This window comes from Streptosporangium amethystogenes subsp. fukuiense (assembly GCF_042665875.1).
In the GTDB taxonomy this organism is placed as follows: Bacteria; Actinomycetota; Actinomycetes; order Streptosporangiales; family Streptosporangiaceae; genus Streptosporangium; species Streptosporangium fukuiense.
In genome coordinates this window covers 7,985,779-8,043,449 of sequence record NZ_JBHTEE010000001.1, presented here as the reverse complement: position 1 = coordinate 8,043,449, position 57,671 = coordinate 7,985,779, and the positions used below count along the sequence as shown (strand labels likewise).

The 57,671-nt window shown below is 72.0% G+C and carries 43 protein-coding genes (2 of these 43 only partly in view); 11 read left to right on the top strand and 32 right to left on the bottom strand.

Annotated features, from left to right (window positions below):
- Positions 1–6,018, bottom strand: the 5' portion of a protein-coding gene (locus ACFQVD_RS35730) for an SDR family NAD(P)-dependent oxidoreductase (RefSeq protein WP_343974780.1). It extends 312 nt beyond the left edge of the window; the window shows 6,018 of its 6,330 coding nt (coding positions 1–6,018); its start codon is at positions 6,016–6,018; its stop codon lies beyond the left edge, outside the window.
- 253 nt (positions 6,019–6,271) lie between these two features.
- Here ACFQVD_RS35730 and ACFQVD_RS35725 point away from each other — a divergent pair, with 253 nt between their 5' ends.
- The gene (locus ACFQVD_RS35725; RefSeq protein WP_343974783.1) at positions 6,272–7,552 is read left to right on the top strand and encodes an alpha/beta hydrolase; all 1,281 of its coding nucleotides are present in this window, start codon (positions 6,272–6,274) and stop codon (positions 7,550–7,552) included.
- Between the two features lie 433 nt (positions 7,553–7,985).
- A complete protein-coding gene (locus tag ACFQVD_RS35720) occupies positions 7,986–9,626 on the top strand; it encodes a tRNA ligase subunit PheS family protein (protein ID WP_343974786.1) in 1,641 nt (546 codons plus the stop codon).
- Between the two features lie 127 nt (positions 9,627–9,753).
- Here ACFQVD_RS35720 and ACFQVD_RS35715 read toward each other — a convergent pair whose 3' ends face one another.
- Positions 9,754–11,070, bottom strand: a complete 1,317-nt coding sequence (locus ACFQVD_RS35715; RefSeq protein ID WP_343974789.1) for a hypothetical protein — start codon at positions 11,068–11,070, stop codon at positions 9,754–9,756.
- 346 nt (positions 11,071–11,416) lie between these two features.
- On the opposite strand from ACFQVD_RS35715, the gene ACFQVD_RS35710 reads away from it, so the two are divergent.
- Positions 11,417–12,265 (top strand): sensor histidine kinase, encoded by an 849-nt coding sequence (locus ACFQVD_RS35710; RefSeq protein WP_343974792.1) that lies wholly within the window; start codon positions 11,417–11,419, stop codon positions 12,263–12,265.
- Between the two features lie 135 nt (positions 12,266–12,400).
- Here the strand turns inward: ACFQVD_RS35710 and ACFQVD_RS35705 are convergent, their stop codons facing one another.
- The gene (locus tag ACFQVD_RS35705) at positions 12,401–14,248 is read right to left on the bottom strand and encodes a sensor histidine kinase (RefSeq protein WP_343974795.1); all 1,848 of its coding nucleotides are present in this window, start codon (positions 14,246–14,248) and stop codon (positions 12,401–12,403) included.
- Between the two features lie 200 nt (positions 14,249–14,448).
- On the opposite strand from ACFQVD_RS35705, the gene ACFQVD_RS35700 reads away from it, so the two are divergent.
- Positions 14,449–15,081, top strand: a complete 633-nt coding sequence (locus tag ACFQVD_RS35700) for a response regulator transcription factor (RefSeq protein ID WP_343974798.1) — start codon at positions 14,449–14,451, stop codon at positions 15,079–15,081.
- Between the two features lie 131 nt (positions 15,082–15,212).
- Here the strand turns inward: ACFQVD_RS35700 and ACFQVD_RS35695 are convergent, their stop codons facing one another.
- The 6 genes from ACFQVD_RS35695 to ACFQVD_RS35670 all read right to left on the bottom strand — a co-directional run bounded on the left by ACFQVD_RS35695 (position 15,213) and on the right by ACFQVD_RS35670 (position 25,560).
- Entirely contained in the window at positions 15,213–15,605 is a 393-nt protein-coding gene (locus ACFQVD_RS35695) for a response regulator (RefSeq protein WP_343974801.1), read from the bottom strand.
- Between the two features lie 112 nt (positions 15,606–15,717).
- On the bottom strand, positions 15,718–16,935 hold the full coding sequence (locus ACFQVD_RS35690) for a glycosyltransferase (RefSeq protein WP_343974804.1): 1,218 nt from the start codon (positions 16,933–16,935) through the stop codon (positions 15,718–15,720).
- 76 nt (positions 16,936–17,011) lie between these two features.
- Positions 17,012–18,460 carry an MFS transporter gene (locus tag ACFQVD_RS35685; protein ID WP_343974807.1) on the bottom strand — a complete coding sequence of 483 codons (1,449 nt, stop codon included), beginning with the start codon at positions 18,458–18,460 and terminating at the stop codon, positions 17,012–17,014.
- Positions 18,457–22,467 carry an MMPL family transporter gene (locus tag ACFQVD_RS35680; RefSeq protein ID WP_343974810.1) on the bottom strand — a complete coding sequence of 1,337 codons (4,011 nt, stop codon included), beginning with the start codon at positions 22,465–22,467 and terminating at the stop codon, positions 18,457–18,459. Before ACFQVD_RS35680 ends, ACFQVD_RS35685 begins: the two co-directional genes overlap by 4 nt.
- Positions 22,467–24,290 (bottom strand): fatty acyl-AMP ligase, encoded by a 1,824-nt coding sequence (locus tag ACFQVD_RS35675; RefSeq protein ID WP_343974813.1) that lies wholly within the window; start codon positions 24,288–24,290, stop codon positions 22,467–22,469. Before ACFQVD_RS35675 ends, ACFQVD_RS35680 begins: the two co-directional genes overlap by 1 nt.
- 163 nt (positions 24,291–24,453) lie before the next feature.
- The gene (locus ACFQVD_RS35670; RefSeq protein ID WP_343974816.1) at positions 24,454–25,560 is read right to left on the bottom strand and encodes an NAD(P)/FAD-dependent oxidoreductase; all 1,107 of its coding nucleotides are present in this window, start codon (positions 25,558–25,560) and stop codon (positions 24,454–24,456) included.
- A gap of 240 nt (positions 25,561–25,800) precedes the next feature.
- Between ACFQVD_RS35670 and ACFQVD_RS35665 the strand changes: the two genes are divergently transcribed.
- Entirely contained in the window at positions 25,801–26,433 is a 633-nt protein-coding gene (locus tag ACFQVD_RS35665; RefSeq protein ID WP_343974819.1) for an IclR family transcriptional regulator, read from the top strand.
- Between the two features lie 48 nt (positions 26,434–26,481).
- Here the strand turns inward: ACFQVD_RS35665 and ACFQVD_RS35660 are convergent, their stop codons facing one another.
- The 8 genes from ACFQVD_RS35660 to ACFQVD_RS35625 form a co-directional block, all read right to left on the bottom strand.
- Positions 26,482–27,276, bottom strand: coding sequence for an enoyl-CoA hydratase-related protein (locus ACFQVD_RS35660; RefSeq protein ID WP_343974822.1), 795 nt, complete (start codon positions 27,274–27,276; stop codon positions 26,482–26,484).
- A complete protein-coding gene (locus ACFQVD_RS35655) occupies positions 27,273–28,454 on the bottom strand; it encodes an acyl-CoA dehydrogenase family protein (protein ID WP_343974825.1) in 1,182 nt (393 codons plus the stop codon). The genes ACFQVD_RS35660 and ACFQVD_RS35655 overlap by 4 nt, the downstream gene beginning before the upstream one ends.
- A gap of 14 nt (positions 28,455–28,468) precedes the next feature.
- Positions 28,469–29,602 carry an acyl-CoA dehydrogenase family protein gene (locus ACFQVD_RS35650; RefSeq protein ID WP_343974828.1) on the bottom strand — a complete coding sequence of 378 codons (1,134 nt, stop codon included), beginning with the start codon at positions 29,600–29,602 and terminating at the stop codon, positions 28,469–28,471.
- Positions 29,603–29,613: 11 nt separating this feature from the next.
- Positions 29,614–30,750, bottom strand: a complete 1,137-nt coding sequence (locus tag ACFQVD_RS35645; RefSeq protein ID WP_343975007.1) for a CaiB/BaiF CoA transferase family protein — start codon at positions 30,748–30,750, stop codon at positions 29,614–29,616.
- Positions 30,751–30,815: 65 nt separating this feature from the next.
- Positions 30,816–31,583: an SDR family NAD(P)-dependent oxidoreductase gene (locus ACFQVD_RS35640; protein ID WP_343974831.1), complete on the bottom strand. Its 768-nt coding sequence runs from the start codon at positions 31,581–31,583 to the stop codon at positions 30,816–30,818.
- 46 nt (positions 31,584–31,629) lie between these two features.
- Positions 31,630–32,064, bottom strand: coding sequence for a nuclear transport factor 2 family protein (locus tag ACFQVD_RS35635; RefSeq protein WP_343974834.1), 435 nt, complete (start codon positions 32,062–32,064; stop codon positions 31,630–31,632).
- 174 nt (positions 32,065–32,238) lie between these two features.
- On the bottom strand, positions 32,239–33,057 hold the full coding sequence (locus tag ACFQVD_RS35630) for an SDR family NAD(P)-dependent oxidoreductase (RefSeq protein ID WP_343974837.1): 819 nt from the start codon (positions 33,055–33,057) through the stop codon (positions 32,239–32,241).
- A complete protein-coding gene (locus ACFQVD_RS35625) occupies positions 33,057–33,851 on the bottom strand; it encodes an SDR family NAD(P)-dependent oxidoreductase (protein WP_343974840.1) in 795 nt (264 codons plus the stop codon). The genes ACFQVD_RS35630 and ACFQVD_RS35625 overlap by 1 nt, the downstream gene beginning before the upstream one ends.
- Positions 33,852–34,453: 602 nt before the next feature.
- On the opposite strand from ACFQVD_RS35625, the gene ACFQVD_RS35620 reads away from it, so the two are divergent.
- The 3 genes from ACFQVD_RS35620 to ACFQVD_RS35610 all read left to right on the top strand — a co-directional run bounded on the left by ACFQVD_RS35620 (position 34,454) and on the right by ACFQVD_RS35610 (position 37,796).
- Positions 34,454–35,689 (top strand): cytochrome P450, encoded by a 1,236-nt coding sequence (locus ACFQVD_RS35620; RefSeq protein ID WP_343974843.1) that lies wholly within the window; start codon positions 34,454–34,456, stop codon positions 35,687–35,689.
- A gap of 70 nt (positions 35,690–35,759) precedes the next feature.
- On the top strand, positions 35,760–36,497 hold the full coding sequence (locus ACFQVD_RS35615; RefSeq protein WP_343974847.1) for an SDR family NAD(P)-dependent oxidoreductase: 738 nt from the start codon (positions 35,760–35,762) through the stop codon (positions 36,495–36,497).
- Positions 36,498–37,043: 546 nt separating this feature from the next.
- Positions 37,044–37,796: an IclR family transcriptional regulator gene (locus ACFQVD_RS35610; protein WP_343974850.1), complete on the top strand. Its 753-nt coding sequence runs from the start codon at positions 37,044–37,046 to the stop codon at positions 37,794–37,796.
- Between the two features lie 39 nt (positions 37,797–37,835).
- On the opposite strand, the gene ACFQVD_RS35605 is transcribed toward ACFQVD_RS35610, so the two are convergent.
- The 12 genes from ACFQVD_RS35605 to ACFQVD_RS35550 form a co-directional block, all read right to left on the bottom strand.
- Positions 37,836–38,027 carry a ferredoxin gene (locus ACFQVD_RS35605; RefSeq protein WP_343974853.1) on the bottom strand — a complete coding sequence of 64 codons (192 nt, stop codon included), beginning with the start codon at positions 38,025–38,027 and terminating at the stop codon, positions 37,836–37,838.
- Between the two features lie 97 nt (positions 38,028–38,124).
- Complete coding sequence (locus ACFQVD_RS35600) at positions 38,125–38,808, bottom strand: RraA family protein (RefSeq protein WP_343974856.1); 684 nt, start codon at positions 38,806–38,808, stop codon at positions 38,125–38,127.
- Positions 38,805–39,464 (bottom strand): RraA family protein, encoded by a 660-nt coding sequence (locus ACFQVD_RS35595; protein WP_343974859.1) that lies wholly within the window; start codon positions 39,462–39,464, stop codon positions 38,805–38,807. Before ACFQVD_RS35595 ends, ACFQVD_RS35600 begins: the two co-directional genes overlap by 4 nt.
- Positions 39,457–39,855: a RidA family protein gene (locus tag ACFQVD_RS35590; protein ID WP_343974862.1), complete on the bottom strand. Its 399-nt coding sequence runs from the start codon at positions 39,853–39,855 to the stop codon at positions 39,457–39,459. The genes ACFQVD_RS35595 and ACFQVD_RS35590 overlap by 8 nt, the downstream gene beginning before the upstream one ends.
- Positions 39,852–40,514, bottom strand: a complete 663-nt coding sequence (locus ACFQVD_RS35585) for an RraA family protein (RefSeq protein ID WP_364149849.1) — start codon at positions 40,512–40,514, stop codon at positions 39,852–39,854. Before ACFQVD_RS35585 ends, ACFQVD_RS35590 begins: the two co-directional genes overlap by 4 nt.
- Positions 40,511–41,590 carry an amidohydrolase family protein gene (locus tag ACFQVD_RS35580; protein WP_343974868.1) on the bottom strand — a complete coding sequence of 360 codons (1,080 nt, stop codon included), beginning with the start codon at positions 41,588–41,590 and terminating at the stop codon, positions 40,511–40,513. The genes ACFQVD_RS35585 and ACFQVD_RS35580 overlap by 4 nt, the downstream gene beginning before the upstream one ends.
- Complete coding sequence (locus tag ACFQVD_RS35575) at positions 41,587–42,612, bottom strand: DODA-type extradiol aromatic ring-opening family dioxygenase (protein WP_343974871.1); 1,026 nt, start codon at positions 42,610–42,612, stop codon at positions 41,587–41,589. Before ACFQVD_RS35575 ends, ACFQVD_RS35580 begins: the two co-directional genes overlap by 4 nt.
- Positions 42,613–42,698: 86 nt before the next feature.
- Entirely contained in the window at positions 42,699–43,667 is a 969-nt protein-coding gene (locus tag ACFQVD_RS35570; protein WP_343974874.1) for a PDR/VanB family oxidoreductase, read from the bottom strand.
- Positions 43,651–44,841, bottom strand: a complete 1,191-nt coding sequence (locus ACFQVD_RS35565) for a Gfo/Idh/MocA family protein (RefSeq protein WP_343974877.1) — start codon at positions 44,839–44,841, stop codon at positions 43,651–43,653. Before ACFQVD_RS35565 ends, ACFQVD_RS35570 begins: the two co-directional genes overlap by 17 nt.
- A 10-nt stretch (positions 44,842–44,851) precedes the next feature.
- On the bottom strand, positions 44,852–46,201 hold the full coding sequence (locus ACFQVD_RS35560) for a Rieske 2Fe-2S domain-containing protein (RefSeq protein WP_343974880.1): 1,350 nt from the start codon (positions 46,199–46,201) through the stop codon (positions 44,852–44,854).
- A gap of 72 nt (positions 46,202–46,273) precedes the next feature.
- Positions 46,274–47,056 (bottom strand): citryl-CoA lyase, encoded by a 783-nt coding sequence (locus ACFQVD_RS35555; protein WP_343974883.1) that lies wholly within the window; start codon positions 47,054–47,056, stop codon positions 46,274–46,276.
- On the bottom strand, positions 47,053–49,194 hold the full coding sequence (locus ACFQVD_RS35550; protein WP_343974886.1) for an acetate--CoA ligase family protein: 2,142 nt from the start codon (positions 49,192–49,194) through the stop codon (positions 47,053–47,055). Before ACFQVD_RS35550 ends, ACFQVD_RS35555 begins: the two co-directional genes overlap by 4 nt.
- A 1,425-nt stretch (positions 49,195–50,619) precedes the next feature.
- Here ACFQVD_RS35550 and ACFQVD_RS35545 point away from each other — a divergent pair.
- The 3 genes from ACFQVD_RS35545 to ACFQVD_RS35535 all read left to right on the top strand — a co-directional run bounded on the left by ACFQVD_RS35545 (position 50,620) and on the right by ACFQVD_RS35535 (position 53,535).
- Positions 50,620–51,720, top strand: a complete 1,101-nt coding sequence (locus tag ACFQVD_RS35545) for an ABC transporter substrate-binding protein (RefSeq protein ID WP_343974889.1) — start codon at positions 50,620–50,622, stop codon at positions 51,718–51,720.
- A 120-nt stretch (positions 51,721–51,840) separates the two neighbouring features.
- Positions 51,841–52,623, top strand: a complete 783-nt coding sequence (locus ACFQVD_RS35540) for an ABC transporter ATP-binding protein (RefSeq protein ID WP_343974892.1) — start codon at positions 51,841–51,843, stop codon at positions 52,621–52,623.
- Between the two features lie 42 nt (positions 52,624–52,665).
- Entirely contained in the window at positions 52,666–53,535 is an 870-nt protein-coding gene (locus ACFQVD_RS35535) for an ABC transporter permease (protein ID WP_343974895.1), read from the top strand.
- Between the two features lie 64 nt (positions 53,536–53,599).
- Here the strand turns inward: ACFQVD_RS35535 and ACFQVD_RS35530 are convergent, their stop codons facing one another.
- The 3 genes in view from ACFQVD_RS35530 to ACFQVD_RS35520 are tightly spaced (at most 24 nt apart) and all read right to left on the bottom strand, a layout consistent with a single transcriptional unit that may run on beyond the window.
- Positions 53,600–54,784: an acyl-CoA dehydrogenase family protein gene (locus ACFQVD_RS35530; RefSeq protein WP_343974898.1), complete on the bottom strand. Its 1,185-nt coding sequence runs from the start codon at positions 54,782–54,784 to the stop codon at positions 53,600–53,602.
- Between the two features lie 24 nt (positions 54,785–54,808).
- Positions 54,809–57,142, bottom strand: a complete 2,334-nt coding sequence (locus ACFQVD_RS35525) for a CaiB/BaiF CoA-transferase family protein (protein WP_343974901.1) — start codon at positions 57,140–57,142, stop codon at positions 54,809–54,811.
- Positions 57,139–57,671: the 3' portion of an enoyl-CoA hydratase/isomerase family protein gene (locus ACFQVD_RS35520; protein WP_343974904.1), read on the bottom strand. It continues 301 nt past the right edge of the window; the window shows 533 of its 834 coding nt (coding positions 302–834); its start codon lies beyond the right edge, outside the window; the stop codon is at positions 57,139–57,141. The genes ACFQVD_RS35525 and ACFQVD_RS35520 overlap by 4 nt, the downstream gene beginning before the upstream one ends.

Genomic DNA, 57,671 nt, shown 5'->3' with positions numbered 1-57,671 from the left:
GGCGACGCGCGCCTCCACCAGCGCGAGCTGCCCGGCCTCGTCCAGGGCCACCAGTTCCTCATGGACGAGGTCGACCCGCACCCCGTAGGTCTCGTCGAGATAGGCGGCGAAGTCCGCGTACCGCCGCGCGACGATCTCCGCCCGCCCTGCCGCCTCGACCTCGTCGGGCAGACCCGAGTCGATCATCGCGACCAGTTCCACGTTCTCCGCGCCGAGCCGCCGTGCGATCTCGAACGCCAGGACTCCCCCGAACGACCAGCCCCCCAGCCGGTAGGGACCGGAGGGGCACACCTTCCTGATCTCCTCCACGTACCGGGTGGCCCGCTCCTCGACCCCGGCCTCGGGGCCGAACACCCCCAGGTCCGCCGGGCGCTCCAGCCCGAACACCACCTGCTCGGCGCCGAGCAGCCCCGCCAGCAGCGAGTACACCCCCGTGGTCCCACCCGCCGGATGCCCCAGGAAGAGCGGCACCCGCTCCCCCGCCTCCGTGGAGCGGACCGCCAGGTAGGCGTGGGCGGCGGGGGTGAGCGGGCGGACGAGGCCACGGGCGGCCTCCTCCTCGTCGATCTCCCGTACCAGGTCGGCCACCTGGGCAACGGTCCACAAGCCGGTACGCGGGCCGGTACGCTCGCCCTCGGCGAGCGCGCGGCCCGTCTCCCGGCAGAGGACGTCGAGCAGGACCGGCAGGACCTCCTCGGGGATCTCCTCGGTCACCCCCGGCTCGCGCCCGAGTATCCGGGTGAGCGCGGCGACGACCTGCCGCTCCGCCGCGTCCCTCGGCTCCACCTGGCGGGCCGGGGCCGCCGTGCCGCCCAGGCCGAGCTCCACGGCGACGGCCATGGCCACGTCCCCGAGGGTCGCCCCCTGCAGCATCGGCGCGGCGGGCACCGCCACCCCGAAGTCGTGCTCGATCGTGCCGCGCAGCCGGGTGGCCGCCAGCGAGTCGAGGCCCGCCTCGGTGAGCACCGTGTCCTCCTGGAGCCAGGCGGCGTCGAACCCCAGCACCGCCGCCGTCCGCTCCTTGATCTTGCCGACCACGACCTCGACGGCCCTGCCCGGCTCCATGTCGGCCAGGGCCTCGGCACCCGCCCAGCCCCCGGCGCTCGCCCCCGCGCCCGCCAGGCCGGCGAAGTACGGCATGCGCGCGATGCCGGGGAACAGCTCGACGGCGGTCGCCACGTCCAGCCGCAGCACGCCCGCCGCGTCCGCCTCGGCGGCGAGAAGCGCCTCCAGCGCCTCGACTCCCTCGCCGGGCGTGATGGGCGAGACGGCGGGCAGCGCCGCCTGGCTCGCCCCTCCGACCTCGGCCCAGGTACCCCAGTTGATCGTCGTTCCCGGCAGTCCCTCGGACCTGCGCAGGTCGCAGAGCGCGTCCAGCCAGGCGTTCGCCGCCGCGTAGGCGGCCTGGCCGGGCGAGCCGAGCAGCGCGGCCGCCGAGGAGAACGCCACCCACCAGTCCAAACTCGGCTGCCTGGTCGCCTGGTGCAGTGCCAGACCACCGTGGACCTTGGCCGACCAGACCCGGTGCAGGTCCGGCGAACCCACGTCGACGACGAGACGGTCGTCCAGCACGCCCGCCGCGTGCACCACGCCCCGGAGCCGCACCCCTCCGTCGGTCACGGCCCTGACCAGCCGTGCGGCGCCCCCCGGCGCGGCCAGGTCGCCGGTCACCACCTGGACGTCGACGCCCAGCTCGCGCAGCCGCTCGATCTCGGCGGCCCCCTCGGCGGAGGGCCCCGACCGCCCGCCGAGTACGATCCGCCCCGCGCCCCGCCCGGCCAGCCAGCGGGCCACGACCAGTCCCAGGCCGCCGTACCCCCCGGTGATCAGGTATCCCCCGCCGCGCCGTACCACCGGCGTCGCCCCGCGCCGCCCGACCGCGCCGGATCCGGTTCCGGGGCCACCCGCCAGGTCGGGTACGGCGGCGAGGCGGGCGGTGTACCGGATGCCGAAGCGCCAGGCCACCTCGTCGTCCGGCTCGTCGGCCGCCAGCTCCGTCAGGAGCGACTCCGTGTCGTCGACGTCCACCAGGCAGGCTCGCAGCTCCGGATGCTCGAAGGCCAGGACCCGGACCAGCCCGCGCAGCGCGGCGGCCCCCGGGTCGCCCGGCTCCCCGTCCAGTACGGCCTGCGCCCGGTCGGTGACGATCCTCAGGCGGGTTCCGGCACCACTCCCGGCACCACCGCCGGCCCCCTCCCCGGGCCTCGGCGCCACGAGTTCGCGGATGGTCGCGGTCACGGCGAGGAGCAGCGCCTCGCTCCCCGCCGGGGTCAGGCCCGCGGGAACGAGCAGCACGACCTCGTCACTCGGCGGCACCCCGGCCGGGGACGACGGTACGAGGCGGGTCGCGGCGTGCGGGGCGGGTCGCTGGGCCGGTACCAGGGGCGAGGTCGCGGCAGGAGGCGGTGAGAGGCAGGGCATCGTGAGCGTGCGGGCGGTGTGTCCGGCGGCGGCGAGCCCGGCGGCCAGGCGCTCGGCCCGCGGGTTCTCGTCTCCGGCCAGGATGAGCCAGCCACGGGCCCGAAGGGAGTCGAGTCCCCTCTCCGCGGGCCGGGCGTCGGTCCCCGCCTCGGTGGCCCAGACCCGCCTCACCAGCTTGCCCGCCAGGGGCACCGGTAGCGCGTCGGCCGGGACGTCCCTGGCCAGCAGCCCGACCGGGGTGCCGTCCGGCTCCAGCACCTCGATCTCGACCGGTGTCCCCGCCGGTACGCGCAGCCGTCCGGCCAGCTCGGCCGGGCTCGGTACGGCGGCGACGACGGGCGAGTCCGCGACGATGCTCGCGGTGCCGTACCGGACCCAGACCCCGGCGGCGTTCCTGGCGTCGATCTCGACCTCGCCCGAAGGGGTGAGGGTGGTGGTGACCGTGGCGGGCAGCGGCAGGAAGCCGGTCAGGGTGACGTCGGCCAGCTCGGCCTGACCGTGCACGGCGAGGGCCGCCGCCTGGGCCAGGGCCGCGACCGCGACCAGCGGCATGACCGGCAGGCCGTGCGGCCGCCACGCCGTGGGCTCCAGCCGCCAGGGGACGTCGGACAGGTCGTCCAGCGTGGTCGTCCACACGTGCCCCGCCGGGCTCTCGACGTGCACCCCGAGCAGCGGATGGGTGCCCGGCGGGAGCGCGGACGACCTGGCGGCGGAGATCCAGTGGCGTTCGTGCCGCCAGGGTGACGGTGGAACGTCGGCGAGCGTGCCGGAGCGGGACGGCAGCAGCGAGGGCATCGCGACCATGGTCGCGGCGAGCTGGGCGCGGATCTCCTCGTCGTGCCCCCGGCGCAGGGAGTGGGTGATCACCGTTCCGGCGGGCAGGCTCTCGCGCAGCGCTCCGGCCAGCACCGGGTGCGGGCTGATCTCGGTGAAGAGGGTGTGACCGTCCGCCGCGGCGGCCCTGATCGCGTCGAGCAGGCGGACCGGGCGGCGGACCCCGGCCGCCCAGTAGGCGGGCTCGAAGGTCGGCACCTCGCGGGGGTCGGCGAAGACCGTCGAGTAGAACGGGAGTTCCGGCTTGCCTCCCGCGATGCCCTCCAGGGCCTCGCGGAGCCTGGGCAGGAGCGGCTTGACCTGCGGTGAGTGTCCGGCGCCCTCGGCGGTCAGCATCCGCGCGAGCAGGCCGCGGGCCTCGACCTCGGCGGCGAAGACGGCCAGCCGGTCGGGGTCACCGGTGACGACACACTGCCTGGGCGAGGAGTACACGGCGACGTGCAGGTCACCGGGCACCTCCTCGGCGGGCACCTCAAGCACCGCCATGGCCCCGCCGCCGCCGATCGTGCCGAGCAGCGCGGCCCGGCGGCAGATCACCCGCACCGCGTCCCGCAGCCCGATCCCGCCGGCGACCACGGCGGCCGCGACCTCCCCCATGGAATGCCCGACGACCGCCGCCGGCCGTACCCCGTACGCCGTCCAGAGCCGGGCCAGCGCCACCTGCACCGTGAAGATCACCGGCTGCGCGATGGCCACCCCCGGCGCGTCCGCCCCCTCGGCGATGATCTCGCGCAGCCGGATGTCCGACTCCTCGGCGAGCATCGGGTCCAGTTCGTCGATGGTCCGGGCGAAGACCGGTTCCTCCGCGTAGAGACGGGCGCCCATGCCCGCCCACTGCGATCCGTAGCCGGAGAACACCCAGACCGGCCCGCGCCCCCCGGCCAGCGCCGCTCCGGTGACGCCCGCCCCGTCCCGTACGGCCCGCAGCCCGGCGATCAGTTCCTCCCGGTTCGCGGCCACGACCGCGGCCCCCGCCCTGCCCCGCCCCGCCCGCCGGGCGAGGGTGTGCGCGACGTCGCCGAGCGAGACCTGCCGCCGGCCCCCCGCGGCGGGGACGCTCTCGGCGGCGAGCGCGTCCGGGGAGGCGGCATCGGGCCGGGCGGGCTCGGCGAGTTCGGCGTCGGCCCAGTTCGCGAGCGTCCCGGCATGATCCCTGACCCGCTCGGGAGACACGTCCGTGAGCAGGAAGATCTTCGCTGCCGGTCCCTCCCGCTCCGGTTCCCGCCACCGCGGGGCGGGTTCCAGGACGGCGTGGGCGTTGGTGCCGCCGAAGCCGAAGGAGGAGACACCCGCCAGGGGGTACCCGTCCGGCCAGGGGGTGGGGGCGGTGACGACCCGGAGGTGTTCCCAGGGAATGTGCGGATTAGGCCGGTGGAAGTGGACGCTGGGCGGGATCACGCCGTGGTGGAGGGCGAGGACCGTCTTGATCAGGCCGGTGATCCCGGCGGCGGCCTCCAGGTGGCCGAGGTTGCTCTTCGCGGAACCGAGGAGCAGCGGCGCGGTACGGCCCTCGCAGAGGGCGGCGGCGACGGCGCGGGCCTCGATCGGATCGCCCAGGAAGGTGCCGGTGCCGTGCGCCTCGATGTAGCCGGGACTGCCCAGACCCGAGTAGACACCGCGCAGGAGTTCCTCCTGGGCCTCGGGGTTGGGCGCGACCAGCCCGTTCGACCGGCCGTCCTGGTTCACCGCGGTGGCGCGGAGCACCGCCATGACCCGGTCGCCGTCCCGCTGGGCGTCGGACAGCCTCTTGAGCACGACGACCCCGCAGCCCTCGGCCCTGACCATCCCGTCCGCCGACGCGTCGAAACTCTTGCAGCGCCCGTCGGGCGCGGTGCCGCCGCCCTGGTCGAACGCCATGGTGATCACGGGTGAGAGCAGCAGGTTGACCCCGGCGGCGATGGCCAGGTCGCTCTCCCCCGACCTGAGGCTGCCCGCGGCGAGGTGCGTGGCGACCAGCGAGGACGAGCACGCGGTGTCCACCGCCAGGCTGGGCCCGCGCAGGTCCAGCAGGTAGGAGAGCCGGTTGGCGGCGATGCTGAACGCCGCGCCCGTCGCCGTCCAGGCGTCCACCCTCGCGGTGTCGGCCGTGGTCAGGTGGGCGTACTCGTTGCCGGATATGCCGACGAACGCACCGGTACGGCTGCCGCGCAACGACCGGGGCGCGACGCCCGCGTGCTCCAGCGCCTCCCAGGCCGTCTCCAGCAGCAGCCGCTGCTGCGGGTCCATGGTCTCGGCCTCGCCGGGGACGATCCCGAAGAACTCCGCGTCGAACCCGGCGATGTCCTCCAGGAAGCCGCCGTGCCTGGTCGTCCTGGCCAGCACCTCGGCGGTGCGGGGAGATCCGTCGTCGAAGGACTCCCACCGGCCCTCGGGCACCTGGCCGACGGCGTCGCCGCCCGCCATGAGCAGCCGCCAGAAGTCTCCGGGGCCGCGTACCGAGCCGGGGAGGCGGCACCCGACGCCGATCACCGCGATCGGCTCGTCGGAGACGACCGGTCCGGCCTTCTCCGGGGCGGTCCGCGCGCGGGGCGCGAGCCCCCTGGCCAGGCGGTTGATCGTGGGGTACTCCCAGACCAGCGTGGGTCCCAGCTCGCGGCCGAGGAGCACCTCCAACTCCCCCGCCACCGCGACGGCGTCGCGGGAGGAGAGCCCGAACTCCTCCAGGGGACGGTCGGGGTCGACATCCGCAGGGGACAGGCGACAGCGGGTCGCGATACGCCCCGTGAGGAAGCGGCGAATCTCGTCTTCACCGAACAGGTCCACGTGGCAGCTCCAAGAACACCCGAGGTGGTCGGCAAACTTACCCAGACATATCGGGATAAGGGAGCCATGGCAGACCACAATCCATCTCGGCGTTTTATAACGAACGTGATAACGCCCGATATCTGATGAGATTTGTGGTTAAAGCGCAAGTAACAGCGTCATTTCGTTGCGAACGCTTATAGCTGAGCGGCGATCATCCCGCCTAGGGTCGCCTGCCACGGCCACTGTCTCCAGGCCGGGTGGAGGAACGACCATGCGACCTGCTCGACGCGGACTTCTGGCGCTGGCGACCGCGCTTGTCGTCGGATTCCCCTCGACCGCGCACGCCGCCCCGGCCTGGGCGTCGGCACCCGGCGACAGGAGCGGCGAGGCGGGCGCGGCGGTCGAGACCGCTCCGGAGGCGAACCCGGCGGGAAGGGCCGCCCGGAAGGGGAAACCCGCGGAAGGCAACACCCTGGTCGCGAGACCGGGGGGCAGGACCGCCTCGGCGGTGAGACAGGCGGCGAAACCGCAGCCGAGCCCGAGCCCTTCCGCCGGCAAGGGCGGCAAGAGCCCGTGGGGACCCTGGCCTGCCGCCAGGCCGGGCGCCGCGCGCGTGGTCAAGGAGACCTGGCTCGGCCCGCGCACGCTCGACCTCCAGATCTCGTCGCCCTCGGTCAACGCGACCCTGCCGGTCCGCGTGCTGGTGCCCAAGGGCTGGTCGAAGGGCGCGCGCCGCACCTGGCCGGTCCTGTACCTGCTGCACGGCGGCGCCGACAACTACACATCGTGGACCCGGATGACCGGCATCGCGAGCATGACCGAGGACATGGACGCGATCATCGTGATGCCCGAGGCAGGCCGGGCGGGTAACTACTCGAACTGGTACAACAAGGGCAAGAGGGGCGCCCCCGGCTGGGAGACCTTCCACACGTCCGAGGTGCGCCGCCTGCTGGAGACCGGCTACCGCGCGGGGAGCCGCCGCGCCGTCGCGGGACTCTCCATGGGCGCGTACGGCGCGATGAAGTACGCCGCGCTGCACCGGGGGATGTTCCGCTTCGTGGGCGCCTACAGCGGCGTCATGTCCACCCGCCTGCCGGGCATCCCCGAGCTCATCATGAACGCGCAGGCCTCCGAGGGACAGGACCCGCAGGCGTTGTGGGGCGACCCGCTCAGGAACCGGGACGTCTGGAAGGCCAACGACCCCGCGGCCCACGCCAGGAACCTGCGCGGCGTGAGCATCTACATCTCCAGCGGCACGACCAGCAGGCTGGGCGAACTCGACCCGCCGGGAGCCCCCTGGAGCCCGGCCCACCTGGGCGAGCCGATCTCCGCCTACACGGCCAGGGACCTGGTCGCCAAGCTCCGCTTCCACGGCATCAAGCCCGTGGTGCACCTGTACAAGGACGGCACCCACAGCTGGCCCTACTGGGAGCGCGAGTTCCGCAGCTCCTTCCCGATGATCCTGTCCGCCCTGGGCCTGAAAGCCGCCCAGGACGACGCTTCCGCACCCCGGGAGCAGGAGGACGTCTGGAACCTGCTCGGCGGGACGTGAGAGCGGGGCGCGCGGCGGTCGCCGACGACAGCCGGCCGCCGGTCCCGGCCGGACGATCCGCTGCCGGCGAGCCACGTCCGGCGGGCCTCCCGGGGAATCCGCTTCCAAAGACGCGGACTCTCCTCCCGTGACCCGTGACCCGTGACCCGTGACCCATCGCCGGCCCGGTCTCGTGTTGACTCACCGTTGACCAGCTAATAACTTTGAGTAGTTGTTTCAGCACTCAGCGTGGCGAGTGTTCGAGGCCGCGCGTGAGCCTCGGCGTTCCGTAACGGACGTTCGGCCGCGGATCCCCTTCCCGAAGGCGACCTCCGGTCTCACGCGCGAGGTCGTCCGGTCGTGTGCCGTCGTATCCCCGCGAAGGGTGACCCACGGCTCTCGCCTGGCCGTCTCGGGGGAAGCGCGCTCACACAGGAAGAGGCAGCGACAGGTAATGAGGAGCGCATTCAGCGGACGTGCCGGGGGCGCGCCGCACGACTCGCGCGGGGCCCGGCATCCGGTGACCGTCATGGCCGAGCAGATGACCGATGTCTTTCTCGACCTTGGTTACCGCGTCGTCGAAGGCCCCGAGGTGGAGGCCGAGTGGTTCGCCTTCGACGCGCTCGACATGGACGACGACCACCCCGGCCGCACCCCCGGCCGGGCCTTCCACCTCGAAGACCCCTCGGAGCCCGGCGGGAGGTCGGGCCTCGTGCTGCGCACCCGCACCTCACCCGCGCAGGTACGGGCGATGCTCGGCAGGACCCCGCCACTCCGCCTGGTCTGCGCGGGCCGCGCCTTCCGTCCCGACCCGGTCGACACCATCCACAGCCCGGTGTTCAACCAGGTCGAGGGCCTCGCCGTCGACCTGGGGCTCACCATGGTCGACCTGAAGAAGACCCTCGACCACTTCGCCGCCGCCGTGTTCGGCAGGGGCACGGTGACCCGGCTCCGCACCCACCGGGCCGCCTACACCGACCCGTCGGCGAAGGTGTACCTGGAGTGCGCGGTCTGCCACGGCCTCCGGGAGGACGCCTCCGCGGGCCCGTGCGGGACGTGCGGCGGCGAAGGGTGGATCGAGTGGGGCTGGTGCGGCACGGTCCGCCCCCGGGTACTGACCACCTGCGGCGTCGATCCGCACAGGTACGGCGCGTTCGCCTTCGGCGTGGGCGTCGAGCGCACCCTGATGCTCCGGCACGGCCTGAAGGACATCCGCGACATCATCGGCGGCGACATCCGCTTCCCGCTCGGGATGGACGAGTTCGTCCCCGGCGGCAGGCCCAGGCCCGCTCCCCGCCCCTGGACCACGGCCACCAGCCGGGCCGTGCCGGCCGCACGGGCCGTGCCCGATCTGGAGATCATCCCGCTGACCCGAGGCGGTCACGGCAGGAGAGGCCCGCGGGGACGGGAGGCCGGCGGGGGGCTCACCCGCTCGCAGAGCCTGCGACGGCGGATCGGGCACGCGCTGGCGGGGGCGGGGTACGTCGAGACGCCGCGTTTCCCCTTCGTCTGCGACGCCGCGTGGGACGCCTTCGGCCTGGCGCCCGACGACCCGCGCCGCGCCACGCTGACGCTCACGAACCCGATCACCCCGCGCGAGCCGTCACTGCGCACCACGCTCCTCCCCGGGCTGCTGGCCGCGCTGGGGCTCAACCTCACCCTGGGAAATCACCACCCGGCGCTCTTCGAGCAGGGAGTGGTCTTCGCACCCCGCACGGGCGCCGCCCCCACCCTCCCGCTCCTGGCGGACCACTGTCCCGCCGCGAGCCGGCTCGACGCACTGAACGCCGCCGTCCCCGCCCAGCCCAGCCATCTCGCCATCGCTCTGACCGGCGAGTCGTCGTGGGCCCGCGCCGTCGACGCCGCGCGGACGGCCGCGCACGTCATGGGGGCCGGCCTGATCACGCGCCCCACCGAGTACCCGCCCTGGCTCCCTGGACGCTGCCTGGAGCTGCTCGTCGGCGAGGCGGTGCTCGGCCACGCCGGCGAGCTGCACACCGCCACGGTCCAGGCCCTGGGCCTGCCCCCGGGGACGAGCGTCATGGAGATCGATCTCACCGCGCTGGAACATCTCACCGATCACGGAAGCACTTGACGTCCTCCCCGCCGGCACCCGGAGAGCCGGGGCGCCCCGCCCGCCGGCCAGGTCTGCCGGTTCGCGGTCCCGGTGAAACCGGCCTGAGCCGCCTCACCGGGACATCGCACGGTATCGCGGGAGTGCGTCAGGTGGTCGCGAGATAGATCTGGCCGAAAGCCTCGGAGAGCTTCTTGAGGTCGGTGGTCACGTCCACCTCGGGGTTGGCCGGGTCGTAGACGGCGGCCAGGCGGCGCTGGATCGGGGTGAGCTTCTTCAGCTGGTCCCAGGCGGTCAGCCGGTTCACCGCGCCCTGGGCGTCCTGGACTCGGGTCCAGACGTTCACCTGCTGGGCGGCGTTGTCCTTGACGGGCACCGAAAGCCGGGAGGCGATCTGCTCATCGGTCACCTGGCCGACGAGACCGGTCTCCTCCGCGGCGATCTGGGCCAGGACGTCCCACGACCGGGCACGGACCTGGATCCACTGGTTGCGGTGGGCCTGCTCGGCGTCGATCTTCCAGGTGTCGTAGCCGCCGTACAGCAGGCCGGTGTCCAGGGAGAGCTGGTCGACGCGGCCCGCGATCAGCGGGGACTCGATCTTCTCGGGGGCGAGCAGCGGGTACCGCTTGCGCATCTCCGCCTTGCAGGTGTCGTTGGCGCCGCAGGCGAGTTCGGGGACCACGGTGTGCACGCCCAGCCGCTTGCCGGGCGCGGCCTGGCGGAGGGCGTCGGAGGCCGCGGTGACGAACGCGGTGACCTCCGCGTCCGTCTTGAACGTGCTGTTGTAGCCCAGCTGGGAGGTGAACCGGATGCCCGTGACCTCCGGACGCGCGGCAAGCGCGCCGATGCGCTTGACGGCGGCGGTGAACGTCTCGGTGCCCGCCTTCCAGTCGTCGGCCAGTTCGGTGTCGATCCAGACCCTCAGCTGCCGGGCCTTCGCCGCGGTGATCGCCTGACCGGCCGGAGTCAGCGCGGCCGCCGCGACGGCGGGGTCCTGGGTGCTCGTGGCGGTCGACGTGGCGGCACCGGTCTGTTCGGGTCCGCTGACGGTGCCGTCGCCGCCCTCGCCGTGCCCGTCGACCGAGCACTGCTGGCCCGCCTCGCACTCCGGCGTGCCGTCCTCCCCCGCGCCTTCGGGGAGAGGGGAGTTCTCGTCGCCTTCGGCGCCGCCGCCGAGCGGCTCAGGGCAGACGGATCCAGCGGCCGAGCAGTCGATGAACTTGCCGTCGACCGGGCTGGCCTCCCTGAGGTGGGCCGCGTCGTCGCTGCCCCAGAAGAGCGCGACGCCGAGGGCCTCCTCCGGCTTGGCCAGCCAGTGGCACACGATGTAGGCCGGGGTGTCGGCCCCCATCAGATCGTTGCAGCTACGGGGGTCGTCCTGCGAGTACGCGGCCCCGGGCGTCATGATCCCGACGAGCGCGAGCGCGGCACCGACGGCGAGGGCCCGGCGCAGAGTAAGTCGCATGTCCTGAACTCCCCGGGTGAAGCTGGTCAAAACGATCGATCCACACTTTACCCAGATCGCAATGGGCTCAACAGCCCCAGTCAAGGACACACAGGACTTTGATACCTTCCGGCTGATCCGGCGTCCCACGCGGGCGGGAGCCCGCGGCATTGCAGGTAGCCGGAATGCCGAGGCCCCACTGGCGTGAAGCGACAAACGGAGGCTGCCAGCGCAGACGGCGGGCGCCGGAGACGACAGCATGGTGATGAGGGCAACCGCCCGTCTCCGCGGCGGCGTCGCCGATGACGAGACTTCGCCGCCTTCCTTGAAAAGCGCACCGATCGGTGCAGATCGAAACGGGATCTTCATGTCGCCGCACGTCAACCCTCTGAGCAGCCGGTTCCATGGGCTTCCGGGGTCGGACGAGATCATTCGTCTCGCCCTGGCGACCAGTGACCTGCTGAAGCAGATGGAGAACGCCAGGAACCGGATCGACCGGTCGCTGGTCCAGCAGCGGCGATTCGTGTCCGACGCCTCGCACGAGCTGTTCACCCCGATCGCCGGGCTCAGGGCTCTCCTGGAAGAGGCACGGCTGCATCCCGAGGAGACGGACCTGAGCGAGCTGCTGGCAGACGCGCTGGAAGACGTCGACCGGCTTCAGAGGATCGTCAGCGACCTGCTGATGCTGGCGAAGGTCGGCACGAACCCGCCGGACACGTTCGTCAGCACGGACCTGGGTGAGCTGGCCCGCGCCACGGTCTCGCGGCGCGAGGACGACATCCCCGTACGACTTCGGCTCGCCCCCGGGGTCAGGGCGAACGTCGTCGACGCGGAGATCGACCGGCTCCTCTCCAACCTCCTGGACAACGCACAGCGCCATGCCAGGCGCACAGTGCTGGTCGAGGTGCGCAGGGACGGTGAATACGGCGAGCTGACCGTCACCGACGACGGGGACGGCATCGCCGACGCCGACAGGGATCGGGTCTTCGAGCGGTTCACCCGGCTGGACACGGCCCGCTGCCGCAGTCGGGGAGGCACCGGACTCGGCCTCACGATCGCCCGCGACATCGCCGAAGCCCATCTGGGCACCATCGAGGTGGACGGCTCTCCACTGGGCGGCGCACGGTTCGTCTTCCGCCTTCCGCTCACCACCACAGCCGCCGCACGGCCGGACGGCGGTGGAGAGACCACTTCCCGCGGGGCCCCCACCCCCTGACACCTGCCCGGATGACAGTGGGATCCGCCAAGCCCCCACCCCCCCGACCGGGCGGTCGCCCGTCCAGGCTCCCCCGGACCGGCGACCGGGTTCCCTCTCGGGGGACCCGCCCCATCGGCCGGCCGGCCGTGGCCGTCAGTTCTCGATCGGCACCATCACCAGAAGCGACGTGCCCTCCTCCGCGGAACTCGTGATCGTCAGCTTTCCGCCGAGCGCCTCGACGCGGTCCCTGAGCCCGATGAGCCCCGAGCCCCTGCCGTACTCGGCTCCTCCGGTCCCGTCGTCGTTGACCGAGAGCCGGACCGTCGCCCCGGTCACGCCGAGGGTGACGCACACCACGGAGGCGTGCGCGTGTTTCACCACGTTGGTCAGCGCCTCCGCCACCGTGTAGTAGAGAGCCACCTCGACGCGTTCCGGCAGGCGCGGGACGGAGTCCAGCTGGAGTTCGACCGGAACGGCGGAGCGGCGTGCGAGCGTCTTCAGCGCGGGTACGAGACCGCCCTTCGACAGGATCGCCGGGTGGATGCCCCTGGAGAGCTCCTGCAGGTCCTCCACGACCCCGGTCAGCCCCTGGACCGCCTGAGACAGCTGCTCCCTGAGCCCTGTCATCTCCGGCGGCACTCCGGCCTCCGCCGCGCGCAGTTCGAGCCCGAGCGAGACCAGTCGCTGCTGGGCACCGTCGTGCAGGTCACGCTCGATGCGCCGGCGGGTCTCGTCGGACGCGGCGACGAGGCGCGCGCGGGAGGCGGCGAGATCGGCGCGGGCCTGCGCGTTCGAGATGGCGGTCGCGATCAGCTCGGTGAAGTCCCTCATGCGCTCCTCAGCGCCTTCGAGCCTCGGCTCCCAGCGGCTGTAGAAAGCGAGCATCACCCCCCACAGAGAGCCGTCGACGATCACGGGAGAGCCGAGTGCGGAGGTGATGCCCATCTCACGGGCCCACCTCAGGATCGTTCCCGAGGTCTCCTCATAGTTCGTCACCCGTGCCGGTTTTCCCGTCCGCAGCACCATGCCGGAGACGATCGTCTCGCTGATCGGCCACTGTGAGCCGAGAGGCATCACCTTCCGCACATCCTCCCGGAGACTCCATGTGCCCACCACCGTCGTGTGGCCGGGGTCGTAGCGGCTGACCGACACGTGGTCCGCCTTCATGAGGGAGCCCATCTCGTAGGCGACCGCGTTGAACAGCTCCGTCGAGGAGATGCCCTGCGCCACGAGCGTCGCGACCCGCCGCAACGTCGCCTGTTCCCGCGCGATCCTGCGCAGCTCGTCACGACTGGACGCCAGGACGGCCCCGATGTCCTCGCGATCGCGGGCCGCCCGCAACAATGCCTCCAAAGAGGGCAGCATCCGGTCGCGCAGACGTCTCCGCACGTCCTCCGACGTCCCGGCGGGAAGGACGAGCGTGCCGACCCGATCGCCGCCCTCTGTGAGCGGCAGAACCTCGCCGTGCTCTCCGGCGGGGACCTCGGCGAGCCGGATCTCCAGGCCCGGCGTCCCCAGGGTCCGGGCCAGGAGGCGCGAGGCCGGCGGCAGCGCAGCGCTCGGGTTCTCCGTACGCAGCAGGATGTGGGCCAGTTGCACGGAGAGGTCCGCCTCACGGCGACGCTCGTTCGTCTGGATGCCCAGTGAGCGCATTCGTGCCCCGATCAAAGTGGTCGCCAGCCCGACGAGAAGGAAGATCGGAAGCGGGGTCCAGAGCCAGCGCTCCCCAGGGAAGAAGAATCCCCGCGGGGGAAGGTTGAAGTAGTCGAAGGCGGTGGCGCTGGCCAGCAGGGTCACCAGCCCTGGCCACAGGCCCCAGACGACCGAGACCAGCAGCACACCGAGCAGGTAGATCCCGCCCAGGAAACCGCCCGGCATCAAGCGGAGCAGGAAAAGGGACAGCAAAACTTCCGCCGCGATACACGCGGCGCCGCATATGATCCCCAGCACGAAAGATTGACGCTTTGTGTGCGTCAATGACGACAGCAGCCGCTCGCGCATAGATACTAAGATACTCGCATGTCAACGGGATATTTCGCACTTCGTCCCGAATCGTACCCCGCCCGGCGGACTTACGACCGACCGTCCAGAGCATTGAGAATTCCTTAACCCTAAAGCGACCATTCTTTTAATGACGGGCCCGGCGGGAAAGACACCCCGAAAGGGCGATGATCGTGCACGAGAACCGGATACGTGTAGCAGTGGCGGACGACGACGTGCTTTTCCGCGAGGGGATGTCGAGCCTGCTGGCACGCTCGGGCTTCGAAGTCGTCGGCCAGGCCGGAGACGCGACGGAGATCCTCTCCCTGGTCCGCGAGCACCGGCCGGATCTCGTCATCCTCGATATCCGGATGCCCCCTACCCACACGAACGAGGGCCTTGACGCGGCACGGGTGATCCGCGAGGAGTTTCCGGAGACGGGGATCCTCCTGCTGTCGGCGCACATCGAGGTGGAGGAGGCGATGGAACTGCTCGCCGCCGGGCACCGGGTCGGCTACCTGCTCAAGAGCCGGGTGACCGGGGTCGGCGACTTCATGGAGACGCTCGAGCGCGTCGCCCAGGGCGGCTCGGTCGTCGATCCGAGCCTGGTGCGGGAGCTCATCAAGTCCCACCGCAGGAACGACCCGCTGGAACTCCTCACCGCGCGCGAGCAGGAGGTCCTCGCCCTGATGGCCGAGGGCCGCTCCAATGCCGGCATAGCGAGCAAACTCTGGATCACCGAGGGCACGGTCGAGAAGCACGTGCACAGCATCCTGTCCAGGATGCGGATACCGGGATCGGAAGACGACCACCGCCGCGTCCTCGCCGTACTGGCCTTCCTCGAAACCCGCTGACCCGGATGCGACCTGAGGACCGATGCGGGTCCGGGGCCGCGGGGACCTGTGGGGCCGACGGGGCCGGACCGGTGGGGCTGGCCTGGCGTCGCGGGCCGGCCCGGCGGGAAACCCACGGGGCACGCCTCGGGTCAGGTGGGGCCCAGATCCCCTTCGTCGCGGGCTTTCCGGAGAATGTCGCGGATCGCCGCCCCGGAAAGGGCTGACTTCGACAGGAACGCGACGGCGGGACTGGCCGTGATCATGTCCGTGAAGTCCTTCTCGGCATGGGTCGAGATCATGATGATGCGCGGGCGGCCCTCGGACGGCACCCGTGCGAGCCGCCGGGCGACGTCGAAACCGTTCTCCTCACCGAGATCGATGTCGACGAGCGCGACGTCCGGCCGGGAGTCGCCGATCTGCCGTAGGGCCTCGTCGCTCGCGGAGGCCATGCCGACCACGGCGATCCCCTCCCGCTCCAGCAGCGCACGGGCGGCACAGCGGAAGTGATCGCTGTCATCGACGATCAGACAACTTACGGCCACACATCGAGGATCGCAGGGGAACAGCGTCGGCACATTGCAGCTAGCGGGAAAATCCGGAGGCCACTGGCGGGTATGGAGCATGGTCGGCGAGCCTCGGGCGACCCGAACACGGTCAGGCTCCGAGCGCCTCGCACGCGCGTCCCACCCCGTCCTCGGCCCGCAGCCGCTCCCCCAGCCGCGCCGCCACCGCCCGCGTTCCCGGATCCCGTACGGCATGTACCACCCGTGCGGCCAGTGCTCCCGCGGTGGCCCTGCCGATCGGCAGCGGCGCGGGCCCGGCCCCCAGCGACGCCACCCGTGCTCCCCAGAACGGCTGGTCGGAGAAGAAGGGACAGATCACCCCCGGCACCCCGGCCCGCAGGCCCGTCCCCGTGGTCCCGGCGCCGCCGTGGTGCACCACCGCGGCCATCCGCGGGAAGAGCCACCCATGATCGATATCGCCGATGACGAGCATGTCGTCGGCGCCCTCGTACGGCATGCCCTGAAGGACTCCCCGCACCCCGGCCCTGCGCAGCGCCGCCACCACCGTCTCCGCCGTCGCGACCGGATCGGCCGGGATCATGCTGCCGAAGCCCACGAAGACCGGTGGCGGCCCCGCGTCGAGGAACGCCACGATCTCGGGGCAGGGCGGCAGCGCGCGCTCAAGTGACCAGAAACCGGTCAGGTGCACGTAGTCCGGCCAGTCCCGTGGGCGGCCGACGATCCAGGGGCTGACCCCGCACAAAACCGGCACCCGATCGGCCCGTGCCCGCCGGAACGGGCTGCCCCGCATGGGTTCGAGCTTGAACACCCGGCCCCGCAGCCGGTTCACCATGCGACCGAGCAACAGCCAGCTCAACCCCTCGACCAGCGCGTAGCTGGCCCGGTTGCCGGCTCCGCCGAGCGTGCGCAACGGCACCAGCGGGTTGGGGAAGGCCCTGGTGGGCTCGCTGGGCTGGAAGTGCAGCAGCGCGTACGGCATGCCGTACCGCTCGGAGAGATGGTGCCCGAAACCGCCCAGCGCGGGTGACAGGACGAGGTCGGCTCCGGCGCAGGCCGCGTCCACCTCGGCGACCAGGCGCTCGGCGAGCGGTTCCACGATCGCGCGAAACCCCCTGGCGAACCCGGCGGGGCCGCTCCGCAGCCACGCCTGCCCCTCCTCGGACTCCATGATCTTCAACGGGTCCACGCTGATCGGGCTGAACTCCAGCCCCGCCTCCTCGACCAGCCCGCCGTAGCGGCCCGCCGCCACGATCATGACCTGATGCCCCCGCCGGGCGAGCCCGGCGCCGAGCGCGACGCACGGCTGGGTGTCACCCCGCGAGCCGAACGCCAGGACCGCGATCCTCACCCGAACCTCCCCGAACCGACGGCTCGCCGAAACTCACCGGTCCGGCGGCTCACCAAGGCGTCGCCACGCGGACGACTCATCGGAGCGTCACCAGGCTGATGGCCGCCCCCGTGACGACCAGCCCCGCGGCCGCGAGCAGGCCCGTCGAGTAGCCGGCCGTGAAGCTCGCGGAACTGTTGACGATCACCCCGATGATCGCGATGCCGAACAGCCCCGACATCTCCCGGGCCACGCTGAACACGCCCCCGGCCACCCCTGCCCTGGACTCGGGCACGGCACCCAGCACCGCCGACCCCAGCGGCATGGTCAGCGCCGAGCCGATCCCGATCACGCATACCGATGGCAGCAGCTCGGCCCAGCCGTCCCCCGGGCGCAGGAACGCGACGGCGGCCATGCCCGCGGCGACGAGGACGAGCCCCAGCGCCACGGTGCGCGCGGCACCGATCCGGCGTTCGGCGAACGGCACCAGCGGCGTGACCACGACGACCAGCAGCGCCAGCGGCACGAACGCCAGCCCGGACGCGGTGGGGCTGAAACCGAGCACACCCTGCAGGAACAGCGCGGTGAAGAAGAAGACCCCGTTGACCCCGAGTCCCCAGAGCACCTGGGCGATCACCCCGCCGGTGAAGGTCCGCGACCGGAACAGCGCGAGGTCCACCATCGGGTCCTCGCCGAGCCTCTCCGCGACGGCGAAGACCAGGGCGGCGGCCACCGTGAACAGCAGCGCGACCAGGATCGGCGGCGAGGTCCACCCCAGCTCGGCCCCGAAGGTCAGGGCGAAGGTACCCGCCGACAGGACGACCACCGACGACGCGACCCCTGGAACGTCCACCCGGGCGGCCCGCTCGTCGCGCGACTCCGGGATCGCGACGCCTGCGAGCGCGACGATGAGGACGCCGAGCGGGACGTTGAGCAGGAAGATCCAGCTCCAGTGGAAGTGCTGGGTGAGATAACCGCCGACGACCGGCCCCAGGGCGAGCGCGCCCGCCCCTGACGCCATCCAGACGGCGACCCCGACGGACCGCTGCCGCTCGTCGTTGCCGACCGCGACGATCGCCAGCATCGCGGGCAGGATCAGGGCGGACCCGGAACCCTGCACCAGCCTGGCGGCGACGAGCGCGCCCACCGAGGTGGCCAGCCCCGCCGCGAGGGACGCCGCCGTGAAGACGGCCAGTCCCGCGACGAGCACCCTGCGACGGCCGTAGACGTCGGCCAGCCTGCCACCGGCGAGCATGAATCCCGAGAAGGTGAGGACGTAGCCGGTGACGACCCATTCGAGTGCCGCCAGCGACGCGCCCAGCTCCGCCTGCAGGGTGGGCAGCGCGACCGTCACGACGGTGTTGTCCAGCGTCGTCACGAATCCAGCAAGCCCGATGACCAGCAGCAACAGCCCTCGTCGCGCCGCCGGTGCTCCCGCCGGCGATCCTGATGGCGACGCACCGGGCGCGCTCGACGCGGCGGACGGAGTCGGTACGACCTGGGCGTCCGGCCTGGGCTGCGCGCCCGGTACGGCCCGATCGCTCACTCGTCCACCTCTGTCCACTCCCAACCGGATCCGTCGGCCTTGGGGCGTACGACCCGCGTGGTTCTGGTGCCCACGGCGACCCAGCCTCCCGCCGGTTCCTCCGTCTCCCGCCTCGCGGGCGCCCTGCCCGCGGGCTCCCCCGCACCGCGCGGTACCGCCTCACCGCGCGGTGCGGCAGCGGGCGGGGAGGCGGGGACCGCCGCCCTCCACCGCACCTCCGCCGGAGGCCGCGGAACCTGGGGGACCGGGACCGGGGGGACCGGAACCGGTGACGGGGCCGAGGGCGGGGCCGGTGCCGGGGTCTGCGGAACCGCAGGCGAGGCCGGGACCGAGGGCAGGGCAGAGGGCGGGGCAGGGGTCTGCGGAAGCGCAGGCGGAGAGGGGGCCGAGGGGGGAGTCTGCGGAGATGCCGGGATCTCCTGCCGGGGCGCCGGGGGGCCCGGCTCGATCGCCCTGGCCACCGGCCGTACCAGCGGCTCCAACTGGTCGATCAGATGGCTGCTGACCGGCGGCAGGCTCGGCACGCGGCGCGCGTCCTCCCCGGGTTCCGGCCTCCCCACCTCCTCGGGTACGGGCGCCGGAGGCGGGGTGGCGGGTGGCGCGCCAGGGGCCTCCGGCAGCCCGGCGGGCCGGCGCTCGGAAGCCGCCGGGGGCGGCGGGAAGTCACCGGAGCGGGCCGCATGAACGGGCCGGGACTCGGGAGCGGGCCGGGGCGGCTCCGGGGGCGCGGGTTCGGGACGCGCCCGGATCACGGGGCCGGGCCGTATCGGGGGCGGCGGGGGTGGCACGAACGCGGAATGGCGTTGCGGGAACGAGGCGGGCGGCCCGGACGGTGCGGCGGGAGGAACCGGATGGCGGGGGGACTGTTCCATCGCGTCCCGCACGGTCAGCAGGGGCTCCGGTGGGGACGGCCTCTCCTGCTCCTCGGCCCAGTGCCAGCCGGGACCGTCCAGGTTCGGCTTGATGACCTTCCTGGTCCTGCCCCCGGCCGGTCCGGGGCCGGACGTCGGCGGTGCGCTGGACGCGGCGGCGGGCCTGGACGTCGGCTGGACGGAAGGGGGCGGCTCGGCGTCGAGTCCGGGCATGGGGTAGGGATTCGACCGGTTCTGCCGGAAGGAGGCATCGGAGATCCGGGACCGCCAGGGACGTGCCGTACCGGGCTCGGGGGACGGGGCACGGGACCCGTTGCGCGGGACCGCCGGGCCCGGGCGCGGGCCCCGACTCTCCTCCCGCGCCGCACGGGCGTTCGACACCGGAACGTGCGGATCCACGGGCGCCCCCCAGGCCCCCTCCTCCGCGGCGTGGGCATACGGGTCCGCGGGCGAGCCCCAGGACTCCTCTCCCTCGGCGCGAACCTCCGGCACCGGGACGTGCGGGTCCAGGTGTACGACCCAGGGCCCCTCCCCCATGGCGCGAACACCCGGTGCCGGGACGTGCGGATCCATGGGCGAGTCCCAGGGTTCCCCCTCCGCCGCGCGGACGTCCGGCACCGGCACATGCGGGTCCAGAGGTGCGGTGGGGGGCGGTGGGAACTCCTCGGCCCACTGCCAGTCGCCGTCGCGGCCGGTCCTGATGACGCGTACCGGAACGGCGGGGGCGATCGGCAGTGGTTCGGCGGGCGGTGGCAAGGGAGGCCCCGCGGGAACCTGGGAGGAGGTTCCGGCGGCGATCTGCGGGGGCCGCGGGAGGTGGGCGAGGCGACGCGCGGGGGCGGCGCGGTGGGCACCGGGGGCACCCGCACGCTCCACCATCACGTACGTGGCGGGAAGCTCGTCCGTGGCGTGCTCGCGGATCTCGATCCGCCGGTGGAAGCCGCGCAGGAAGCTCGGCAGCCACCAGTTGGCCTCGCCCATCAGCCGCATCGTCGCGGGCACCAGCAGCGCCCTGACCAGGGTGGCGTCCACCACGATGGCCACGAACATGCCGACGCCGAGCATCTTGACGATCGTGATCCCGGCCGTGGAGAACGCCCCGATGACGACCAGCAGCAGCAGGGCCGCGCTGGTGATGACCCCTCCGGTCCGCTCCAGCCCGACCGCCACCGCCACGGTGTTGTCGCCGGTTCTGAGCCACTCCGCGCGGACCCTGCTGAGCAGGAACAGCTCGTAGTCCATGGAGAGCCCGAACACCACGGCCAGGATCAGCACCGTGATCGTCGCCTCGATGCTCCCCGTCGGGGTGAAGCCCAGGACGCTCGCCAGGTGGCCGTCCTGGAAGGCCCAGACGATCACCCCGAACGACGCCCCCAGCGACACGACGTTCATCAGGATCGCCTTGACCGGCAGCAGGATCGAGCCGAACGCGGCGAACAGCAGCAGGCCCGTCATGAGGCAGACCACCAGCGCGGTCCACGGCAGGGTGGCCCGCAGACTGGCCTGGAGATCCAGCTGGGCCGCGGTGGGGCCGCCGACGACGACGTCCTGGAAGTTCGGCTCGGGCGGCAGCTCGCGGATCCTGTCGACCAGCGCGCGGGCCTCGTCCGACATCGGGTCCCTGTCGTAGCGGACCGCCAGCCGCACGGCGCCGCCGTTCTGGGAGACGCCGGTCACGTCGACGCCGGTGACGTGGTCGAGCGCCTCCAGCCGCTCGGCGAAGACCTTGACGTCCAGCGGGCCGACCGGGGTGACCGGGGTGATCCCCGAGTTCCCGACGCCGATGGGGCCGCGCTGGGTACCGACCTCGGAGGTGAGCGCGCCGGGCGCCGACGCGGTCATCGGCCCGACCAGGTCGCGCTCGACGAGCACGATGACCTCGATCGGCGAGAGGGCGTTCTTGGCGAACCTCGTGTTGATCTCCTCGGCCACCTGGCGGCTCTCGAACCCCTCCGGCAGTACGCGATGGTCCACGCTGCCGAACCGCGCGTGCGCGAAGGGCGCGGCCAGCGCGACGAGGAGCAGCCCGACCCCGAGAAGGTACGCGACCGGGCGGCGCATCACGCTGGACGCGATGGTGTGCCAGGTACCGCCCCTGCGGCTGCCGAAGTCGGGCATGACCTTGACCGCGTCCACCTTCGGCCCGAGCACGGCCAGCAGCGCGGGCAGTACCACGATCGCGGACACCATCGCGACCAGCACCACCGCCGCCGCGCCCAGCCCTATCGACCGCAGGAACATCTGCGGGAAGAGCAGCAGCCCGCTGAGCGAGGTCGCCACGGTCAGCCCGGAGAAGGCGACGGTGCGTCCGGCGGTGGCGATGGTCCGCACGACCGCCGCCTCGGTGGGCGTCCCCCGGTGGATCTCCTCCCTGAAGGCGTTCAGCACGAAGAGCGAGTAGTCGATGGCCAGGCCGAGCCCGAGCATCGTCACGACGTTCAGCGAGAACACCGAGACGTCCGTGACCTCGGTGAGCAGTCTCAGCAGCAACAGCGCCCCGGCCACCGAGAGCAGCCCGACGACCAGTGGCAGGCCCGCCGCGACCAGGCTGCCGAAGACCATGACGAGCAGGACGAGCAGTACCGGCATCGAGATGGCCTCGGCCTGCTGCAGGTCGGCGCCGGTCTGCGCGTTGAGGTCCTTGAGCAGCGGGATCCTGCCGCCGATCTTGACCGTGTATCCGGCGGGCGCCCTGCGGAGCTCGTCCCTGATCTTCTCGTACCCGCTCTGCTTGGTCAGCTGCCCGCCGCGCAGGGTGATCAGCGCGTAGGTGGAGTGCCTGTCCTCGGAGACGAGTTCCCCGGCCTTGGTCGACCAGTAGGTGGTGGTGCTCGCGACCTGCTCGGCGGGCAGCGCGCGGAGCGCCTCCCGCACGTCCTTCTCGAACCGCTCGTCGGCGGCCTCGTAGCTGGGATGCGTGTAGAGGGCCACCACATCGGGTGAGTTGCCGCCGAACCACTTCTGGCTCCACTCGGCGGCCGAGGTCGACTCGGCCCCCGGGTCCTCGAAGCCGCCGTCGGACATCCTGCCGAACAGCCCCAGTCCGAAGTAGCCGGCGAGGACCGCGAACGCGGTCCCCAGGACCAGCAGGGACCAGCGCCCTCGGTAGACGGCCCGCCCAAGCGACTCGAACATCAGACGTCGGCACCTTGCCCGTCGGCCGAGAACCCGTCGGCCGAGAACCCGTCGGCAGGGAACCCGTCGGCAGGGAAGGCGCCGGTCGGGAAGGCGCCGTCCAGGTAGGCCCGCGCGCAGGCACGCCTGGCGATCTTCCCGCTGGACGTGCGCGGCACGGCCCCCGCCTCGACCAGTACGAAGTCATGCAGCCGCAGATCATGATTTTTCGTGACAGCGGCGCGGATGTTGGCCGCGATCTCGTCGATGTCCCGCCCGTCGGCCTTCCGTGACCGCTCGGCCACCACCACCAGCCGCTCGGTCTCCTCCCCCGGCACCGCGAACGCGGCCACATGGTCCCTGCGGACGGCCTCCTCGGCCTCCTGCACGGTCACCTCCACATCCTGTGGATAGTGATTGCGCCCGTCGACGATGATCAGGTCCTTGACCCGTCCGGTGATGTAGAGCTCGCCCCCGTGCATGACGCCCAGGTCACCGGTGCGCAGCCAGGTGCCCTCCTCCCCTTCGAGGACGTTGCCGAAGACCTCGGCGCTGCGCTCGGCGTCCCGCCAGTAGGCCCGCGCCACGTTGGGCCCCCGCACCCAGATCTCGCCGACCTCGCCGTCGGGCCTGGCCGTACCGGACGCCATGCCGGACGCCATGCCGGATGTCGTGTCGGATGTCGTGTCGGATACAGCGGCGATGACCACCCGCTGGCCCGTCGGCACCCCACAGGAGACGAGATCGCTGATCCGGCCCCGTCCCGTGTGCGGCACCGCGCGCCCCGCGGTCAGCGCGTCGCGGTCGAACAGGGTGACGCGGGCGGGCAGGTCCCGGTCCATCGCGGTGACGAACACCGTCGCCTCGGCCAGGCCGTAACCGGGGGTGTGCGCCTCGGGCCGCAGCCCGCACCCGGCGAACGCCTCGGAGAAACGGCCGATCGTGCCGCCCCGGAGCGGCTCGGCGCCGTTGAGCATGACCGACACCCCGGACAGGTCGAGCGTGGCCTTCTCCGCCTCGGTGACCCGGCTCGCCGTGTACTCGTAGGCGAAGTTGGGACCGCCGGTGAACACGTCCGCCTGCCCGGAGAGCATCCGCAGCCAGCGCACCGGGTGCATGACGAACGCCACCGGGTCCATGAACATCGACTGGTTGCCGCCCACGATCGGCGCGGCGATGGTGGCGATCAGGCCCATGTCGTGGAAGAGCGGCAGCCAGAGCGCGGCCGTGGACACCCTGGGGGTGGCGCGGAACGCGGTCCACAGCTGCCTGGCGTTGGCGGTGAAGTTGCCATGGCTGATCTCCACCCCTGCCGGGGCGCGGGTCGAGCCGGAGGTGTACTGCAGGTACGCCAGGTCCTCGGGGCCGATCGGTTCGGGTTCCCACTCGTCGGCCAGCAGGTCGGAGACCGTGTCCAGGGTGATGATCCGCTTGGGCCGGGGCGCGGAGCGGCCGTCCAGGAAGGCGTGCACCCCCTCCAGCGCGGGCGTCGTGGTGAGCACGCACACCGGGTCGGCGTCGGCGTAGGCGCGGATCAGCCGGTCGGCGTGACCGGGCAGGTCCGGCGCGAAGAGCGGTACCGCGATCACCCGGGCGTACATCGCCCCGAGCATCGCGACCACGTACTCCAGTCCCTGCGGCGCCAGGATCGCCGCCCGCTCGCCCGGGTGCGCCACCTCTCGCAGCCGTACGGCCAGCGCCCGTGCCCGCAGGTCGACCTTCGCCCAGGAGAGCGTGTGCCGCACCCCGTCGCGTCCGGCGGAGTAGTCAAGGAAGGTGTAGGCCGGAGCGTCAGGAATCTCCCGTGCCCACCGCTCAACCTGGGCGATCAGCGTCTCGCTCATGCTCAAGGTCCCCTCGCCGAGGTACAGGGACCTAGCAACTTACGTCAGGGGTATCTCGCAATTCTTGCCAAAGCACTCCACATTCCCGGCTGCCGGTTATTACCGGCATGACAACTGATCACCAGTCGATCTGACCGCTCGTGCGAACCGGGCCGGACCCCGGTCACGGATCCGTCCGGCCGCTGGTACGCAGCCCCCTGGCGGAGACCCGTTCGTGCAGACCGAAGCGGGGCTCGGGCTCCCTGGCGCCGTCCAGGATCTCCGCGACGTACTCCGCCAGGGCAGGGGCGTGCTTGAATCCGTGCCCGGAGTCGCCGCCGAGTAGCCAGGCGCCGTCCTGTTGCCGCGCGATGACCCACTCGGCGTCGCGGGTGAGGGTGTACTGGCAGGCCTGGCCCAGCAGTACGGGCGCCGCGGCCAGGCTCGGGAACCTGCGCCGCAGGTAGGCCCGGACGACCGCCTCGCCCGACGGCGAGATCCGCCGGTCACCGGTCTCCGGCTCGTACGGCTCCCCCTCGGCGTCCGACGTCGCCTTCATGCCGAGTCCGTCGATGTCGCCGTGCCCGTAGATCGAAGCGTCGTAGTCGCCCCATGCCGGGGTGTCCCACGGGTCCTGGACCGCGAAGTGCAGCGCGTCCTGCTTGGTCACCTGGAGATCCACCAGACCGGGAAAGAGCCGGGGCAGCCACGCGCCGCACGCCCAGACCACCCGATCGGCCCTGAGCACCTCGTCGCCGATCCGGACCGCATCGCCGTACGGCTCCGCGCGCCCCCTGAGCAGGGTGACCCCGGCCGCGCGGGCGAGCCCGGCCGTGACCTGGGTGGCCCGCCTGGCCCTGACGACCCCGGCCTCCGGTTCCCAGAGCGCGAACTCCAGGTCGTCGCCGCGGAAGTCGGGGAAGGCGGCACCGGCCCTGGCCGGGTCGTGGATCTCGTACGGGATGTCGAGCCGGTCGAACACCCCGGCGCTCGCCCTCTCCCAGCCCTGGTCCCGGCGGGCGAACCAGTACGCGCCCGTCTCGGCGTACAGCTCCTCGCCGGTCCGCGCGCCCAGGTCCAGCCAGAGCTCGCGGGCCCGCCTGGCCATCCGGGCGTACCACTCGTCGGTGCCGTGCGAGGCGCGCAGCAGCCGGGTCTCACCGGCGCTCGCCTGCCGCAGGTGACCTGGCTGGTACTGCTCGACCAGGGTCACCCGCCACCCCGACTCCGCCAGCCGGAGCGCCAGCGACGTCCCCCAGATCCCCGCCCCGACCACGACCGCCGACCTCATCGAGCCCCCTCCCCCAGCCCCGCTCCACCGCGGGTCGTCCAAGCTCACGCTAGGTCCTCGCCCGTACGGCGGGCACACCGCCCTCGGTGCCGGAGGGCACCGGGGGCGGTATGCGGTGCCTCGGGCGCCCCTTCCGCGCCAGGGGCACCGGTAGGCGGTCCTTCGGCAGGGGACGTACCGGCCGACGCCGGGGCGGCGGCGATAATCGGGGGCATGGTTCCAGCCCAGTGGGTGTCCTAGATGCCGGCCGAATCCTCGCAGACCCTGGAGCGCGGCCTGCGGCTGCTCCGCCTGCTCGCCGACGGGCGCCGGGGTCGTACTCCCACGGAGCTGGCGGCCGAGCTGGAGCTGAGCCGCCCGGCGGTGTACCGCCTGCTCACCACCCTGCAGGGCGAGGGCTTCGTCCGCCGGGACGACGCGGGGCGGGTCCACCTGGGCTTCGGGGTTCTCGTCCTGGCCCGTGCCGTGCAGCCGCTGCTCCGGGAAGGCGCCCTGCCCACCCTGCGTCGGCTGGCCGAGGAGGTGGGCGCGACCGCGCACCTGACGGTGGCCGAGGGCGACGAGGGCCTGGCGGTGGCGGTGGTCGAGCCCTCCTGGACGAACATGCACGTCGCCTACCGCGAGGGGTCCCGCCACCCGCTGACCAGGGGTGCCGCCGGGCTGGCCATCCTCGCCCTGCGCGAGGGCCGCGCCGGCTACCAGGTCTCCGAGGGACAGCTCCAGGAGGGCGCCCGGGGCATCGCCGCCCCGGTGCCCGGCCTCCCCTGGCTGGAGGCATCGGTGGGCGTGGTCGCCTTCACCCCCCTCGACCGGGACTCCGTCGGCCCCCGGGTGGCCGCCGCCGCCGCCGAACTGTCCGGCTCGCTCGCCTGACGGTCCGACGGGCGTGATCCCTTTCCCCACGCCCGCCGCCGCCTGCCCTCAGACACCGCGGGGGCGCCGGGTCCGGGACAGCAGGGCCTCGGTCGCGCGCCTGGCCTCGGGGGAGGCGAACAGCCGTGCGGACAGGTCGACCATCTCCTGGTCGAGCTCGTCCATCCGGGCGCGCATCGGGGCGGTGATCAGCGCCTTGGCCTCGCGCAGGCCCTGGGGGCTGCCCAGCAGCAGGTCCGCCAGGTACGCGTCGACCGCGGCGTCCAGCTCGGCCTCGGGCACGGCGCGGGTCAGCAACCCGGCCCGCTCGGCCTCGGCCCCGCCGAAGACCCGGCCGGTCAGCAGGTAGTCGGCGGCGGCCCGGTCACCGAGCCGGGGCAGCACGGTGAGGCTGACCGCGGCGGCGGCCAGCCCGAGGCGGACCTCGGTGAGGGCGTAGCTGCTCTCCAACGACCCGACGGCGACGTCGGCGGCGGCGACCAGGCCCAGGCCGCCGGCCCGGACCGTGCCGTGCACCCGCGCCACCACCGGCTTGGGCATGGTCACGACGAGGCGCTGCACCTCGACGACACCCTCGACGATCGGGGTCATCGCGCCGGAGCGCACCGCCGCGAGGTCGGCGCCGGAGCAGAACGAGGGGCCGTTGGCGCGCAGCACGACGACCCGGACGGCATCGTCGGCCGCGGCCCGCCGCAGCAGTGCGGTCAGCTGGTCCAACAGCGGACGGGACAGCGCGTTGCGGTTGGCGACCGAGTCCAGGGTCAGCGCGGCGACACCGCGCTCGCGGTCCGCGTGGTATCCGACCAGCGTGGGTCCGGCGCCGGGGATCCCGGGGGCGTTCATCGGGGCGCCCTGGGCAGACCCAGGCCCACGGTGGCGATCAGCTCGCGTTGGATCTCGCTCACGCCACCGCCGACCGGCAGCTTCAGCTCGGTCTTGAACGCGTGGTCTGTGTCGCGCAGCACGGCGGCGGTCAGCTCGTCGGCGGGGTCGCCGTACCGCTGCACCAGCTGTGCGATCCGGGCGCCGGCCTCGACCAGCCGTTCGGAGTTGTACAGCTTGTTCACCGAGGCGTCGGCCGCGCCCAGCGTGCCGGTGCCGGTGTCGGCGACGATCCGCCAGTTGAGCAGCTCGTTCGCGGTGACGATCGCGTCGAGCTCGGCGAGCGCCCGGCGCACCTCGGGCAGGTCGGCCATCCGGCGCCCTCCGCCCGGCCCGCCCAGCGGCGTCTCGGCGGCCCAGTGCCGGAGCCGGTCCAGGTGTGCCTGGATCTTGCCGGCCGGGCCGACGATGAACCGCTCGGAGTTGAGCTGGCTGACCACCACCGACCAGCCCTTGTTCTCCTGGCCGATCAGCCGGTCCGCGGGTACCCGGACGTCGTCGAAGTAGACGGCGTTGACCTGGTGCGAGCGGTTCAGCGTGCGGATGGGTGTCCAGCTGAAGCCGGGCAGGGCGGTGTCGAGCAGCAGGATCGAGATGCCCCGGGTGCGCGGCTCCTCGGGGTTGGTACGGCAGGCCAGCCACAGGTAGTCGGCGGTGTGCGCGCCCGAGATGAACATCTTCTGGCCGTTGACGAGGTAGGAGTCGCCGTCGCGCCGGGCGGAGGTGGTCAGCGAGGCCAGATCGGTGCCGGAGCCGGGCTCGCTGTAGCCGATGGAGACCTGCAGGTCGCCGGCGAGGATACGCGGCAGGAACTCCCGCTGCTGCTCCGGGGTGCCGAACTCCTGGAGTGCCGGGCCGACCGAGTAGACGGTGACCAGCGGATAGGGGACCTCGTACCGGAAGGCGGTGCTGACCACGATCTGGTCGGCCATCGGACCGAGGCCCCGGCCGCCGTGCTCCACCGGCCAGCCCAGGCCGAGCCAGCCGTCGCGGCCCAGCCTCCGGGACACCGCCCGGTACGCGGGGCCGAACTCGTCCTCGTGCAGCTGGGCACGCTCCTGCTCGGTCACCACGCCGGCGAAGTAGGCGTCCGCCTCCCGCTGGAGCTCGCGCTCCTCGGGGGTCAGGTCGATGTACACGGTGGTGTCCTCTCTCAGCTGACCCGGGCGGAGCCGGCCGCCGCGTCCAGACATGCCTCGGTGCCGCCCAGGAACTGGCCGAGGGCGAGCCCACCGGTGACGTACCGGTGCAGCGGGTGATCGATGTCAAGGCCGGTGCCGCCGTGCAGGTGCTGGCAGGTGAGCAGCGCCGGGACGGCGTCGTGGCAGACCAGGTAGCAGGCGGACGACAGGCTGCGCCGGGCCTCGGCGGTGCGGCCGGTCGCCAGCTGCCAGGCGGCGGCCAGGTAGGTGTTCTCCAGGATGCGCTGCGCCGTGAAGACGTCACCCATCTGCATGGTGACCGCCTGGAACTGGGCCAGCGCGCGGCCGAACTGCTTCCTTGCCCTCACGTGCGCGGCGGTCAGCTCCATGGCGCGCTCCAGCAGGCCGGAGGCGGTGGCGGCCACCCCCAGCAGCGCGGACAACTCCAGGTGTCCGGCGGCCTCGGCGGCCAGGGCCGGCCCGCCCAGTAGTGCGTGTCCGGGCACCGCCACCGCGTCCAGGGCGATCCGGGCGGTGGGCACGTGGTCGGTGACCGGGTGCGCCGCGGCGGCCAGCCCCGGGGCGGCGGCGTCCACCACGAAGACCCCGGCGGTGCCGTCCTCCGGTCCGCCGATGATCCGCGCCGGGACGAGGATGGCCTCGGCCCGCACGCCGAACGGGACGTAGGTCCGCACCCCGGTCAGCCGATGGCCGCCGTCGTACGGCTCGGCCGTCACGTCCGTGTCCAGGACCCGGCCGCCACCGGGCCCGCGGACCGCGCCGGTCACCAGGGCACCGCCCTTGGCCACGCTCCCCAGCAGGTCCCGGTGCTCGGCGCCGCCGTACCTGGCCAGGGTGTGCAGGCCGTAGGCCAGTACGGGCAGCGCCGGAACCAGGCCGCCGTACCGGGCCGCCTGCCGCAGCACGGCGGCCAGCACCACAGCGTCGGCGTCGGTGCCGCCCAGGTCCTCGGGGAGGAACGCCTCCAGGACGCCGGCCTCGGCCAGGCCATGCCACGCCTCCTCGGAGTACCCGGCGGCCTCGAAGTCGGCCGAGGCGATCCGCTCGTCCGGCAACCCCCGGGCGAGCAGATCGCTCGTCAGTCCGCTGAGGGTCTCCGCCGTCTCGTCCAGTCGGAAGTCCACGTCGATTCCTCCTAGGCCTCGTCACCGATCCGCACCGGGAAGCGGACGTAGCCGATGTCACCTGCGGAGGTGAACAGGCCGCGCTCCCTGGCGTGCGGGGAGTCCGCCAGCTCCAGCGGCGACAGCACCCGCATCACCGGGACGTCGGCGGCCTCCAGCGTCTCGGTCAGGGACTTGACGTCCCGGCCACGCACCGCCGCGGCGATCCTGGCGTTGATCTCGCGGGTGTTGCGGCGCCGGTCCCCCAGGGTGGCGGTGTCCAGGCCGGACAGGTCCAGGTCGAGAGCGGCGACGGTGCGCTGCCAGAAGTGCTCCTCCAAGGCGGCGATGCTCAGGTACTCGCCGTCGGCGGTCTCGAAGACGCCGTAGGCCGGACGGGTGAAGACCGCCTCCCTGGCCTCCCGCAGCGAAGCGCGGCCGTCGGCCTGGAGCTGGCCGATCACCATGTTCATGCCGTGCGTCAGGCAGTCGGTGATGGAGACGTCCAGGTGGCGGCCCCGGCCGGTGTCCTTGCGGGTGAGCAGTGCGATGAGGGTGGAGCTGAGCGCGTACACCGCCCCCAGCAGGTCGCCGACGGGGGCGCCGACGCCGAGGGCGGGCGGGCCGTCGAGCTCGCCCATCAGGCCGAGCAGTCCGGAGGCGGCCAGGTAGTTGAGGTCATGGCCGGGTATCCGGCTCAGCGGCCCCTCCTGCCCGAAGCCGCTGATGGAGACGTAGACCAGGCCGGGGTGCCGCTCGGCGAGCGTGCCGTACCCGAGGCCGAGCCGGTCCATGACGCCCGGGCGGAAGCCCTCCACCAGCACGTCGGCCCCGGCCACCAGCTCCGCTGCGCGGGCCAGGCCGTCCGGGGTCTTCAGATCCAGGACGTGGATCCGCTTGCCGTCGTTGAGCACCCGGTAGGTGCCCGGATGGGTGGAGAGGGCGCCGTCCCTGGCCGGGCGCTCCACCTTGTCGATCTCGGCGCCCAGGTCGCGCAGGCACCGGGTCAGGAACGGGCCGGGGGCCAGTTCGGAGAAGTCGATGACCTTCAGCCCCACCAGGGGCAGCCCCTGCCCTGGCGGTTCCGACGCCGGCGGCCCGGTGCCCGTCGTCTCGTCACGTTCCACGTTCCACGTTCCACCCTCCAGCCGGCCGCGATCGACTATCATCACGACCTTTCGTGTATATATTCGATATTTCGCTATAAGCGCCGACGGGAGCGACCGTCGGCCGATCACACCTGGGCGGTCGGCCGGATCACGATCCTGTTCAGCGCCACCTCGCGGGGGCGGGTCACCACGTACCCGACGGCGTCGGCGACGTCGTCCGCGGACAACCGGACGACGTCACCCATCGCCTTCCTCCGCTCGGCCAGCACCTCCGGGCGGACGTGGTCGGCCAACTCGGTGACGGTGGCACCGGGTTCGACCAGCGCCACCCGGACCCGCCGCCCGGCCAGTTCCTGGCGCAGCGACTCGGAGAAGGCGGCCAGCCCGGCCTTGGTCAGGGCGTACACGCCGTTGCCGGCCCGCGCTCCCGCGCCCTGACCGGCCACCGAGCCGATGTTGACCACGTCGGCCACCCGGCGCGGCGCGGACTCCGCCGCGGCCAGCAGGTGTGGCAGGGCCGCCCGGGTCGTCGCCAGCACGGCGCGGAGGTTGAGGTCGAGCATGCGCTCCCACTCCTCCTCCGGCGCGTCCGCCACCGGGCCGAGCAACATCACCCCGGCGTTGTTGACCAGGACGTCCAGCCGCCCGTACGCGGCGACCGCGTCCTGCACCGCACCGGCGGCCCGGGCCGGATCGGCCAGGTCCCCCGGGAGGGCGACCGCATCGCCGCCCAGGCCGGTGATCTCGTCGCACAGGTCGCGGAGCCGGTCCTCCCGGCGCGCGACCAACGCCACCGCGGCCCCGGAGGCGGCCAGCCGGAGGGCGGTGGCCCGCCCGATCCCACTGCTGGCCCCGGTGACCAGGGCGACAGCGCCCTTCAGTTCGTCCGCCACGGTGCTTCCTCCGCCGTTTCCCGGTCTCTCGGATCCGGCACGTCTCTCAGTCCAGGGACTCGCCGATGGCGGGCACGCTGCGATAGGCGACCCACCGGGTGATCCGGGCCTCGGCGTCGAAGGTGCCCGCTCCGGCGAAGGATGACCGGATCGGCCCGCCCTCGGACTCCCGGACGATGCCCTCGATCAGGCAGCGGTCGTCGGCGACGAAGAGCGTCTGGATCTCGTGGAACCACTTCCTGGTGCCGCGCCTGCCCTTGAGCAGCGCCCGCACCGCCTCCCGCCCGATGACCTCGGCCCGTTTCGGGCTGTCCGGGTCGAAGGGCGGGTGGGAGTAGAAGGCGTCGTCGGCGAACAGGTCGGCCACCGCGTCGAACTCGGAGTTCTCCAGTCCCTTCACGTAGCCGAGCACCGTCTGCCGGATGGCGTCGCGGGAGGGGTAGGCCGTGGTGGTGCCCGCGGTTCCAGTGGTCTCCGTCATGGTTCTCCTTCCGGGCCGGACGCGGGCGACCGCGCACCCGCCGGTTCGGGCTGCGAGCCCGGCATCGTTTCGGGGTTTCGCATGGTCGTACGACAGGTCGGAGTACATCCGATGCACCAGGCCGGTGGTTGCCGCCTGGAAGCCAGTATTCGGCTGACCGTAAGTAGGTAACGGTCAGCGGTTGGCGGGATGGGTGCTCGGCAGCGGGGACACCACGCCGATCCCGCCGTCGACCGGGATCTCCGCGCCGTTGACGTACCCGGCCAGATCCGACAGCAGGAAGAGCACCACCGAGGCGATGTCGTCGGGGAAGCCGCAGCGGCGCTGCGGGACGACCGCCTCCACCGCGCGCACCGCCTCCGCCGGCGGGTTCGGCGTCCCGCCCGAGCCCAGGATCCGGCCGGCGACGACGGCGTTGGTCCGGACTCCGTAGGGCCCGAACTCCTGGGCACAGGCCGTCGCCAGGTGGTGCACGGCCGCCTTCGCCGTGCCGTACAGCCCCAGCCGGGGCGTGTTGGCGGCCCCGGCCAGCGAGCCGACGAACACCACGCTGCCGTGCCCGAGGGCGGCCAGCCGCGGGATCGCGACCTGGGTGAGCAGCAACGGGTGGCGCAGCACCAGGTCGAACTGGCGGCGCATCGACTCCTCGGTGCCGTCGGCCAGCGGCTCGGCGAAGGAGACCCCGACCACGTCGACGATGCCATGGAAGCCCTCGCCGAACAGCTCCTCGGCCCGATCGAACACGGCCGTCAACTGCTCCCGGTCGGTAACGTCGGCGGTCATCGCCTCGCCACCGCAGCGCGCCGCGGTCTTTTCCGCGCGCTCGCCGTCCAGGTCCGCGCACAGCACCCGGCCCCCGGCCTGCGCGATCGCGTCGCAGACCGCGCCGCCGATGCCGTCACCGGTGCCCAGCACCACGTACCCGCGGCCGTCGAGCCGGAGCCGGCCCGGATAGTCGGGCCTCGCCTCCCGGGCGTACGGCCCCGGGGCCATCAGAACTCCTCGCAGTACGGCCGGATGTCCATTTCCTGGGTCCATGCGGTCCGGGGCTGCACGGCGACCTGCCAGAACGTCTCGGCGATCTGCTCGATGTCCACCATGCCGTCCGCCGGGCGGCTGTCCTTGGCGTGCGGGAACGCCGAGTTGAGCCGGTCGCCGTCGATCGGGCCGTGCACGATCACGTTCGCGACGTGCACGTTACGCGGGCCGAACTCACGGGCCAGCGCCTGGGCCACCGCGCGCTGCCCGAACTTCGCCGAGGCGTACGCGGCGAGCTTGGGCCGGGCGATCAGGCCGGAGACGGAGCCGGTGAACATGATCACTCCGCCGCCGGAGGCCGTCATCCGCCGGGCCGCCTCCCGGCCGGTGATGAAGGAGCCCAGGCAGTTGGTGCGCCAGACCGACTCGAAGAACTCGGTGTCCATCTCCAGGATGCCGGGCTTCCACTGCGAGCCGCCGGCGTTGTAGGTGGCGATCGCCAGGGTGCCCAACTCGTCGACGACCGCCAGCGACTCGCGCAGGCCCTCCTCGGAACCGGCGTCGCCGACGACGGCGGTGGCCCGGCCGCCCGCGGCCTCGATGTCCTCGGCGACCGCGGTGACCTTCTCCTTGGTGCGGCCGGTGACGACCACGTGCAGGCCGGCGGCGGCGAAGCGGCGGGCCACGGCCGCGCCGGTCCCCTGCCGGGCTCCCACCCCGACCACCCAGGCCACCGAGCCCTCGGGCGGCGGGCCGCCGTGGACCGGCCACCCGCCGAACCGCTGTGCCTCTTCTGTCGGTGGCGCCATCCTCATGCCCTTCTCTGGTCACTGCCGTTGCCGATGCGTACCGGATGCGCCGTCCCGCGGAAGGTCCATGGGCGGGCGCTGTCCGGGCCCGGCGGCCCCGGCGGGGTCGGCCGGCCCACACCCGCGCGTATCCTCAAGCGTCACGGCTCGCCCTCATCGGCCAATCATGTAACTTCGTGGAAATCTACGATATTTCGCATACATGCCGCAAGGGTCACCTGTCGCCAGATCCCCTCTTGTTCGACTTCATGCCGCATATCGTTGCTTCCGATCGCGCCAGCAGTGACGCTCACCCGTGGAATCCTGCGAAATACCGTAACTACGACGTCGCAGCCTTGCCGGAACTCCCGCCGCCCGGCCCGCCGGCTTGGGACACCCCGCCCGACGGGCGACCCCACAGTCCGCCCGCTCGTTACGGACGCCCCCAAAGCATTGGCCAACACCACGAAATACCGTATAGTGCAACAGCAGTTCGCAATATAGCCATCCAGGTGGCCGTCCTGCCGCCCGGTACCGCACGCATGACCGCCGACACCGGCGATGAATCGCCGTGCCCGCCTCGTAGAGCCTGCACGGAGCACACAGAGGAGGCCAGATCTCGCATGGCAACCGATCTCGCGGCGTCACCGCAGAGCCGGAGCATCGCCGAGGAGGCGATGCTCTACCTCACGTCGCACCACCCCGACCGCGGAGAGATCACCGCCGACCCCTACCGGTTCTTCGACCGGCTGCGTGAGCACGCGCCGGTCTACCGGACCGCGCAGGGCCCGATCCTGGTGACGTCCTACGACGCCACCCAGCAACTGGTGAAGGACCGGCGATGGAGCCGGGAGGAGATGGACGGCAAAGAGGGCGTCACCCCGACGCAGCAGATCTTCCTGGAGAGCCTGGCCTTCCGCGACCCCCCCGACCACACCCGGCTGCGCGCCGTCGTCTCCCGGCTGTTCACCCCCCGGGCGGTCGAGCAGAACCGGCAGGACGTCAGCGAGATCGTCCAGGAACTACTCGACGGGCTGCGCGACCGGGCCGAGTTCGACTTCATCCAGGACTTCTCCTACAAGGTGCCGCTGCGGCTGATCTGCCGGCTCGTCGGCGTCCCCCCGACAATGGAGGACGACTTCCTGGCCTGGGGCGAGGCACTGCACGGTTCGCTGGAGCCACTGGCACAACCCGCCGACGTCGCCGCGCGCCGCGAGGCCACCGCCGCGGAGTGCTTCGCGTACTTCGAGGAGCTGATCAAGGAGCGGCGGGCCAACCCCGGCGGGACCGACATCATCTCCCAGCTCATCCAGGCCTCCCCCGGGGAGATCACCGACCTGGAGATCATCGCCAACTGCATGCTGCTGCACTCGGCCGGGTTCAGCACCACCAAGAACCTGATCGCCAACGGCATGCACCTGCTGCTCACCCACCCCGGGGCCTATGACGACCTGCGGGCGAACCCGGACGTGATCCCGTCCGCGGTCGAGGAGATGCTGCGCTACGAGGGTCCGGCCCGTAACAGCCTGTGCCGGATCGCCCCCGAGGAGATGGAACTCGACGGCGTGCGGATCCACAAGGGCGAACACGTGTACGCGATCCTGTCGGCGGCCAACCGCGACCCCGCGGTGTTCGAGGACCCGCATCGGTTCGACATCCGCCGCGGCAACTCACGGCACGCGACCTTCGGCGGCGGCATCCACATGTGCCTGGGCGCGAGCCTGGCCCGGTTGGAGGCCCAGGTGGCCTTCGCTCATCTGGCCGCGGCACCGCGACTGGCGCTGAACACCGACCGGGTCGAGTGGCTCGGCTCGTTCCTCACCCGCGGCATGGCCGCTCTCCCGGTGCGCTGGGCCTGACCGCCCGCGGCCACCCGGCCGGGGACGGCCAGGTGGCCGGACATCGGACGCTCGACAATGGAGGATACTCGTGCCGGAATCAACGGGCACCGCGACACTGGTGACGGGCGGGGGCCGCGGAATCGGTAAGGCCATCGCCCTGGAATTCGCCTCGCGCGGTGATTCGCTCGTCATCGCCGACCTCGATCCGGACAATGCGAAGGCGGTCGCCGCGGAATGCGCTGAACGCTTCGGAGTGGCCGCCTCGGCCGTCCGCACGGACGTCATGCGGCCGGATGACGTCCGTTCTCTCATCCGGTTCACGGTCGCCGAGTACGGGCGTATCGGAACCGTCGTGAACAGCGCCGGTGTTTTCCCGTTCGCACCCGTGCTGGACACCACGGACGAGATCTGGAACCTCGTCATCGGCGTCAATCTGACCGGTACGTTCACGGTGTGCCGGGAAGCCGCCCGGAGCATGGTGGAGACCGGTGGCGGATCAATCGTCAACATCGCCTCCGGCGCCGGGTCCATGGCCAATCCGAATCTCATCGCGTATTCGGCCAGCAAGGCCGGGGTGCTCGGGATGAGCCGGGCGCTGGCAGCGGAACTGGCCCCGCTGATCCGGGTCAACGTGGTCTCGCCGGGCCCGACCCGGACCGAGGGGACCACCCGGGCGGGTGCACCGCTGGACACCTCCAGGATTCCGATGAAGCGGACCGGGGAGGCGGAGGAGATCGCCCACGCCGTCGCATTCCTGGCATCGGATGAGGCGAGTTTCATCACCGGCCAGACGCTCCACGTCAACGGCGGCAAGTTCATGCCGTAGCGGCCGTTCCGGGAATCACCGGGCCGGGTGGCCCGGTGATTCCCGGAGCCGACGGGGTCGTACGACCTCGTTCGCCTCCGCTCCGCGCCCGTACCCGGTCACCGGGCGAAACGGGCGTCACAGGGAAGCCCGAAAGGTCCACAGCCGTAGCGGATCATGCCGCCGTCGCGCGACCCCCGCCGGGCGGTGGATGCGAAGAACTCGCGGGTATTCACCTATGCGGTGTTCTCTGACGATGATTAGGCGCCCTCATCGCGGTATCCTTGTCACGCTTCACACCGGCTGGCGCGCTATTCGGTCACCCGTGGCCGACGGCGCCCGGCGGCACCACCGATCGGACCGACTGCGGACGCGGTTTGCAGCTTTTCTACCTTTGCCACACGTCCGGCATTGATCACCTGATTGTCGCCTTCCGCCCGTTGGGTATCAGGGACGGATGTCGCGCAGCGCCTACGTGTGCGAAAACTGTGAGAGGGTTTGCCAATGGCACAGGCGGCAGAATCGGCCGCATCCGCGCGGCGCGGACGGCGGTCGCGTGGGGGGCCGGTGGAGGCCGGCGGCTCCACCGTGCCCGCGGCGGCCCGGGCGATGGCGCTTTTCGAGATCTTCGCGCGGGAGAAGCGGGAGCTCACCAAGTCCGAGGTGGCCCGCCTGCTGGACATCCCGGAGAGCAGCAGCTCCGACCTGCTGAACACGCTGCACGAGCTGGGCTACGTGAGCCGCACCGCGACGACGCGGCGCTTCTACCCGACCGGCCGGCTGCTGGCCACCGCGACCGCCATCTCCGAGAACGACCCGCTGTCGGCGTTCGGCGCGGAGGCCAGCGGCCTGCTCGCGCAGCGCTCCGGGGAGACGGCCTCGTGCGCGGTGCTCACCGGGGACCGGATAAAGATCGTCGCGGTCTCGCAGGGCGGCCACCGGCTGCGGTACGTGGTGGAGGTCGGCGACACGTTCACGATCAACGGCACCGCGATCGGGAAGGCGCTGCTGAGCAGGCTCGACGACCACGACCTGGGCCGGCTGCTGCGCCTCAAGCCGCTCCCCCGGCTCACCGAGAACACCAAGACCAACCCCCGGGAGCTGGAGGAGGAGGTGCGCAAGCACCGCGAGCTCGGCTGGTTCCGGTCCGTCGACGAGGGCACGGTCGGTGTCAGCTCCTTCGCCGTCTCGGGCAGTGTCGGGGACGAGGTCGTCGGCCTGGGCATCATCGGCCCCTCCGACCGGATCCAGGCCGACGAGGACCGGCTGCTCAAGGTCGTCCTGGAGGTCCGCGACACCGTCTTCGGCCGCGGCGCCTGACCCGCCCGGGCGAGGCGGGTCAGGGCGGGGCGGCGGACGTCAGCCGGTGACCTGGATGGCGCCGGTGGGACACTGCTCCTCAGCGTCGAGGACCAGGTCGCGCAGGGACTCGTCCGGCTCGGGCCGGAGCACCACGAGCTCGCTGTGGTTCTCGATCGCGAACACCTGAGGTGCCACGAACGCACACGTGCCGGTGCAGACACACCGGCCCGAATCAACGCTGACTCTCATCTCACCCTGCCTTGTCTCGCAAACATCAGCCCCGCTCCGGAAAACGGCCGGGCGTCGGTTCCAGCACGGCGCCCCGGGGCCCGGGGCGCCGACGGCCTCAACGCCTCGTCTGGAGGCGGTGGTAGCCGACCTCCTCGCGGGCGGCGCGCAACGAACGGCCGTCCCGCACCGCGTCGCGGATCCGCTCCTCGGCGTTCCGGATCTCCTCGGCGACGGTGATCACCTCATGCACCCGGGGCGCCGGGATGCACAGTACGCCGTCGCCGTCGCCCAGCAGCCAGTCGCCCGGCTCGACCCGGGCGCCGCCGACGGACACCGGGCCGCCGATCTCCTCGACGCGCACCCGGTCCTTGCCGGTGCGCATCCAGTTGCCGCGGGAGAAGACCGGGTAGCCGGTGGTGACCGAGCGATCGACGTCGCGGCACACGCCGTCGATGACGGTGCCCTCGACGCCGTTGCGGATCGCCGTGTAGGTCAGCAGGTCGCCCCAGACGGTGGCGTCCAGCCGGCCCTGGTTGTCCAGCACCACGACCTGGCCGGGGCCGAGGTCGTCGATGTAGTCGCCGACCGTGCCGGGGTCGCGGCCCACCGGGCCGTAGCGCAGCGTCCAGGCCCGGCCGACCAGCCGGAACGAACGGTCCAGCGGCATGATGCCCAGGCAGTGCCCGGCGATACCCAGCCGGTCCATCGCGTCGCTGACGTCGGTGCAGCTCAGCGCCTTGAGCGCGGCGGTGGTCGCGGTGTCGGCCGCGGTGGTCGTGGTGGTCGTGGTGGTGCTCATCGGTTCTCCTGCAGCATCGTCTCGTAGCGAGCGCCCATCACCTGGGACACGGGCACGCCCGCCCTCACCTGTTCGGCCATCGCCCGCTCCCGCTCGGCGACCTGCTCCGCGGCGGCGAGGATCTCCCCGGCGCGCGCCGCGGGCAGGAACACCACCCCGCTGCCGTCGGCGATCACCAGGTCGCCCGGGGCCACGCCGACCCCGCCGACCGTGATCGGGACGTTCCAGTCGCGTTCGACCACGCGGCCCCGCGCGGTGACCGGGACGGCGGCGCGGGCGAACAGCGGCAGCCCCAGCTCGCGGCTCTCGTCGATATCGCGGCAGGCGCCGTCCACGATCACCCCCTCGACGCCGCGGCCGACCGCGGCCAGCGAGAGGATGCCGCCCCAGCCGGACACGTCGGTCCGCCCGTGCTCGACCACGATGACGTCACCGGGCCCGGACGCCTCGACGGCGGCGGTACCGAGATGCCGCCCGCTCGGCGGCGTGTCGGCCGCGTCGCCCAGCCGCACCGTGGTGACCCGCCCCACGATGCGGCGGTGCCCGGTCAGCGGGGCCAGGCCCGGCACGGCCCCGGACAGGCCCAGCCGGTCCATCGCATCCGACACCGCGCAGGTGTCCAGCACGCCGAGCCGTACCAGCAGGTCGTCACCCATCCGTCTCTCCTTCCGTGACGTATGCCGTGGCCTCCAGCTGCACGAGCATCCCGCCCGGCAGGTCGTGCCGGATCAGGTGCCGAGCGGGCCGGGAGGCCGGGTCGGGAAACATCGCGACCCACTCCTCGTTCACCGCGACCCGCACGTCGGCTGCGGCGAACACCGTCACGTGCACCACGTCCCCGGTGGTGGCACCACCGGCCTCAAGCACGGCCCGCAGGTTGGCGAACGCGTACCGGACCTGGCCGGGAACATCCGCAGGCAGCTCGCCGGTCACCCGGTCGACACCGCGGACACCTCCGGTGGCCAGCAGCGGGCCGACCCGGGAGGCCGCCGGGATGGGGTTCGTCCCGTGCTCCAGGCCGGGGACGACGACGCTGCGCCGCCTCACGACTCCCCCTCAGCGGGCAGCCGGTAGATGTCCAGGCTGGTCTCGCCGGCGGCGAGCCTGTCGAAGATCTCCTGCTCGGCGGCCTCGCGCCGGGCCGCGGCCCGCACCGCCCCGGCGGCGTCCGCCACGGGCAGCACCACGACGCCGTCGCCGTCGGCCACCACCAGGTCGCCGCGGCGCACGGTCACACCGCCGATCCGGACCGGCGCGCCGACCGAGCCCCGGCCGTCCGGATCCTTGCCGGTGCCGCGGATGCACAGCGACGGCGCGAACACCGGGAAGCCTCGCTCGGCCATCTGGTCGCCGTCCCGGACGCCGCCGGAGGTGACCAGGCCGGCGATGCCTCGGTGCAGCGCCGCGACCGCCATGACCTCGCCCCAGTGGCCGTACTCCAGCGGATCGGCCCCGTCGCCGAAGGCCACCACCAGCACGTCGCCGGGCTCGGCCGCGTAGATGGCGCGGTGCAGCCACAGGTTGTCCCCGGGCGGGCTGAGCACCGGCAGCGCCGGGCCGGCCACCCGCATGCCGGGGCGGACCGGGCCGATCGCCGCGGGCAGCGCGCCGATCTTCCCGGCGGCCTCGTGCAGGGTGGCCGCGGGCAGCGCGGCGGCCTCCCGGACCAGCTCGGCGGTGACCACTCCGGTCGTCGCGGCGGTCATCGGGCCAGCCTGGAGAAGACGCGGCGGGCGTTGCCCTCGTAGATCAGGGCGCGGTCCTCGTCCGTCAGGAAGCCGATGCGGTCGATGGTGTACTTGAAGTCCTCGAAGGAGCGGCCGGTCGCCGGGTTGATCGCACCGCCGCTGCCGGGGCGCTCGGTGCCGAACAGGCAGCGATCGGTGCCGACGGTACGGAAGAGCAGCTCCAGCGAGTGGGAGCTGTGCACGTCCGTGTCGAACCAAAGCCGCCGCAGCGCGTCGTCGAAGCTGGTCAGGTCGGCCGGGGCGTCCGGCAGCGGCTCGCCGTTCATCCCGGCGTGCTCCAGGTCCCGGAAGTACCGCGCGATGTGCTTCTTCTTGGTCGCCAGGTCCAGCCACCAGTGCGCGCGCCAGCGGCCGATCTGGTACGGGATGGAGCCGCCGCCATGGCTGATGATGATCTTCAGGTCGGGGTACCGGTCGAACACCTCGGAGTGCACCAGCGAGGTGACCGCCAGGCTCTCCTCGGTGGCGAAGTGCTCGTCGTAGGTCTCCCGGCCGCGGCAGCCGGCGCTGTGGATCAGCGCGGGCACATCCAGCTCGACCAGCTTGGCCCACAGCGGGTACCAGTACGGGTCGGACAGCCGCGGCGACCGGCCGCCGCCCTCGTCCGGGTCGGGGTTGAGCAGCACGCCGACGAAGCCCAGCTCGCCGATGGCGCGCTCCAGCTCGTCAAAGACGATCTCGACGGGCTGCCCGGTCACCTGCGGCAGCCCGGCCATGCCACGGTAGCGGTCCGGGTGCAGCGAGACGGTGCGGTGGATGAGGTCGTTCTGCAACTCCACCCAGAGCCGCACGTCCTTGACGACCGGGTGCGAGTGCATCAGCACGAACGGCCTCGGCGAGATGAGCTGGACGTCGGTGCCGACCTGGTCCATCAGCCGGACGCCCCGGTCGGCGGAGGCCGTGATCTCCTCGTCCCGGACGTAGCGGTCCAGGTACCACTCCTTGGAGTGCTGGCCGTTGGATGCCTGCAGGACCGTGCGCACCGCGAAGACCGCGGGCGGGGTGATGAGGTGGCCGTGCGCGTCGATGATCACAGGGAGCTCCCGGGTGCGGAGGGGACGGGCCGCCAGACGAGGAAGGCGAGCCCGATGCCGGTTCCGGCGGGGGTGCGCTGGACCGGGATGTACTCGGAGTCGGTCACGGTCAGGCCGTCGACCGCCCCGGCGGTCATGATCCAGTTGAGGATCTCGGAGTTGCCGGAGCGCAGGCCGGACGGCGGTAGCGCGCGCAGCGTGTCCACGTCCCCGGCCTCCAGGGCGGCCAGCAGCCGCCGGTCGAGGTCCTCGTCGACCGCGAAGTGGGTCAGCCCGCCGGAGGCGACCACGCCGACCCGTTGTCCGCCGGGCAACGCGGCCAGGGTCCGGCCGATGACCTGCCCGATGTCGTAACAGCGGCCGGGCCGCGGCACGTTGGGCGGAAAGTAGGTGTTGAGCATGACCGGCAGGATCGGGATCGGCCGGTCGCCGCAGAGCCGGTCGATGACGAAGCCGTAGGCGTGCCCGAAGCCGGCCTGGTGCGGGTCGGTCACCTCGCTGGCCACCGCGACGTCCACGCCCGCCTCGATCAGCCCCTCGATCAGGCCGTCGGCCAGTTCGGCGGCGACCGGGTGGCGGTGCACCGCGTCCATTTTGTAGCCCTTGTTGGCTTCCTGGTACCAGCCGGGCAGGTTCGGGTTGACCTCGTTCTTCGGGTGCGTGACGATCTCCGGGCCGTTGTAGACGGCGATCGCCGGCATGTGCGCCCGGCTGAACAGCTCCTCCTGGTCGTCGCCGATGACGACCAGGGCGTCCAGCTCGGCCTCGGCGATGGCCGCGGCCAGCCGGTCCAGCGCCTGCTGCGCCCGCAGGGCCTGCTTCTCGAAGTTCTCCGGCACGGCCCGGTCGGCGTACCGGCCGGCGGTCTCCTCGGCCAGCTCCGCGTAGGACACCACCCGGCCGTCGGCCAGGTACAGCTCCTGCTTGCGGTGGTCGTCCTTGGCGCGTTCGGCCCACAGCGCGGGCTCGATGGCCAGCAGCGGGCTGTGTGAAGTGCCGATGCCCAGCACTATCTCAGCCACTCGTTCCTCCTTTTCGGCCTTGCCGGCCCAGCCGGCCCTGTCGGCCCGTCGGTCGCGGTCCGCCCGCGGGCCCGTTCACGGGCTGCTCACAGCTCCAAGACGAGCCGGGCGCTTCTGCTGCCGGAGCAGCAGATCATCATGGTCTCGCCGGCCTCCCTTTCCTGGTCGGTGAGGATCAGGTCCCGGTGGTCGGGCGTGCCGGAGATCACCCGGGTCTCGCAGGAGCCGCAGACGCCCTCGCCACACGAGTACGGCATGTCCACCCCGGCCTCCAGCACCGCGTCAAGGATGGTGGACCCCTCGGGAATGGTCAGCGTGATCCCGGTGCGGGTCAGCTCGACCTCGAAACCGCCCTCGGTGGCCGCGTCGTCCTTGCCCGCGAAGTACTCCAGGTGGCGGCGCTCCGGAGGCAGCCCCGCGGTGGCCTTCTCGAACGCCTCCAGCATCGGCACCGGCCCGCAGCAGTACAGGTGCGCGGTGTCGCCCGCAGCGGCGACCACGGCCTCGATGTCCAGGAAAGCCCCGTCGTTCTCCTCGTCGACGTGCAACCGCACCCGGTCGGGCCGGTCACCGGCCAGCCTGGTCAGCTCGTCCAGGAACGCCGCCTGGCCACGAGCGCGCACCGCCAGGTACAGCGTCCAGTCACGGCCGAGCGCGGCCAGCCGACGCACCATGCCGAGCATCGGCGTGATCCCGATGCCGCCGGCGATGAGCACGCTGTGCTCCGCGTCCTCGGCCAGCGGGAAGTTGTTGCGCGGCGTGGACACCGTGATCGTTTCGCCGGCATGCACGTTGGCGTGAATCCACTCCGAGCCGCCGCGGCTGTTCGGGTCGCGGTTGACCGCGACCACATAGCGGTCGGTCTCGGCCTGGTCACCGCAGAGCGAGTAGCCGCGCACCAGGCCGTTCCCCAGGTGCAGGTCGATGTGGGCACCGGCGGTGAACGCCGGCAACGCCGCCCCGTCCGGTCTGCGGAACTCATAGGAGAGGACCGAGTCGGCCTCCCAGCGCACCGCCTGCACACGGACCGTCAGCGGCTCAACGGACTGGGACATGGATGGACACCTCCTGGGTGCTGAGGAAGACCTCGCGCCGCTCGCGGGCGGATTCGGCGATGGCCAGGCAGGTCCGGACGGTCTCCCGGCCGAACGCGCCGTCGTGCTGGGCGGGCCGGCCGTGCACGACCGCGTCCACCAGTTCCTGCAGGACGTTCCCCCGGCCCGGCCACCACCGCGTCCGCGGCACGGCCAGCTGCTCGACGCCGCGGTCTGTGTAGGCGGTGACGCCGTCGGCCGAGCAGCGCAGGTCGGCGCCGGCACAGGTGACCACCAGCTCGCCGAAGTGCGGCTGGTGCGGCGGGGGCAGCGGGGAGCGAGCGCCGTACCCGAAGTCGGCGGTGCGCGACCGCTGTTCCTGCTCGGGGGTGAGCGCGGCCAGCCTGCGCCGCGCGGCGCCGTGCGCGGGTGTCTTGGGGCCCCCGCCCTCGGCGATCCAACCGTGCAGTTCGTCGCTGTCGAAGTGGTCGTAGCCGCTGTACACCAGGTTGGCCGCGCCGCCGCCCTCGAACTCGATCAGCGCGGCGCACGCCCCCTCGGTGGGGCGGTCCGGGTCGAGTATGGCGGCGGTGGCGCGCACCGAACGCACCGGCCGGTCGGCGACGGTGCGGGCGATGTCGACCTGGTGCGGGATCTGGTTGTACAGGATGCCGCCGCCGCGGGCGCTGTCCAGTTCCTCGGGGCGGCGCGGCCGGTACAGGAAGTCGGTGTAGTTCCAGAGCGCGATCATGCCGAGCGGGCCGTACCCGCCGGAGCCGACCAGGTCCCGGATGAGCGCCACCGCCGGGTCGAACCCGTGGGTGTGCCCGACGACCAGGACCACGCCGGCCGCCTCGGCCGCCTTGATCATGGCGTCGCAGTCGGCGACCGTCAGTGCCATCGGCTTCTCGACGATGACGTGCTTGCCGGCCCGGGCCGCGGCGACGGTGTGCTCGCGGTGCAGTTGGTGCGGCGTGGCCACGTACACCGCGTCCACGTCGGGCTGGGCCAGCAGCCTCTCGATGCCGGGATGGACCGGCAGCCCCTCCGCGCCGGCGAACCGCTCCCTCAGTGTGGGGTCGGGGTCGGCCGCTCCCGCCAGCCGGATGCCCGGGTGGGTGCGGGCGGCCGACGCCATAACGCCTCCGGCGAGACCGAGCCCGACCAGGCCGAGCCCGAGCGTGCGTGCGCTCATCCGACGACCCCTACTCGACCGGGACCGGTCGGCATACGCCGGTCGCCCGGGTCTCCTCGCCGTAGACCGCCATGAACTCGTCGAAGCTCGCGATGGGGGTGAGCTTGCTGATCGCGCGAACGCCGAACGCGTCCGGGTCGGCGACGACGGCCGGTTCCACGCCCTTCTTCAGCGCGTCGGTAAGGTTGATCAGGATTCGCCGGGCGGCGACCACCGCCCGGTCGGAGCTGACCAGGTGCTCGGCGGACCGGTCGATGATGCCGGGGTCGGCACTGCCGATGCTGCGCGAGTTCTCGGCGAGCGCCCGGTCCTGGTCGTGCACGCCCCAGATGCCGGTGAAGTTGACGGTGCGCTGCACCTCCCGGTCCAGCAGGTAGTCGTTCTCCTTGCTGGCGAGCGGGAGCCAGGTGTCGATCGCGTACCCGCCGGGCAACACGTACCGGCCGCGTTCCATCCGCGGCGGGAACAGTGCGCCGCTGTTGTAGTAGCTGTCCAGTTCCTCCTGCCCGATGGGCTGGTCGACCCGGTAGCCGAAGGTGAAGACGGTGGTGTGGTTGTCGTCGACCGGCACCCAGGCCCGGCCGCCGCCCGAGACGAAGCCGCCCGGTGCCCGCGGGATGAGGCTGAACATGGGCAGGATGAACTGGGTGACCCGCCACAGGTATTGACCTTCGTGCTCACGGCGGGCGCCGTAGACCAGGCCGTACTCGGTCTGCCGCAGCTCGATGTGCGGGGCGGCGTCGCTGGACATCTGCGCGCCGGTCGATTTCTGCTTGGTTGTGTTCTTGTCGAAGTCGCGGTGCAGCCAACTGATGTGCGAGCTGTCGATCTCGCCCTCCATGCCCTGCGACCAGTTGGTGCGCTGCAGCCAGCGGGCGGCGAACGCGTGCTCGGCCGGGACGTTGGCGTACTCCAGTGCGGGGAACGGCGGCTGCGTCTCCTTCGGCCCCATGTAGATCCAGACGACCCCGGCGCTCTCGTGCACCGGGTAGGCGGTGATGCCCACGTTCCTGCGGATGTCCGGGGCACCGGGCGGCACGTTGGGCGTCTCCATGCACCGGCCGCCGGTGTCGAACTTCCAGCCGTGGTAGACGCAGCGCAGCCCGCCCTCCTCGTTGCGCCCGAAGAACAGCGGCGCCAGCCGGTGTGAGCAGTACGCGGCGACGATGCCGACCTTGCCGGAGGAGTCCCGGAACGCGACCAGGTCCTCACCGAGGATGCGCAGCCGCACCGGGGGACAGTCCGGCTCGGCGACTTCGGAGGTCAGCACCGCGGGCAGCCAGAACCGGCGGAACAGCTCGCCCATCGGCGTGCCCCGCCCCACCCGGGACAGGGTCTCGTTCATGTCAGCGCGCAGCATGGCGGCACTCCTCGGCGGCTCTGCGGCCCGGGTTCTCCGCCCGGTTCGCGTTCCTCTTCAGGTCCGGACTCCTCATCGGGGATCCCCTGGCAGCTTGTTCCGCTCGTCCTGGCGCAGCACCAGATCCCACAACTCCTGGCCGATCGGGGCCTGCTCGTCCTCGATGAGGTGGCCGAGCAGTCCGGCGCACCGGCCGACCAGGGCCAGGCCCCGGGCCAGGTGCAACGGCAGGTCCATGCTGAGCACCATGGCGCCGACCGCCCCGGCGGTGTTGGCGGGCAGCCGCCGCGAGTACACCGTGGAACTGGTCTCGTCCAGGGCCAGCAGCAGCCGCCAGTACCGACCGAAGTAGCCGTTGCGCTCGGACACGGCGCGCAGCACCGGGATCCGCGGATCGCCGTCGACGTGGATGTTGTGGCCGAGCCCGTACAGCGGCGCCCGGGCGGCCCGGCGCGCGGCGGCGAACTCGCGCGCGGTCTTGGCGACCTCCTCGTCCGAGCTGTCCTCGGTGAGGTCCCGGCCGGCCTCGCGGAGCATGACCGCCGCGTCCTGCATGGCGCCGAGGAACACGCTGCCGGCCCCGAGCAGGCCCGCCGCCACCGCCGCCTGCGGCGCCTCGGGGGCGCCGAGGTAGGTGAGCCGGGCGGCCAGCGCGCTCGGGGTGAGCCCGTGGTCGGTGACGGTCACCATGATGGCGTTGAGCATGTCCTTCTCGTTGCCCTCGCACCGGCGCCCGATGGTGACGAGCAGGATCATGTCCACGAAGTCGATTTGCCCGATCAGCTCGTTCGCCAGGTCGTGGCCACGGACGGTGATGCGGTCCGGGGTGGTCTGCCCGATTTCGGTCTTGATCACTGGGTTGCCTCCACGGACCCGGCGGTGACCAGCACCGCGTCCAGGGCGACGACGCCCTGTCCCGCGGGCAGCACCCGCACCGGGTTGAGTTCGAGTTCGTCCACGACCGCGGCATTGGCCTCGACGAAGCGGGACACGTTGACCAGCAGGTCGACCAGGGCGTCCACGTCGCCGGGCTCGCCGCCGCGCACACCGTGCAGCAGGGCGGCGCAACGCGGCTCGTCGACGAGGGCGCGGGCCTGGTCCGGGGTGAGCGGCAGCAGCCGCCGGGACACGTCACCGAACAGCTCGACCAGGACGCCGCCCAGGCCGAAGGTGACGACCTGGCCGAACACCGGGTCGCGGGAGACACCGACCAGGACGTCCAGGCCGGCCGAGGCCATGGCCTCCACCAGCACGCCGCCGACCTCCGCATCCGGCCGGGCGGCCGGCACGGCCTCCCGGATCCGGTGGTAGGCGGCGCGGACCTGCCCGGCGTCGGCGAGGCCGACGGCGACGCCGCCGACGTCGCTCTTGTGGGTGATCTGCGCGCTGACCACCTTGAGGACCACCGGGTACCCGACGCGCTCGGCGACGGCGACCGCCTCGTCCGCGGTCGTGGCGACTCCGGAGGCCGGGACGGGTACGCCGTGCCGGCCCAGCAGTTCCTTGGCCGTCGGCTCGGTGTGCACGATCCGCTCGCCGCCGGACGACGCGACACCGAGTGGGCGCCAGCCCTCCTGGTGGGTCCAACGGCCCCGCTCGACCCAGCGGCGCAACGCCGCGGTGCCGTTGCGAACGCTGCGCACCGGGACCAGCCCGCCCTTGACCAGCTCGTCGTAGCCGGGGCCGAGCCGGTCGCTCATCCACACCGGCAGGATCGGCGTCTCGGTCTCCCGCTGGACCTGGGCGATGGACGCGCCGATCGCCTCGGTCAGCTCCTCGTAGTCGCAGGGGAACGGGTAGAGCACCAGGCCCACGTCGGGGTCGTCGGCGACGGCGCGCAGGCTCTCGTAGCCGATCTCGGTGCGGGTGAGAATGTCGGAGGTGGCGTCGACCGGGTTGGCCACCGCGGCGTAGTCCGGCAGCACCTCGCGCACCCGGGCCAGCGTCTTGTCGGAGAACTCGGCCAGCTCCAGCCCGGCGTTGCCGACCGCGTCGGCGCCGAGCGCGCAACCACCGCCGGAGAACCCGTACACGGCGATCCGCTCACGCCCGGTGGGCCGCTTGCGGGCGAACAGCGCGGCGGTGTCGATCAGCTCGTCCATGTCGTCGACCTCGACGACCCCGGCCTGCCGGAACACCGCGCTGTTGACCTCGGCGGCGCCGGACAGCGAGCCGGTGTGCGAGGCGACGGCCCGGGCGCCGTAATCGGAGCGGCCGACCTTCAGCGCGATGACCGGCTTGCCGCGCTCGGCGGCGTACAGCGCGGCGTCCACGAAGGCAGGGCCGTCCTTGACACCCTCCATCGTGCTGGCGATGACGGTGATGGCGTCGTCGTCGGCGTAGTGGCGGATGAAGTCCGCGACCGTCAGGTCGACCTCGTTGCCGGTGGACGCCCACAGCCCGACGCCGACGCCGCGCTCCATGGCCTGCAGGAAGCAGCGGCCGATGCCGCCGCCCTGGGTGGCCAGGCCGATCGGGCCGGCGAACTGGTCCAGGTGGAACGATGGGGAGAACATCAGGCCGAGCCGCCGGTTCAGGTTGCACAGGCCCGGCGAATTGGGTCCGTAGATGCGCATCCCGGACTCGCGGCCGATCTGCGCCATTTCCGCCTCGGCCCGCTTGCCCTCCTCGCCCATCTCCCCGAACCCGGAGGTGAAGACGATGGCGAACCGGGTCCCCTTCAGGGCGCACTCGCGCAGCACGGAGAGCGTCTGCGCGGCGGGGACGACCAGCAGGGCGACGTCGGGGGACTCCGGCAGGTCCAGCACGCTCTGGTAACAGGGCAGGTCGTGGATGGTCTTCTTGCTCCGGCTGATCAGGTACGCCGTACCAGTGAAGTCCGAATGGTCGAGGAGGTTTGCGACTGTTCGTGATCCAAGGCTGCCCGGGCGGTCCGATGCCCCAATGATCGCCACAGATGAAGGGTTCACCAGCCGGGACAGGTCCACCCGTCCGACCAGACCCGTGGCCGCCTCGCTACCGGCCGCTCCCATGCGCTACCCCGCTTCCATTTCATGTTATTTCGTTGCACCTTACGAGATATCGCGGCTTTGAGGCAATGACCCCGACTCATCCGACCGCCGGACGGCCCCACCGGACACACCCAGGCGCATGTCCAGGGCGGACTCCTCGGTCGCGACGAAGCGCCCGAACTCGCACGAGCAGGCGGACACGCCGGCCCACGTGACGGTGAGGCAGTGCTCACAGCTGGTCACCAGCGGAGGGACCGGACCGGCGGCGGGGTCCCCAAGGAGGGGGCGGGCGCTCATCACGACCCCGCCCCGGCGACTACTGCGCCTACTGACACGATAACCCCCAAGGATCGACTACTGCGACCTTTCGTGATGTTACACGAAATATCGCTGTTTGTGGGGGGCGCCGAAGCCGAAGGCCGACCAGGGCGGCCAGGTGCGGTCGAACCTGCTTCGACATATGGGAAAGCACTCTCAGACCGGCCTGTCGATCCCACCGGGGTCCACCTCTCCCGCCATACGGCACCACCTGACTACGGGGAGTCGTGACTTAAACCGGGATTACGGGATCTATCCATAAGGTCCGAAGGCGCTGCCCGACAGCGCGCCGGGCATCGGCCCCACGGGGATTCGGTGTCGGCAGGACGGTGCCGGCAGGACGGTGCCGGCGGAACAGGGCCGCCCGCCGCGGAACACGGGACCGGCCACCGCGGCGCGGACGCCGGAACCGGCGCCCCGGACGAACACGGGGCCCGGCGAGCGTGTCCGGGCCGCCAGGCCGCCCGTATCCGCGATCGACACGCCCGACTACACCCTCTGTGGGCGTTTCATTACTATTTCGTCAAGACACGTAGTATTTCATCGTTATTTCGGGATACGCTACGGCACGTCGTTACCCAAGACAAGGGTGCCGGCACCGCGGCGCACGACCGTTCGCCCGCCGCCGGCACCGTTCCGGAGCGGACACACCAACCCACCGCCCCACCCGGAGCTCGGCCCGTCATCGCAGGACGAGTCGGACAACCAAGCGGAACGCCGGATACGGTCCTCCGCAGAGACGAGGCCGCCGCATCCTTGACGCGGTGCGCCTCAGACCATATTTTTGCACGAGATATCGTCATACATTGTGAGATATCGAGGTCGAGATGCTCGACGAAGTATCTGACTGACCGGTAGCCGGACCTCCCGGCCCGGTCGGCTCCGGCACCGCGAGGACACCTGGGCGTGTCACCGGCACGTCCGCCCGCGCCGCCAGCGACCACATCCCCAAAACGACAAGTCACCAGCCGACCGTGAGCGCCATACCGGCGAGCCAGCAGTGCCGCGCCGGTGTCAGGCGACCCCTGATCCCCCCGTCATCGAAATCCCGCCATCACCGGCCGTCATCTCCTCCCCAGCGATGAACGGCCTGCGGGATTGATCCGCAGCCCATGAGGAGGCTGAACGATGCGTCCCAGCTTGAGGCTGATGGCAGTGGCGATGCCGCTGGCCCTCACCCTGGCCACCGCCGCCTGCGGCGGCGACTCCGGCGCCACAGAGAAGCGAGAGGTCAGTGCCTTCTCCGCCACGGGCGACGACGCCCTGGCCGCGCAACTGAAGCCCAAGCCACTCGCCGAGCGCAAGACGATCAAGATCGGCATCTCGTCGATCGTCGGCTCCTACGCCGCGGTCGCGCTCGCCGACAGCCTCGGGGAGTTCGAGAAGGAGAACATCCAGATCCGGTTCGAGTTCCTGCAAACGCAGGATGCGCTGGTCATGATGACACAGGGCAAGGTGGACGTGCTGGCCACCCAGGTCTCCCCCGGCCTGCTCAACCTCATCGCGTCCGGCGAGGACATCCGGATCGTGTTCCCCGGCGGCGGCCGGCCCGAGAGCACCGACCAGGGCCTGTACGTCAACAAGAGCATCTTCGGCGACAACGGGAAATTCGACCTGACCGACCTCAAGGGCGTCAAGCTCGCCGGTCCCGGCGGCAACCGCCCCGCACTGTGGGCCTCGCTGTTCGAGCACCTGAAGAGCAACAACGTCGCCATCGGTCCCAAGGACGTCGAGTGGCAGGACCTGACCTCAGCCGACTCGGTCAACGCGCTGCGCAACGGCGCGGTCGGCGCCGCCTACGCCTCGACCCCACACCAGAAGGTGGTGGCCGATGACGCGTGCTGCGAGTTCGTCAAGGGTGCGATCGCCCCGACCACCGGCGTTTTCTACATGTTCGACGACCGCCTGATCAAGGAAGACCGGGAGACCGGGCTGGCCTTCACCAGGGCGATGGCCAGGACGACCCAGAAGTACCTGCTCAAGGACTACCGGCAGACCAAGGAGGTGGTCGCCGCCCTCGCCGCGGCGCAGAAGATCCCCGAGGACTCCATCCGCACCACCGAGCCCTCGGCCTTCGAAGCGGACTACAACCTGCACACCGAGAACGCCTCGATCTACCAGGGCTACTACCGCGACATCGACAGCGGGCTGCTCCAGTACAAGGACGATCTCGGTGAGCAGGACCTCTTCAACACCTCCTTCGCCGAGGAACTGAAGAACGCCGGCTGAGCCTGGCGGCGGGGCCCCGCTGCGGCGGGGCCCCTTTTCACCTATCGGGCACCGGATGACGACGGCAGGGAGCGACCGCCGCCGGCCGGAAGAGCCGAGAACCGGAAGAGCGGAGAAGTCGTGAACGACAGTAGAGTCGCGGTACGCGGCGTGGAACGGGTGTTCGCATCCGGTGGTTCCAGCGTCCAGGCCCTGGGGCCCATCGACCTCGACGTCAGGGACGGGGAGTTCCTCTGCATCGTCGGCCCGTCGGGGTGCGGGAAGTCCACCCTGTTGCGCGTCATCGCCGGGCTGCTGAGCCCCAGCGCCGGCGAGGTGTCACTGCGCAGCACCAGCAGGGAGGCCCCGCTGACCTCGGTGGTGTTCCAGGACTACAGCATCTTCCCGTGGAAGACCGTCGAGGCCAACGTCCGCTTCGGCCTGGACATCGCCAAGATCCCGGCGACCGTGTCCAGGGAGCGGGTCTCCCGGTGGCTGACCCGGCTGGGCCTCGCGGACTTCGCGTCCGCCTACCCGTCCACACTGTCGGGGGGCATGAGGCAGCGGGTCTCCATCGCCCGCGCCTTCGCGGTGGAGCCGCAGATCCTGCTCATGGACGAGCCGTTCGCCGCGCTGGACGCGCAGCTGCGCCAGATCATGCAGGCCGAGCTGCTCGAGCTCTGGCAGGAGGACCGCAGGACCGTCATCTTCATCACCCACAACCTGGACGAGGCGATCCTGCTCGGCGACCGGGTGATGGTGATGAGCTCCCGGCCAGGGCGCGTGGTGGCCGAGTTCGAGGTGCCGTTCGAGCGGCCCCGCTCGGCCGACATCCGCCGCAGCTCCGAGTTCGCGGAGCTGGAGGGCGAGATCTGGGACCGGTTGCGGTCCGCGATGGAGCCGCGCTCCCAGGTGTCCGCGTGAGCGGGCGGCCGGAAACCGTGGGGAAGTGAAGAGGTGGGAACGATGACCGACCTGGTACAGACGGAGAAGCGGGCGCGGGCCGGCGGGGAGGGCGGTGACACCGTCCTGCGCCGACCGGACCTCGCCGAACGCGACCCCGTCCGGTTCCAGCGGCGCCGGGTTCTGGTCGACAACCTGCTGCGGTTCGGCACGCCCGTCCTCATCCTCGCCGTATGGCAGGCGATCTCCAGCAGCGGGCTGGTCGACCAGCGGTTCTGGCCGCCGCCGAGCGAGATCGTGGTCTCCTTTGTCGAGCTGCTCTCCTCCGGCCTGGTGATCGAGGCGGCGTCCAGTACGCTCCAGGTGCTCATGCTGGGCTACCTGGGCGGATCGCTGGCCGGCATCCTGCTCGGCGTGCTGCTCGGCAGCATCCGCAAGCTGCGCACCGCCATCGAGCCGATCATCAGCGCTCTGTACACCGTGCCCAAGCTCGCGGTGCTCCCGCTGCTGCTGATGGTCTTCGGGCTGGGCATGACCCCGAAGGTGCTGCTGGTGGCGTTCGGCGTCTTCTTCATCGTGGTGATCTCCACCATGTCCGCGGTGGCCGGCATTCCCGAGGGCTACCTGGAGCCGGCCCGGTCCTTCGGGGCGAGCCGGCTGCAGACGTTCCGGCACGTCACCCTGCCGGCGATGGTGCCCGAGGTGTTCACCTCACTGCGCATCGCCATCGGGACCGCGGTGCTGCTGGTCATCGGCATCGAGTTCGTGCAGGGCCGGGACGGCCTGGGCTTCCTCATCTGGAATTCCTGGCAGGTGTTCCTGGCGGACCGGATGTACGCGGGCATCGTGACGGTGTCGCTGATCGGCGTCGCGCTGCAGTCCGCGGTCACCTGGATCGGCCGCCGCGTCGCCCCCTGGGCCCCGCGCCGGTAGCACATGCGAGAAGGCCGCCGTCCCTTGGCAGGGGCGGCGGCCTTCTCGCATGTGCGCGGCCGGGTCAGAGGTCGCGGGCGATGGACTGTTTCATGATCTCCGAGGTCCCGGCGTAGATCCGCAGTACCCGATTGGAGGTGTAGATCCGCGAGATGGGCGTCTCGTCCATGAAGCCCATGGCGCCGAACAACTGCACGCACCCGTCGATGACCCGGTTGGACATCTCACACAACCACAGCTTCCCGACAGACCCCTCGGTGGCGGTGGCGACGCCGCTGCGCACCTTGCGCACCATCTCGTGCAGGTACGCCCGACCGACCTCGATCTCGCTCTTCATGTCGGCCAGCGCGAACTTCGTGTTCTGGAACTCGAACAGCGGGCTGCCGAACACGACGCGCTGCTTGACGTACTCCACCGTCTGCTGGAACGCCAGCTCGGCCTGGCCGAGGGCGCGGAAACCGATCTGCAGCCGGTCCAGCGCCAGCGAGCCCATCATGATCCGCATCGCGCCGCCCTCACCGCCCAGCACGTGCGAGGCCGGGATACGCACCCGGTCGAAGTGCAGCTCGGCGGTGTTGCCGGCCGGGAAGCCGGTGGTGGCCAGCTTCCGGCGGGTCACTCCGGCCATCTCGGGCGTGACCAGGAACATGGTCAGGCTGCGCCCGCGCCGCTCCTTCGACGTCTTGGCCACCACGTACAGCATGTCCGCGATGTCGCCGTTGGTGATGTACGTCTTGTCACCGGACAGCACGTAGTCGTCGCCGTCTCGCTCCGCGAAGCTGCGCATGGCCAGCACGTCGCTGCCCGCGTCCGGCTCGGTGATGGCCATCGACTGGATGGCCTCCCCGGCCAGGATCCTCGGCGCCCACTCCCGGATCAGCTCCGGCGACGCGCCGTCCAGGAAGGCACCGGTGGCGAGGTCGGTGCAGTACAGGCTGCCCACGGTGCCGTAGCACTGCGAGCGGGCGATCTCGTAGGAGAGGATGACGTTGGCGATGGGGCTCGCGCCGGGACCGCCGTACTCCTCGGGGATCACCGCGCCCAGGATGCCGGCGCGGCCGGCCGCCCGCCACACCGCGTGCCGGGACGCGCTGTCGGTGCCCAGTTGGTGGAAGGCGGGCTCGATCTCCTTGTCGAGGAAGGTCCGGACAGTCTGCCGGTACAGCTCCTCCTCCTCGTCGAACGGCGCGTGGTAGGCCAGCTCGGGCGCGACCGACGGACCGTCGAACGCTCCAAAGTCAGCGGTCATGGTGGAACTCCTCGGTTGGATATGTCATCGGACGACACCGGCCCGCAGCAGCTCCTCGGCCTCGGCATCGGTGTAGCCGAGTTCGGCGAGGACCTGCCGGGTGTGCGCGCCATGGCCGGGACCGCCGGGCAGGTCGTCGGCCGGGGTCTCGGTGCGGGAGAAGGAGACCAGCGGGCCGAGGCAGCCGGTCAGCCGGCCGTACCGGTCGTCGGCGCGGTCGGCGAGCAGACACGCGACGGCAGGGTCGCGTTCCGGCCCGGCCCGTTCCACCCGCTCCAGCTCTGCCAGGCCGTCGGTGCGGCACTCCTCGGCCCAGACGCCCACCTCCGCCAGGGCGGTGAGCAGGGCCGCGGCGGTACGCCCGGCGCAGACCTCGTCGAAACGGGCCGCGACCGCACCGTCCCAGGCGGCACGCGGCAGCGGCGGCTCCCCCGGCAACATGACCCGCCACATGGCCAGCGCGGCCTCCTCGGTGCGCGCGGCGATCGCGATCCAGCCGTCCGCGGTCCGGTACAGCCGCTCTCCGGGGTGCACGCCCTGTAGCGCCCCGTCCAGCGGCGGCGCCCCGCGCAGCGTACCGTCGGCCTCCCGCAGCAGGTCGGACAGCAGGAACATGCCGGCGTTGAGCAGGCTGACCCACATGTCTCCGGCCCGGCCCGCGGTCCGGCGCCCGTACAGCGCCATCAGCACGGCGACCGCGCCGAGTGCGCCGGACACGTAGTCCAGGTAGGGCGTCCTGATCCACAGCGGCGGGCCGTCCGGTCCGCCGGCACGGCGCTCCAGACCGAGCAGCGCCTGGATGACCATGTCAAAGCCGGGTGCGTCGGCCCGAGGACCGGTCGGCCCGAACGCGAACGCCTGGAGGGTCACCGCGTCCGGCCTCACCGCGCGCACCGCCTCGGGCGAGACGCCCATCCGCTCGGCCGCCTTGGGGCGCAGGTTGTGCATGACCACGTCCGCGCGGGCCAGCAGGCGGCGCAGCACCTCGGCTCCCTCGGGGGTCTTCACGTCGACTGCCAAGGCCCGCTTGCCCACGTGCGCGGCCAGGAAGTGCCGTTGCAGGCCGCGGTTGGGGTCGCCGCCAAGCGACTCGACCTTGAGCACGGAGGCGCCCAGGTCGGCGAGCAGCCGGCTGGCGAACGGACCGGCCACGTAGGAGCCGAAGTCGAGGACGGTCACCCCGGCCAGCGGCGGCCCGCCTCCGGTAGGGCCGGTTCCCGCCGGACCATCCGTCTCCACCGGAGCGCGCGCCGAACCGAGGAAGCCGATCACGTTTCCGGGCCCGGTGGCCCCGCCCCGGTCGACCAGTAACCCGTTGGCGGCGAGCTGCTCGTCGTCCAGGAACTCGCCCAGATCGAGCACGGGCGCCGCGGGCAGCCCCTCGACCTCGGCTGCGGCCAGGATGCCGGCCCGGTCCAGCTTCGCCACGTGCGCCGCGATCAGCGGCCGATCGCCGAAGTAGGTGTCCGGTGAGGCGCCCACCCGGGGTATGCCCCTGTCGGCCGGGTCGACCGGCACGTCGATGCCGAGGATCCGGTACAGCTTGGCCACCGCCGACGGCACACCCATCACGAACTGCACGTAGCCGCCGTCGGCGCACTGGAAGATCAGGTGTTTGACGTCCTTCGGGGTGACCTTGCCGAACTCGGCGTCCGGCCGCTCGGCCCGCATCCAGAACGGCGTCATGAACAGCGCCGCCCCCTGCTGGAGGGAGGCGCCCACCACCTGACCGCGCCCGCTGCCGGCCCGCTCCAGCAGTGCCGTCCATACCCCGAGTGCGGCCAGCATGGCCTGCCCGTAGGTGGGGAACGGCACGGCGAAGTACAACGGCCGGTCGCTGAAGTGCTCGGCGACCATCCCGGTGCGGGCCTGCACCAGCAGGTCCACTGCGGGTGCGCCCGGCGCGTGCCCGGCGGCGTAGCCGGTCAGGTGCGCCACGACGAGCCGCGGGTACCGGTCTGCGAGGTCCGCGGCGTCGTGCCGCGGGGTGACCGCCGGATGATCCTCGCCGCCGACCAGGCATACGTCGGCCTGTGCCAGCAGGACGTCCAGGTCGGCCGGGTCCGCCGGGACGGTCACCGACCGCCAGCCACGGTGCGCCGGATAGACCTCGTCGAAGACCTCGTCGCCGGACGGGGCGACCCGGTGCACGACCGCTCCGGCGTCGGCGAGCAGCGTGCTCACCAGTGCCGCGGCCATCCCGGCGCCCAGGTCGACGACGCGCAGCCCGTGCCCCGGCAGCCCGCCGCCGGACGCCGCCGGGCCCGCGCCGCCACCTCCGGGGTTCCCGTCTCCGTGCCCTCCGGGGGAATGGCCGCCGAAAGGGTGCTCGGCGCCCATCCGGTCCTGCCCGCTCACCTGGCCTGGAAATTCGGCAGGCGCTTCTCGGCGAAGGCCCGGCCGGCCTCGCGGAAGTCCTCGGTGAGATCGAGCCGGGACAGCTGCATCTGCTCGTCCAGCGCGGTCGCGATCGGCACCCACTGCTTCCGGGTCACCCGCACCGCGTCCCGGGTGGCCAGCGGCGGCGCCTTGAGCACCTCGCGGGCCAGTTCCTCGGCGGCCTTCAGGTGCTCGCCCGCCGGGACCAACCGGTTGACCAGGCCGAGCCGGTGCAGTTCCTCGGCCTTGATCCGGCGGCCGGTGATGAGCATCTCCGAGGCGAGCTTCGACGGCATGAAGGTCTTGATCTTGGCCCAGGTGCGCGAGCCGGACATGCCGGTCGTGGTCTCGCTGATGGCGAACCGGGCGTCCTCGGCGGCCACGATCAGGTCGCACTCGGCGGCCAGGTGCGCGCCGCCGCCCAGCACATAGCCGTGCACCGCCGCGATGACCGGCTTGTAGTTGGCCGTCCGGCCCAGCCAGCCCTCGCCGCCGGTGCCGCGCAGGT

Bases quoted from the DNA above. Each gene is read 5' to 3' on its own strand.
- ACFQVD_RS35725 (WP_343974783.1), top strand. From the start codon at position 6,272: ATGCGACCTGCTCGACGCGGACTTCTGGCGCTGGCGACCGCGCTTGTC.
- ACFQVD_RS35720 (WP_343974786.1), top strand. From the start codon at position 7,986: ATGAGGAGCGCATTCAGCGGACGTGCCGGGGGCGCGCCGCACGACTCG.
- ACFQVD_RS35715 (WP_343974789.1), bottom strand. From the start codon at position 11,070: ATGCGACTTACTCTGCGCCGGGCCCTCGCCGTCGGTGCCGCGCTCGCG.
- ACFQVD_RS35710 (WP_343974792.1), top strand. From the start codon at position 11,417: ATGTCGCCGCACGTCAACCCTCTGAGCAGCCGGTTCCATGGGCTTCCG.
- ACFQVD_RS35705 (WP_343974795.1), bottom strand. From the start codon at position 14,248: ATGCGCGAGCGGCTGCTGTCGTCATTGACGCACACAAAGCGTCAATCT.
- ACFQVD_RS35680 (WP_343974810.1), bottom strand. From the start codon at position 22,467: ATGTTCGAGTCGCTTGGGCGGGCCGTCTACCGAGGGCGCTGGTCCCTG.
- ACFQVD_RS35675 (WP_343974813.1), bottom strand. From the start codon at position 24,290: ATGAGCGAGACGCTGATCGCCCAGGTTGAGCGGTGGGCACGGGAGATT.
- ACFQVD_RS35670 (WP_343974816.1), bottom strand. From the start codon at position 25,560: ATGAGGTCGGCGGTCGTGGTCGGGGCGGGGATCTGGGGGACGTCGCTG.
- ACFQVD_RS35665 (WP_343974819.1), top strand. From the start codon at position 25,801: ATGCCGGCCGAATCCTCGCAGACCCTGGAGCGCGGCCTGCGGCTGCTC.
- ACFQVD_RS35660 (WP_343974822.1), bottom strand. From the start codon at position 27,276: ATGAACGCCCCCGGGATCCCCGGCGCCGGACCCACGCTGGTCGGATAC.
- ACFQVD_RS35645 (WP_343975007.1), bottom strand. From the start codon at position 30,750: ATGATAGTCGATCGCGGCCGGCTGGAGGGTGGAACGTGGAACGTGGAA.
- ACFQVD_RS35635 (WP_343974834.1), bottom strand. From the start codon at position 32,064: ATGACGGAGACCACTGGAACCGCGGGCACCACCACGGCCTACCCCTCC.
- ACFQVD_RS35630 (WP_343974837.1), bottom strand. From the start codon at position 33,057: ATGGCCCCGGGGCCGTACGCCCGGGAGGCGAGGCCCGACTATCCGGGC.
- ACFQVD_RS35625 (WP_343974840.1), bottom strand. From the start codon at position 33,851: ATGGCGCCACCGACAGAAGAGGCACAGCGGTTCGGCGGGTGGCCGGTC.
- ACFQVD_RS35620 (WP_343974843.1), top strand. From the start codon at position 34,454: ATGGCAACCGATCTCGCGGCGTCACCGCAGAGCCGGAGCATCGCCGAG.
- ACFQVD_RS35605 (WP_343974853.1), bottom strand. From the start codon at position 38,027: ATGAGAGTCAGCGTTGATTCGGGCCGGTGTGTCTGCACCGGCACGTGT.
- ACFQVD_RS35600 (WP_343974856.1), bottom strand. From the start codon at position 38,808: ATGAGCACCACCACGACCACCACGACCACCGCGGCCGACACCGCGACC.
- ACFQVD_RS35595 (WP_343974859.1), bottom strand. From the start codon at position 39,464: ATGGGTGACGACCTGCTGGTACGGCTCGGCGTGCTGGACACCTGCGCG.
- ACFQVD_RS35585 (WP_364149849.1), bottom strand. From the start codon at position 40,514: ATGACCGCCGCGACGACCGGAGTGGTCACCGCCGAGCTGGTCCGGGAG.
- ACFQVD_RS35570 (WP_343974874.1), bottom strand. From the start codon at position 43,667: ATGTCCCAGTCCGTTGAGCCGCTGACGGTCCGTGTGCAGGCGGTGCGC.
- ACFQVD_RS35565 (WP_343974877.1), bottom strand. From the start codon at position 44,841: ATGAGCGCACGCACGCTCGGGCTCGGCCTGGTCGGGCTCGGTCTCGCC.
- ACFQVD_RS35560 (WP_343974880.1), bottom strand. From the start codon at position 46,201: ATGCTGCGCGCTGACATGAACGAGACCCTGTCCCGGGTGGGGCGGGGC.
- ACFQVD_RS35550 (WP_343974886.1), bottom strand. From the start codon at position 49,194: ATGGGAGCGGCCGGTAGCGAGGCGGCCACGGGTCTGGTCGGACGGGTG.
- ACFQVD_RS35545 (WP_343974889.1), top strand. From the start codon at position 50,620: ATGCGTCCCAGCTTGAGGCTGATGGCAGTGGCGATGCCGCTGGCCCTC.
- ACFQVD_RS35535 (WP_343974895.1), top strand. From the start codon at position 52,666: ATGACCGACCTGGTACAGACGGAGAAGCGGGCGCGGGCCGGCGGGGAG.
- ACFQVD_RS35530 (WP_343974898.1), bottom strand. From the start codon at position 54,784: ATGACCGCTGACTTTGGAGCGTTCGACGGTCCGTCGGTCGCGCCCGAG.